This window comes from Rhizobium sp. 01T437 (assembly GCF_056398505.1).
Genome location: NZ_JBFTPM010000031.1, coordinates 1 through 44,781, shown reverse-complemented (window position 1 = coordinate 44,781; position 44,781 = coordinate 1). Strand labels below are relative to the sequence as shown.

Below are 44,781 nucleotides of genomic sequence, written 5' to 3'. Positions count from 1 at the left end.
GCTCAAAGCCGCGGTTCGGCAGATCCTGCGTCCATTCCGGCACGAAGCCGATGCCAAGACCGGCGGAGACGAGCGACACCAGCGAGAAGGTGTCGTCGCAGGTATAGGCGACATTGTCGGTCAGATCGTGCTCCTCGAATTTTTCCGCGAAATAGCGTTCGCTGTAAGAAAGGTTCTGGCGGGAGAAGGAGATGATCTTCTCACCGCGTAGATCCTCGATGTCGATCTCGCTCTTCAACGATAGAGGGCTCTCCTTGGCGACGGCCAGCAGGTAACGCTCATGGGCAATCGAGAAGAAGCGCAGCGAGCCGATATTCTCCACCGGCCTGATGAAGCCGAGATTGATGCGGCCTGCCTCGATATGGCGGATGACGTCATCGGTGGTGGTGCCGCATTCGACATGCATACGGATACCCGGAACTTTCGAATCCGGGCACCACTCGATCCGTGGGTTCAAGATGGCTGATTATCGCTGTCTTGGGGGTTAAGCGCTTTCCGGAGCAAGATGTGCTTTCAGCCAGGAGCTCACATCTTGAGTTTTTATTCCCCTCTTATGATTGTATGTTTGCGAGAAGTCCCACCACATACCATCGCCAAGCGCAAAGGCGGCACGATATCGAAGCATGACGTCTTCAGGTGATTGGGCGAGTTCTTTTTGAAGTTCGTTCAATGGCAATACGATGCGTTCGACCGGGTTTCCCGTTTCAGTTTCGACCACATCCGCAAGCTGACCATAGGAAATCGTGTCGCTGGCGACGAATACAACCTCATTGGCAATGCGTGGCTCCTCCAGAAGGATAGAGGTCGTAAGGCGGCCGATATCTTCAGGCGTGGTCACCGTGACGCGGGTGTCCCAGCTTCCCAAACCGCGAACAATGCCTTTGTCGAGGTTGACGACATCAAAGGCAGGCTCAAACAGGAAACTCGTGAACATTCCAGTGGAGACAATGACCCATTCGGTCGTTTGCTGTGCCCGTAGCAAGGTGCGCACCTCGTATTGCTCATCGAAAACGGGTTGGCCGCTCCCCTTTCCGACCACGTCGTAGTCGACGCCAAACTGCCATGGAAAATAGCGTGGCACCCGGGCGTTCAAAACAGCTCTGGTGATTTTGAGCTGCGTACCGGGGCCCGCGACGAAGCCCGTGCAGTTGACGATGGTCCGAAACCCCGAAAACAGGTTGGTCAGGCTGCCAATGTTGTTTGCGCCGAGATCAAAAGGAACGATTTCGACGCCGAGCGTGCGAAGTTCGGCAAGCACGCGTTCGTCATGCTGTGTCGGACGCTCGACCGAGCCGGGCGATATCAGGACCGTGACAGGCGTGCTTGACGTTGCGACGCGTGGTACCAGCTCACGGAGGACCGCAAGACCCAACTGGCCTGCGCCTAGCACAAGAATTTTCTCGACGTCTGTCTTCGTATCTTCAGGCATTGTATTTCCTTTATCCACTGTGCTGAGCAGCCCGGATCACATCCGAAAGCCTGGGCCGTAGATAGAAAGGACGGCGCCTATCAATAAGGCGCCTGCTCGTGTTCAAACAATTCGCAATTTTGGCACAATAAACGTGAAACGATGGCGGACTGTTCACGGCCCACCCCGCATTCTGTATCGCGTAATGGTTTGATTGTCTGTCGCTATCTGCCAAATTTGGGGTGAGAAGAGCTTGCTGCGCCAATGAAGCTGTTTCAATTTTGAGAACAATATCTTTCTCTGGCCACGACAGAACGATGTTGGTTTCGATGCCTGGATCGAGTTCGTCGACAACCGGTCGCGGCATTCTTTAACAGGCGCAGCGCTGGCGATGCCAATACAACCGGAGAGACGTGATGGACCGCCTTTACGCAATGCAGATATTCAAGCGCGTCGTCGACGCCCGGAGCTTTCGAAAAGCTGCTGAGAGCCTGTCGATGCCCAGATCAACGGTATCGCGGTCAATCAAGGAACTTGAGGCCTATCTCGGAGTAACTCTCCTTCAGCGCACGACGCGAAAATTCAGCCTCACTCCGGATGGCTCGATATATTACGGCCATTGCACGCGCCTTCTCGCCGATATCGACGCGGTAGAATCGGGTTTTCCAGGCATTGCGGGCACAGCTGGCGGTAGGTTGAGGGTCAGCATGCCGCTGTCTTTGGCGCGCCTTTACATTCTGCCAAATATAAGAACATTTCAGCGTCGATATCCCGAAGTCGAGCTCGTTCTGACGCTGAGCGACACAACGGTTGATCTCGTGGAGGACGGATTCGATTGCGTTATCAGGGCGGGATTCCTGGAAGACTCCACCAGCCTTGCCGCTCGTCGTATTGGTGAATTCGAGTGGATTGTCTGCGCAGCGCCGTCCTATTTGACGGAGTATGGGGAACCTAAGACGATCGATGATCTCCGTGACCACCATGCTGTGGGATACACACTCAGCCGAACAGGACGAACGATGAATTGGAACTTCTCGGTCGACGGACACCACCGCGCCGTTAAAATGAGACAGCCATTGGTCGTCAACGATACGGACGCTTACTTGGCTTGCGGCCTGGAAGGAATCGGACTGATACGTGCCGCGAGCTACGTGGTATCGCCCCATCTTTCGAGCGGAGCACTTGTCAGGCTTCTCGGTCAAGTGGACACACTGAAGATACCACTATGGGCGGTTTTTCCACAAACGAGCCACCTTTCCCCCACAGTAAGGGCATTCATCGAATGGACAGCACAGGTCGTCTCGCCTGTTAGCGAATGGGCTCAGGCCCTGCCTGACGCGACCGAATGAGCGGTCAAATCGCCGTCGAGTTTTTACGCATCGCGCGCACGATATCGTTTGGGATTCAGCAGTTATTAGGAGGACCATCCCATCGCCGCAATCTGGGATTCACACACATATTCCTTGAACGCGTCACTATTGACGTCGATGCGAGGTGTCGGCGTCCAGACCTGCTCGTAGCGAGAGGGCACACCGGTTTCCAGTCGCGGGAGGAATTTTTTCGYGGCGCAGGCCAGTCGCAAACACTTCGATGATAAGCCATTGTGTGGTTTCGGCGACACTAATATAGCCCGACGCTGTCACAAACCGTCACATTGTTGCGCGACAATTCAGCCCGTGTCATCCAACCTCCCTATCGCGAGGCCACGATTTCCCAAGGATCAGAGCCTCATCGAGAAAGGGATCACCATGACCATCAAGAGTCTTCTCCTTGGCTCTGCTGCCGCTCTGGCAGTCGTTTCCGGCGCCCAGGCTGCTGACGCAATCGTTGCTGCCGAACCGGAGCCCGTCGAATACGTTCGCGTCTGCGACGCTTACGGCACCGGCTATTTCTACATCCCGGGCACGGAAACCTGCCTGAAGATCAACGGCTACATCCGCTTGCAGGTTGACGTTGCTCCGAACGCAAGCTCGATCAGCGCCAGCGGCGGCGGTTCTGTTCCGAACGACTCGAGCTGGGATGCTCGTACGCGTGGTCAGGTTCAGTTCACGGCTAAGAGCGATACCGAATACGGCCCGCTCACCGGCGTGATCGTTCTCCAGACCAATGCCGACAACGCGACCAACCAGAAGGCCCAGCTCGATTCGGCTTACATCGACATCGCTGGCTTCCGCGCTGGTCTCTTCTACTCCTGGTGGGACGATGGTCTCTCCGGCGAAACGGACGATATTGGCTCTCCGGTCACGCTGCATAACTCCATCCGTTATCAGTATGAAACGAGCGATTTCTATGCCGGCATCAGCGTCGACGAGCTCGAAGACAGCCCGTTCTACAACGGCGAACAGCCTAACAACTTCGGAGTCGCAATCGGTCTTGCTGGTAGGGCTGGTGCCTTCACCTATCAGGTCACCGCCGGTTACGACACCGACAACGAAGGAGGTGCCGTCCGCGCCATGGGTACGGTGGGCATCGGTCCCGGCATTCTCAGCCTTGCCGCTATCTACTCGACCAACCCGAACGCCTACTACAACAAGGCCGAGTGGGTCGTGGCTGGAGAATACGCAGTCAAGGTGGCCGACAAGCTGAAGATCACCCCGGCCTTCCAGTATTACGGCCACTACGGCATCGTCGGCAGTGAATTCAACGACGATAGCGATGCCTGGAAGGCAGGCGTCACGATCGACTATCAGATCGTCGACAACTTCGCCGCCAAGGTTTCCGTTCAGTACCTGGATGCGGATGGTACTCCCGACGTGACGTCGGGCTTCTTGCGCCTTCAGCGGACGTTCTAACTCCGGCCTCTGCTCCCTCTAACATTGAGCGAGACTCGGGCACAGAGACAGTGAAGGCCTCATGCAGAATGAGGCCTTTATACGAGGTCCACGAGACTTCCCTGGCGCAGGAGCGCTTTCCAGTAAGTTCTGTCACTGCTGTATAAAGTCGACACCTGTGCGCGTGCCTCGGGGCACTACGCGCGTCGGCCGTCGCAGCCCGCCGGCGTCGGCAGTGGTCGCCTTGAAAAGAAGGCGAACTGACGACCCTTCAGTTGGGAAGGCTTTTTTCGTTTCTTTCCCGCCAACAGCGACGTCACAAGCAGACTGGTCCGCTCCATACGAATCCGACCTGAGGCCTCGAGGAAGTCGACCAAAAAGATGATCTCGGCGGTACCGCCATCGAACTCTCCGGAAGTGGTTGCGGTTTGACCGCTCTCCCGCAAAGGCAGCGCGTGGTCCGAGATCGTAACTTCGATGGAGGCGGCTGGAAACGGGCGGGCCGAGTTCAGCGTTCGATACGGCAATCCTACCCGAATGGATCTCGTGATTCCTCGGGTAAACGCGCAGCTCGTGTGCGATCGGAGCAGCCTCGACCTGATCGCCTAGCAGATGATGGCTAAAAAATGCATTCGCTGGTTATCGATCCTTGTATGGGCTCAGCAGCCTGATAACGGGCTCTCGGGCCGATTAGCCAACCGTCAACATTGCATGGAAGGCTTACTTCGCGATCGTGGTGGGACAGCGGCACTTGGCCGCCGACGTCATCATGGCGGACGTGCTACAGCAAAAATTAGCTGTCGGCATCCTTCACACGCCTGGCCTTCAAGAAGACCTATGTTGGTCAGATCGCTTTAAGCCGATGAACCGGAACGTCCCAAGCGGAAATGGCCATGATTAAAATTGTTAAGCATGTTCCGGTATTCTCAGATTCTAAATTAATGAGAGAGCCCTGCTCATGGCGTCGATCCAGCATAAGATCATCATTGCAAGCATCGCCGTTTTCGCATTGTCAGGCGGCGCCACGGGCGTCGGCATCTGGTCCGCGTCCATCCTGTCCGAAAATAATGCGGACGTCGCCCGGTCAGCGCAAATTCTGCGCAACCACATGCAGGCCGATATGATGCATGATGCGTTGCGCGCCGACGTGCTTGCATCCTTGCTGGCATCCAACCCGGCAGCAGGCATAAAAGCTGACGCGGTGAAGGCCGACCTGGCGGAGCACGAGGCGTCGTTCCGAGAGATGATCGACGCCAACAAGGCACTCGTCTCCGACGACAACACGAAAAAGGTCCTCGCCAGCGTCGAAGGCCCGCTTCTCTCCTATATTGATAGCGCCACCAAGATCGTTGACCTCGCAGACCAGGATCCGCCGGCGACGCTGAAGGCATTGCCGCAGTTCATGGAACAGTTCTCCGTTTTGGAAACCGCCATGGAACAGGCAGGGGATCAGATCACCGCCGTGTCGGAAGATATCTCCAAGGGGAGCCTGGAAACAAAAGCTCTTGTCGATAGCACTCTGAAAACGCTGCTGGCCTTAGCCGCGATCTTCGCCATCTGTCTTTATTTCCTCACACGCACGAGCGTCACCAAACCAATCCTGGCGCTTTCTAATGATATGCAAAGGTTGGCCGGTGGTGACACGACCATATCCTCGACTGCGATCGGCCGGGCAGACGAAATTGGAAGGATGGCATCGGCTGTTGAAGTCTTCCGCCAGGCTGCAATCGCCAACAAGCAGCTAGAGCAGGATGCAGAGGCAGCGCGTCTGCAGGCAGAAACCGAGCGCGTCACCGCTCGAAAGCAGGCCGACGAAGACGCTGCCGACCGGCTGCGGGCAGCGACATCCGGCCTCGCCGCAGGTCTGAAGAGGCTTGCATCGGGCGATCTTTCATTCCAGATCGAAGAGCCATTCGCTCCCGATTTCGAGGGACTTCGGCAAGATTTCAACATGTCGGTCCGGCAACTCCAGGAAACCCTTGGCGCCATTGTGACCGCCATTACCGCGATCGATGAAGGCACCGGGGAAATCGCATCCGGCGCCGGCGATCTGTCGAAACGCACCGAACAGCAAGCGGCCTCGCTCGAAGAAACTGCAGCAGCGCTCGATCAGATCACCGCCAACGTGTCCAACTCCAGCAAGCGGACCGATGAGGCTCGGACGGAAGCGACCGACGCCAATCGGAACGCCGCCAAGTCTGCGGAGGTTGTGTCGCATGCCGAAGAAGCCATGCGCCGCATCGAGAGTTCATCCCAGCAGATCTCCAGCATTATCGGCGTGATCGACGAGATCGCGTTCCAGACCAATCTGCTCGCCTTGAATGCCGGCGTCGAAGCCGCGCGCGCCGGGGAGGCCGGCAAGGGCTTCGCGGTGGTTGCCCAGGAAGTGCGCGAACTTGCCCAGCGTTCGGCGAAGGCTGCCAAGGAAATCAAAGGCCACATTCAGAAATCGTCGGAAGAAGTGGAACACGGAGTCAAGCTCGTTCTCGATACGAGCGAGGTCCTGAAAGCGATCAGCGAACAGATCGCCCGCATCAACCAGCATATGGATGCGATCGCTATCTCGGCACGGGAACAGTCGACCGGGCTTGCCGAGGTCAATTCGGCCGTCAACTCCATGGATCAGGTGACGCAGCAGAATGCGGCAATGGTGGAGCAGTCGACCGCAGCATCCGTCAATCTTGCCCAGGAAGCCGCGAAGCTCCGTGAACTCGTTAACCGGTTCAAGCTGCTCGATACGACAGCGACGACGCAAACTGTCGCGGGACGGCGGAGCGGGCAGCTGGCTGCCTGACGGCTATCTCTCGCCTTCCCATCGTTATGCCATGGTTTTTACGTGGTCGGTGTGAGGTCGATTTCTACATCCGGCCTCGCTGGCCTAGAGGGAAGGTCGATGAAGTCCCTGTCCAAGTTGGTGCTGTGTTCAAGCTGCATGAGAAAGCTGGCCGGCAGCAAGCGGCGTGTCCCTCAAGCCGGCGAGTTAAAGGAGCGGCAACGAAGCAGGTCCCTGCTCTTGAGAAGATTTGAACTGTCGGCCCTGTTATTGCCGAGGTGCATACAGCGCGTGCCCGATGCTTAAAGGATTTTACGTCAGTATTCCGTCTCGTACGCCCTGCACCTCCGCGCGGGCGATGTGGCAATCTTCTGTCTCAAATACTTCCCTGCAAAACCCTGCTATGCGCAGTCTCCGGTAAAAGTCGCGTCGCCTATAGTGGCGACCGGAGCGACAACTGCGAGGATGGTGTCGATGTTAAACGCGAGCCGCGCCTCGAGCGCCTTCTTGGCCATCAGCCGCTGCCCATAAACGATCGAACTCGTGGCTTGGTTCGTCAGATAGTAGTAGCACACCGACGTGATGGTCAGGCTGAGTTGCGTTGGGTCGACACCTACGCGAAATGTCCCGTCAGCCTCGCCTCGCCGCAGTATCTCCTCGACCAGCGGACGTGAATTTGCTGCGCCATCCCGCAACACCCGGGATTGACGAAAGAATCGCGCTTTCAGCTGGTTTTCTGTGTTCAGCAAGGTGATGAATTCAGGATGATCGAGATAGTAGGACCAGACGAATCTCACGAGTGCAATGAGTGCTTCGCGCGGCGCAAGCTGGTCTAGGCTGAGACCGGCCTCGGCTTCCCAGATATCGCAATAAACCTTCTCGAGCACAGCTTGATAAAGCGAATCCTTGTTACCGAAATACTGGTATAGCATCCGCTTGTTGATTTCAGCGCGCTCCGCAATCGCCTCTACGCGTGCGCCCGCAAAACCGTTCTCCGCAAATTCCAGAACTGCGGCATCGAGAATTCGATTTTGCGATAAGTCTGGTCGCCGTGGATGTTTCCGCCGCGGTGGGTTCAAGGCATCCGTGGCATCAGAATGTTTGTCTTCCAATTCACTATCTCTCACTTGCGTATCTCAGCAGAACTCTCGCAGAACTCTCATTGAGGCTGCCCCCCACCGCTTGCAAGTCTCCAAAATGTTCAACGCAAACAGCCGGATATGTCGTGGCTCATGTAACAGAATAAGATATCGCAAGCCATCATATAAGTAACCTTGGCGTTATTTATTCCTCTTATGCCAATGAAAAATATTGATAATTTATTATGATTTCCGGATGTCCTGTCATCTGCTTGTTAGAAACAAACCCTAGAGAGGCGCCATCGCTTTACCCGGTCGAAGTGCGGTTATGTCTTTTTGGCCGGCGAGCAAAAGCCTTGAACAGCAGGAGCGATGCCGCACATGGCCGGTCAGTCCATCAGGATTATAGATCTCGAGAAGCGGTTCGACCGTACGCAAGTGCTTCAACGCATCAATCTGAATATCCGCGAGGGCGAATTCCTGACCTTGCTTGGACCTTCTGGATGCGGGAAATCGACATTGCTGCGCCTGATTGCGGGTTTCGAGGCTGCCAGCGCCGGGCAAATCCTGATTGGCGATCGCGACATTGCGCCTCTGCCGCCCAAAGCGCGCGATATTGCGATGGTCTTTCAATCCTATGCGCTCTATCCGCACATGAGCGTCCGGTCCAATATCGGCGTGCCGTTGGAAATGGCGCGGCTTTCGTTCCTGCAGCGTCTGCCGGGTGCCCGCCTGCTGTCATCGGGCGTTCGAAATATCCGGGACGATATCGCCAAGGAAATTGACACCGTTGCAAGGCAACTGGATTTGGAGGCATTCCTCGATCGCAAGCCTTCCCAACTTTCCGGAGGGCAGCGACAGAGGGTGGCCGTTGGGCGGGCAATGGTCCGCCATCCCGCTGTTTTCCTGATGGACGAACCGCTGTCGAATCTTGACGCCAAGCTGCGGATTCAGCTGCGCGAGGAGATCGTGGATCTTCACCGTCGGACTGGCATCACCTTCATCTATGTGACTCACGATCAGACCGAAGCGATGGCGATGTCGGACCGGATCGCCGTCATGGAAGGTGGGGAAATCCGGCAATGTGGTACTCCCGACGAGATCTACAACCGCCCGGACTATCTCTCGGTCGCCCGTTTCGTCGGCATGGCCGCTATCAACGAAATCCCGGTACATATCCTCGGTGGGAATGTGCTGATCAATGATCAGCCATTGCGACTGAAGCTGCGCAATGTTGCAGACGGAGCCTATACGCTTTCCGTCAGGCCGGAAGCACTGGAGCCGGCATCGGAGGGCAGCGGTGATTTTTCCCTGCCTATCGTGCAGGTGGAATTTGCCGGCAACGAGGTGGGTATACGCTGCGATGGAAGCCGGATCGGTGCCGGCTGGATCCGTATGCAGTTGCGCCCCGAGACCTTCGCCCGCCTTGGACACGGAGCCAGTGTCGGAAAGCGGTTAGCACTGCGGATCGTGTCGGATGCCGCCCTGCTTTTCGACGCCGCAGGCCGAAGGGTAACGGACCTCGGCGTCAACGCCCAACAGCCTGAAGAGCCGCGTCATGAAGCTGTCCTCTGATACGCTGGATGGCATCCAGGCCGTCCGGCCCAAGGGTTTGAGCCACGCCTCGATCGCTCGCGCCTTCGCGGCGCCGGCCTTTCTGCTTTTGATTGCCACTGTAATCGCACCGATCTTCGTCGTATTCGTCGTCAGCCTCACCGATTATCGCCTAGGACGCGTAACACTCAACTTCATCGGCGCCGGCAATTATGTCCGGATGCTGGCGGATCCCTGGTTCTGGGGAGCGCTGCGCAACAGCGCAATCTACACCGCGATCGTCGTGCCCGTATCGGTCTTTGGCGCACTATTCCTTGCCATGCTGCTCGATGGTCGCGTGCGCTCACGCCGCCTCTACGAGATAATCTACTTCCTGCCGGTGACGTCGACGCTGACAGCGATGTCGATCGTCTGGAGCTATCTGCTCAATGGGCATATCGGACCATTGGCCGGGCTACTCAGCACCCTCGGACTGCCGCCACTCGACTTCTTCGCGTCAGGAACGCTCGCCTTGGTCGGGCTTGCGATCATCGGCATCTGGCATCTGCTCGGCTTCAACCTCATTCTGTTTCTTGCCGGTTTCACGCTGATTTCCAAGGATTTGCGCGAAGCAGCTACCCTGGATGGGATCGACGGGTTCCTGGACAGGTTGCGCTACATCATCTGGCCGCTGCTGGCGCCAACCACAATTGTCGTCGTTGTCCTGAGCTGCATCCAGTCTTTCCAGGTTTTCGACACTGTGGCCGTTCTCACTAACGGTGGTCCTTACGGCGCAACGGAAATGCTCCTGCACAAGATCAACATGGATACTTTCGTCGGGCTGAAAGCGGGATATGGCAGCGCGCTCACGGTGGTCTACCTCATCCTGATTGGTGCGTTTTCAATCCTCCAGGTCGTATTCACCAACAGGAAGGCGCACTTTTGATGTTCCGGCTTTTTCTCCGCCCGATCGGTGCACATACCGTTCTGATGGCTGGCGCCTTCCTGATGATCTATCCGTTCTATTGGATGTGGAGAGCCTCCACGCAGGCTCCGGGCGAAATCTTCGGTGCTATGCACGAGCAAACGCCGATCCTGACCTCCATCTCCGAAAATTACGGCCGAGCGCTGTTTGAATCGCCCCTGCCGCGCTTCATGCTGAACGGCGTCATCATGACCGGCGGCATCCTGCTGTTTCAGATCCTGACGACCGTGACGTGCGCCTACGCACTGGCAAAGTTCGAATTCCGCGGCAGGCGCATGATCTTCGCAATCGTGCTTCTGACACTCTCGGTGCCCGCGCAGGCGACCGCACTGCCGATCTTCATCGTCCTTGCCAAGCTTGGACTGACGGACACCTACCTGGGTGTCATCATTCCCTACCTGACCTCCGGCTTTGCAATCTTCCTCTTTCACCAGTTCTTCCGCTCATTCCCAGATGAAATCCTCATGGCCGCGCGGCTGGACGGCATGGGCGAAATGGACATCATGGTGCGCATCATCCTGCCCGCGATGACGCCCGCCATTGCCGCCTTTGCGATCTTCTCGATCACCTTCCACTGGAATGATCTCTATTGGCCGATGATCGTCATCAGATCCATCGATCTGTCTCCGCCTACCCTTGGCCTGCTGTTCTTCAGGAGCCAGGAAGGCGGCGACAGCTTCGGGCCTCTCATGGCCTGCGCTACCCTCGTTACTGCCCCGCTGATCCTGATGTTCCTCGTTGCGCAGCGCAGGTTCGTCCAAGGCGTGACAATGACGGGCGTAAAATGAAATGGGTCCGTCCGGCGGCAACCGGACGGACCCTCAAGTCAAGACAACCTCGCTCCAAAGGAACGACCATGAAAGTGACGAACCTCCTTACGGCTGCCGCCCTGACCATTGCCGGCACCGTATCGGCTCATGCCGCCGACCCAGTGACACTGAACTTTTATCATTCCCGTCTGGCATTTATGGAGCCCATTCTCAAGGGTTTCAAGGATGCTCATCCCGACATCGTGATCAACGAGCAAGCGCCTGCCGAAAACTATAGTGCCGGCGACCAGACCGTCATCCGCGGCATGATGACCAACTCCGCGCCGGACGTCTATCTTTCCTCTTATTCCTCGCTGCCGACGATCGTCGGTGTGATGCAGGATCGCGGCGAAGCAACCCCGCTCGATGCCATGTTCGCAAAGCAGGGCGCGGATTGGACAGCGGCTAACTATGCCCCGGCCATTCTCGATCTCGCAAAGGTCGACGGCAAGCAGTTTGCCGTACCCTTCACCGCCTCGCTGCCACTTTTCTACGTCAACAAGGAACTGGTGGAAAAGGCCGGCGGCAATGTCGACAACTTCCCTACCACCTGGGAGGGCGTGATCGAGCTTGCTGCCAAGATCAGCGCGCTCGGCAATGGTGTCTCCGGCATCGGCTTCTCCGTCGGCGGTCTTAGCGATGACTGGTACTGGCAGATGATGGTCATGGGTGCAGGTGACCAGATGCTGGACGGCAAGGCGACCGGCGTCGGCTACGACAACGAAGCCGGCATGAACGCTCTGCGTATCACCCAGGACATGGCGACGAAGACCGGCATGTCGGTCTACGCGGACCCGAAGCCTGCGCAGCAACAATTCTTTGCCGGCAAGATCGGCATGGTCGTGGAATCGCCTTCCGATCTTGTCGCCTACGAAACCGCCATCGGCGACCGCTTCACCATGCGCACCGTTCGATTTCCCCTGATCGACGCAAAAAAGGGCGGACTTCCTGCAGGCGGCAACGCGCTGATGATCCTCACCCATGACGAGGCCAAGCGTGCAGCCGCGTGGGAGTTCATCAAGTACATGACCAGCCCGCAGGTTCAGGCCGAGGTTTCCAAGGCCAGCGGTTATATGCCGACCAACAGGCAGACCGCCAAGGCGTTGGAATCCTTCTACGCCGCCCATCCGAACTTTCAGACGGTCTTCAAGTCAATGGATGCCGCAATGCCGTGGTTTGCATATCCCAATAACACCGCAACGGATATCTGGCAGGGCGTAGCCCCGATCCTCGACCAGCTGCAGCGCGGCAAGATCACGCCTGACGATGCGATGCCGAAGCTGCGCGATCACGTCGCCAGCGTCATGGCCGCAAAGTAACGAAAACTCGATACGGGCCGGGGAGCTCCAGCTCCCCGGCCTTTGATAATCTCCGTCATCACAGGTGGATTTTTGGCGCGTGGCGAGGACCCGCTTACGCAACGCGAAAGTCATCCTGAAACGTCATTAGTGCTGAAAGGCCGACAGACCTTGAAAATTGCCATTCTCTCCGACCCGCACGTCGGATCGACCAATCCTGTCTTCGTTCCAAACTGGGAAAAGGTCGTCGCTGACGTAAATGCGCGCGAAGATGTTGATCTTGTCGTGATCCTTGGCGACCTTACCCTGCTGGGCTCCGAGCAGGAAGAAGACCTGCATTTCGGGCTGAATGCGCTTGGGGTCTTGAGGAAGCCGTGGCTGGCTTTGCCTGGAAACCACGACGTCGGCGACATCTCGCGTGCAAGCCACCAGCCGGCAAATGCCGAACGCCTTTCCGATTGGCAAGCGCTTTACGGTCCTTGGCATTGGCAAAGCGACGTGTTTCCTGGTTGGCGCCTGATCGGCCTCAACAGCCAGATTATCGACACCGGCTTGCCGGAAGAGGCCGCGCAGTGGGAAGCGCTGGAGCAGGCTCTGGAAACTCGCGGAGCGCTCAAGCCTGTGCTGTTCACACATGTGCCGCTCTTTCTGAATGACTGGGAAGAGGTTGACCGGCCGGCCTGGGCTTTGATGCGAGAAGGTCGCACCCGGTTGCGCCGTCTGATCGAGGACCACAAAGTTCAGGCCGTCGTCACCGGGCACATGCACCGCGTCGTCCAGTTCGACCTGCCGGAAAGCCGGTTCATCTGGTGCGCGGCATCGAGCTTTCTCACCTATGACCATTCGATGCCCGCGCAGCCGGGCGCCGCTCTCTTGGGCCTGACGATCCTGACCCTGGACGACACAGACACTAGCGCCGAATTCATCGAGATAGACGGGCTGATGGTCAGCCGCATCGAAGATTACAACGGCACGATCTATCGTTCCCCCGCAAAAGACTCATAAAGCAATGGTCTGGTTCAGTTACCACGGCGGCCACAGCGGCGAATTCTGCGATCACGCGACCTCCACGCTGGAAGAGGTTGTGGATGCTGCAATCACACGCGGCTTCACACATTACGGCCTCAGTGAGCATTGCCCGCGCTACCGCGAAGCGGATCTTTATCCCGGAGAAGAAGCGTTGGGTGTCGCGGGGCTTGCTGCAGCTTTCGAGGACTACGTCAAGTGCGCACTCGGGCTGCGCGACGCGCGTGCCAGGCAGATAGAGTTGCTGATCGGCTTTGAAACGGAGACTTTGCCGCCAGAAGGCTGGCAGGAAGCGATGACCCGGCTGCGTGAAGCTTATGCCTTCGATTACATTGTCGGCAGCGTTCATGACATCTGTGGCAGATGGATCGACTACTCCGCAAGCGATACGGCGGCGTTGGCTGCCGATCTCGGTGGCATGGAGGAACTGCGCCTCGCCTATTTCGATCAGGTCACGGATATGGTGGATAACTTGAGGCCCGATATCGTCGCGCATATGGATCTCGTTCGAAAATACGACCCTCCCGGCTTTGCCTTTTCCGATCGGGTCGTCCGCTCCATTGACAGGACGCTCGACGCCATCAAGGCGAACGGATCCGTGCTCGACGTCAACTGCGCGGCCATTCGCAATGGCTATGGGCCTGTTTACCCGCTTCCACAAATTCTCGAACGCGCCCAGAGAATGGGAATTCCTGTCACCCTCGGTGACGACAGCCATGGCGTGCAGACCGTCGGAGTGGGCCTCGACCGGTCCCTCGCTGCGATCGCCGTTGCAGGATATCGCAGTGTTGCCTACCTGACCCGAGCCGAAGGTTGGCGTGAAGCGCCGCTCGAAACCGTCGGTCCGCGTGAGTGCTGAACGGAAGAAGTAACGATATGGATACTTCCCCTTCAGCGCAGTCTCTTTCAATCATCCCTGCCACCGAAGCCGACATTCCTTTCATCATGTCGGTAGAGCGCAGTCCTGGCTATGCCGCTTTGGTCGGCAGCTACGATGCGGACGAACATCGGCGACGGATCGAAACGAAGAACACCAACTATCTTCTATGCCATCTCGGAGCAGAACCCGTCGGCTTCGCCGTGGTTCGTCTGGACGATGACGGCATGAGGAACGCGCAGCTTCACCGCATCGCTATGGCGCAGACGGGCTTGGGCCACGGATCGGCATTCTTGCGTCAGATTTGCCGCCTGGTCTTTGCTCTCCACGATGTCGGACGGTTCTGGCTCGACCTGCTCCCCTCTAATGTGCATGCGAAAGATGTCTATAGAAGAATCGGCTTCATCCAGGAAGGCACTATGCGCCAAGCGCTTCGGCTCAAGGATGGAAGCCGTGAGGATTTGGTTCTGATGTCGCTGCTACGCGAAGAGTGGAGTGAGCTCGACGGTTGAGCACGGTGGTGCCTGGTACATCAGTGCCGTTGGTCTGGAGAGCGGTCGGCGTGCGGCAACCCAAGTAGCGCGGTCAACGGCAGCAGTCAGATGCATGCGGTGAAGATGGAAGAGGTTGGCGATCGGGCCGCGACTTGAAACGAAGCGCCGGCTGCTAACGATCGCCTCCTCGCCCGAACTTGAGAACGTTTCAGCGAGCACCGAGCATCGCTTCTCGACGCAGCAATGCCGAGCAGGTCTCGCGGCTCGTCTGGGTCGGCGAGGAGATCGAGCCTATCGATATCACTTACCATAGACACGACCGCGCACCGCCGGAAAGTCCTCGATTGCACCGTGTTGAGCGAAAGCCGTGCCTCAAACCTTTCTAAAAGCTTGCGACAGAGTCTGATCGGATGCCCCGCTCGCTTCTCCTGTCCTCTCGACCAACGAAATAGCGAAAATGAGGGAGTTCCAGAGCGATTATTTACTATTGTAAAAATGAAATTACATAAGACCCGGACCAGCCGATCTCAGATGCGGTTTCTACGGCCAGGGTCCGGGCGAAAAGCGTCGTGTTTCTCGAAGCGATCGCAACGCCAATACAGTCCTGGGCATCATCGGATGCGCGACCGCAAAACGCAGATTTGGGCAATCGGGCGTCCTGGTCGGTCGGGACCCTTGCCCGTCGTCACGGCTTTATTGGGCAGCCCTTTGCCAGGCGAGATATCTGGTCTCGCGCGCCCGTGAGTTCAAAGCCGGTGCTGTAATCTATCTCACCGGCCTTGATGGCGAACATAGTGGCGAAATCAGCGCCAGATGTGAGGGCGGCAAGCAGCTTCGGATGCTTTGAGAGAACAATCGTTCGCCGATCGGGACTGTTCCCGTCGAGGCGGATCGTCTCTCTGTACCTCCCAATCTCGAAGCGCGCCAATCGCAGGCCGTTCTCACCAACAGTGGCATCGCCTATCTCGAAGACGAGACCGTTCTTGGCGTCGCACCGGACCATGTAACAAGCCTCGATGTCGCTCGCATCAATCATTGAGCATGTTCCGACCGCTCCGGCATGCGAACCGGTAAGCTTGACCCATGGAGCGGGCGGCTCGACTTCCTGTGTGAGCGCAGGAGATGCCGCAAGGCACGCACCAAACACACACGCTGCCACGCCTGCGACTGCCGGTCTGCTGAACCTCATCCTATCCTCGTTTTTCTAAGACGTTGCGAGCCCAATAGCGCCTCGACGTGGACGCGCTTGTCAAGGTCGATTGACAGGAGACGCAGACCAGCAGGCGGATGGCGCTTGTGATCGCCTCACTTGCTCTGAAAAGCCGGTCGACCGATCGCGACAGGATCAACTGGTCATGGTTCTCCTCTGCCGAGGTGTTCATCTTTCTGGGATGGTTGCTGTCTAGCATGTTGGCTGCGACCAGGCTGTGCATGTCCATGATTGCCTCCCGGCTAAGGACTTCAGCTGGCTCATCCTTGCATGTCTTTAAGCGTCGCCTTGTCCTGCTGCAGGATGACAGAAGCAGGCCCTGATTTCTGGCAGAATGCGCCCTCGCCGCGATCATCCCATTGTGGATCGGCAGAGCGGCCGTCTGGCGCGATCGCGCTTCGGCACATCAACGATGTTGTGGTGAGCTATCTTGGGAGTGGGGAGATGGATCTCAGGGAGCCGGAATCGGTCGCATGCCAGCACCCGGGTCTTGTCGCTGCGGCCGGACGGTTGCAGGGAAGACGGTGCGCGCGATGGCGAAATGCGGGACGCGCTATGCCTGACCTGCAGCGAGCTTCAGAGCCAGCGCCCTCTAAACGTCGTACCGAAGCAGGCTTGGCCGGTGATCCTTGGCGAGGACGAAGTGGGAGCGCCGCTCTATTGCTGGGTGCTATTGGAAGACGGGAGGGTGCTGATCTCTTTCGATGATGTCGAAATGGTGGCGCGCCGGATCGAAAGCGCGCGCGGTTTATGGCCTGTCTCCTGCACAGACCCGGCTCGCACACCTGATCGTCGATGGCCAAAAACTTAATGAGGCTGCCGGTTGCTCCAGCGCTCGCTGCAGGAGAGGTTCTGACGTGAGAATGAGATGATCTTCTCACCGCGCAGATCCTCGATGTCGATCTCGCTCTTGACGCCTGCGCTCACGCGGGCCGTACGTTCCTCACCGGGCCGGTTGTCGGTGACACTGCCGTGAATGCCAAAAAAGGTAAAAACCGCTGATGGCATTGACAAACCTCTCTTGCGCGCAAATGTTTGAGCCTTAACGCGGTTAAGTTCAGCTAGCTTTTCCGAATTTTCATTGAATATCCAATCTCGATAAGGCTCCTGTCGTCGTTCAATACTGTATATCTCAGGGGGGTGGGATGTCGGTTCTTATACGTAGCAAGGCCATATACGTATTCACGGATGCGCGAATGCTTCCGGCAGCTTGCTGCGCGCTTCTGTCTGTCGCACGCAACAGTCAAAGGAACGATATCAAGCTGATCATCGTCGGCATCGATTTGCCTGAGGACCAGAAAGCTCGGGTTGCGACCTTCAACGCCGTCAACGGCATCGATATCGACGTCGTCGATTTCACCTTTCCCACAGATACGCCCGAGACGGCAGGCCGCTGGCACAAGTCGACGCTTGCGCGCCTCTATCTCGACAAGCTGATGGGCGAGGAGCTGGAGCGCGTTCTTTACCTTGATGCGGATATATTGGCAGTCGGCAATGTCGATCCACTCTTCGATGTCAATCTCAACGGCAAGGCGATCGGTGCGGTTGACGACTACCGCATTGCCTTCCCCGACAAGATCGGACAGCTGGAGCGGGAGCTCGGCCTCGACCCGGGGGCGGGATATTTCAATGCCGGGGTCTTTCTCATGGATTGCGCTGCCGTCCGGGCCGGTGGCTTTTTCGAGATCGCGCGCTCGCTGCTCAGATCAGGGCGATCCTTTGCCTCCAACGACCAGGATATTCTCAATATTGCCTTTCGCGGGACGTGGCAAAGGCTGGACAACCGCTGGAATGTCCAGACCGGTATCATGTCCTATATCCGCAATGCTGTGATCCTGCATTTCACCGGACGCCGCAAGCCGTGGCATTTATCAGTGCAGGCTGGGCAGTCAGCCTATGCCGAGATCTATTCGAGCATGCTTTCGGAAACGCCGTGGTCGGGATTTGTCAGCCAGCGCAGTGGCTTCCGAAAGGCGGCCGACCATCTCCTGGCGCTCGGCAAGCGCGCCGGCGCGATGAACCGCGCCCAACAACTGAAGGCACATTTTGGCGCGGGTGAGGTCCCAAGAGCTGAAACGAGCCCCGGATCCGAAAATTCCGGAAGCCCCGTCTTTCACACGCAGGGCGCCGATACGTGGCGCGCATTCTTCAATCGCTATTCGCACATCGTTCTGGTCGCCAATAGCGAGGCGCTCGATCCGCAGTCGATGCGGACGGAGTTTCCCGGGGATACGTTGTTCGTCTTCTTCAACAAGGTCTACAAGGTTCTCGACGACAGTTTTCCCGGGCATGCCGTTCTTGTGGCGCGCAGCGGCATGATGGGCGCCAATATCGTCCATCGGCGAGAGGTGGACGAGGTCCTAAAATTCTTCACTTCTGACAAGTTCCTCGGCGTTCTGAATGTCCGTACGGCACCGGAGGAGCGCTTCAGCCCCGTCGGCGCATTCAAGGGTGCGACAGTCATGTACAGCGATCTCGAGGTGCTGATGTCCGGGCACTATCCGCCGGACAAGATCCCGACGAGCGGCTTTGCGCTGGTTGTGTGGATGCGCGAGCTTGAGCTGACACCGAAGATCGTGCTCGCCGGATTTTCCGGGAAACGGAGTGCGCGCTGGAAGGTCTTCGACGTTCATGACTGGACATTCGAGCGGATCTATTTCGGGCTTCTAGCGCGAAGAGGTATCATCACCAGCGCCGAACATGCCGGGCCGTCACGCTTCGACCTTCTGACCCGGCATTTTCCGGATGCGGAAAGCGAGGAGATCCAGGCGGGGATCAACGACGCACTCTCCACGCGGCTCGATCATGCGCTGACCCTCATCGACAGCCTGATGTCACTAACCAAATGGCAGCGGGCGCTCGATCAGGCCTTCCGCAAGGCGCGGCCAAAGACCCGCAAGCAGCGCGCGCTCGACCGCCAAAAGAAGCAAGCTTCCTGAAAGCAACACATAATTCGTCCCGAGGAGAAATTGATATGACCGATATCGTCAACATCTATGTTGGTTTTGATTCAAAGGAAGTTGTCGCCCATCACGTGCTATCGCAAAGCATTCTGGAAAAATCGAGCGTGCCGGTGAGAATCACGCCGATCTACCTGCACAATATCGAAAGCACGTTTACGCGTGAACGCAACGCCCTTCAGTCGACCGAGTTCTCCTTCTCGCGCTTCCTGACGCCCTATCTCAGTCAGTATGAGGGATGGAGCCTGTTCATGGATTGCGACATGCTTGCGCGCACGGATATTGCCGAGCTCTGGGCGCTACGCGATGAGCGCTATTCCGTCATGTGCGTGAAGCACGATTACCAGCCCAAGGTCGAAACGAAGTTTCTCGGCCAGGTGCAGACGAAGTACGAAAAGAAGAATTGGTCGAGCCTGATCCTCTTCAATAACGCGAAATGCAGGGCGCTGACGCCTGATTACGTCAATACCGCAACCGGGCTGCAGTTGCACCAGTTCAAGTGGCTCGACGGCGACGATCTGATCGGCGAGCTACCCATCACCTGGAACTATCTCGTCAACGAATATGACAAGCGCGATGACGCCAAGATCGTGCATTTCACGGATGGCGGACCCTATTTCGACGAATACAGGAACGACGATTACGCCGAGGAATGGTTCGCGACACGCGAGCGCATGCTCTACGTCCAGCAGCGTGGCTGACCGGCATGCCGGGCGGATGGGACGCTTACCGAAGGCTCAGCCGCAAAAACGGAGTGACTTCGGGGTGAGCAGGCCTAGTGACCTTGCCCCCAGGTTTTATCCAATTTTTTGTTCTCTCCAGCGGCCTGCCTGACGGAATGTCCTCCGACTTTCGTCTGAAATACCCATGGCGTGAAACCTTGCCTGGAGAAGGCAAACAGGATTTCGCGGGCTAAGACGTCCGGGACATCGTCGCTCGATTCAGCTCGACACTACGACTAGCGGCAAAAGTAACTGGTGGCGCTGGAACGGCGGATTTGCGTTCTAGGTCCGGCACAGAGCCCTGCCGCAGCAAGGCTGGGCTGAGTCCGCCTGAGGCTTCCCGAGCGGCCGAGGATCATTATGACAAGCTGAAGGAACTTCACTGTCGATGACGGCCGTCGACGGCGATAGGAGGGCGCCCCATACTTCAGGTACCGAAGCCATTGCTGCGTTGCGCGAAATTTGGAGACGCGCCGAATCACCTTTGATGATGCATCGGCCGTACCACACCAGCCTGACGATGCAGGGTTGCAGCTTATAAACTTTTCGCGGAGGATGGGTGGCGACCTATAGCGCAGCGAGCGTGGAGGTTCAATCGTGAACGATGGAAACCCCTTTATTGAAGTTGTGCTGGATGGCTTGGTAGCCGTCGTTATCTTCCTTAGTGCGGCAACCGTAGTCGCGATGGCAGCAGCATTTGCCTCTCTCATCAGTCATGTTGCTGGAATTGTGGACGAGCCAGGCGCGACAGGCTCGCTGTTTGCAGCATCTGGCATTCTTTTACTGTCAACTATCTTGTCGGTTCTCGCCTCAATCGCCGCTCAACGTCTCAGCTTCGGCTGATGCCGGCTGAAAAGCCGCGAATGTTACTCAAGCCGAGTTGGGCCAGCGGATCGGTCAGCGCCAAACGTTCGTTTGATAATTTCAGCTGGGTAGAAGGCGCCTCGACGCGACAGAGTTCGAAAAGGTCATCAGAGCGATCGACGCCGATCCGTACTCGATAATGAAATCAGCTGAGTGGGAGCTCGGCTTCCGACCGGATGACGGCAAGTGTCGCCGGCGACTTGCCGGCCTCAGTCGCGCGATATGGACAGCCCGGCGAGAAGCGAGCCGTACGCGGCAAGCCTGCGGGATACGAACTCCGTAAAGAGCCGCACGCGCTTGGTCTTGCGTGTCTCCCCCTGTGTGAGAAGGAAGAGCGTTCCGTACATGTGCAGGTCAGTGCCTGGCACCCTCACCAGTAGCGGGTCGGCATCTCCGACGAAGCACGGCAGTGTCGTCATCCCGATCCCCTGCCGCACCGCGACGATCTGCGCCTCGGCATCTGTGACCCTGAACGGAACCTCGGCGGTGCGAACCTCACCTTCGTAGGCCCAGTCTGGGATTCCATGAATGCTTATGACGATCCAACGGATAGGATCCGGTACGCCCGCACGCCACGCAGCTAGTCGATCGCGGGATATGTAGACGCCTCCGAACAGCTCCGGTCCCTTCAGGCCGTGAAGATTGAGCGGCAGTGTTTTGCGGTCGTAGACGACGCGGATCGCCACGTCGGCCTCTCGGTTGGTCAGATTCGCCAGCTCGCCGGACGACAAGATGTCCATCTCGATGTCCGGATGCAGATGCGCGAAATCGGCGAAGTCCGGCATGAGCAGGTGTGTCGCGAGGGTCGGTGCCAACGTCACCCGCAGAAGCCCGCGTACGCTCTGGTCCCGCCCGAAGACACGCGTCTCCAACTGGTGCGACGACGCTTCCATCTGATTTGCGAGCTCGAGGACCTCCTCGCCTGCAGCCGTCAGGCGGTAGCCCGAAGGCAGCTTTTCGAACATCTGCGCCCCGAGCCGTTCCTCCAGTTGGGCAACGCGTCGCAGCACGGTCGAGTGGTTCACTCCGAGACGCTTAGCGGCAGCCCGCACCGAGCCTCCGCGCGCCACGGCAAGAAAGTAGCGAACGTCATCCCAGTCGATCATGGTGCAATCCAGCACCGCCGGGGTGCGCCTTCCAAAGCCGGTATCTAACGCATCGTACAGCAGTACCGGCGGTCATCATAGCCGATGTCGGCGAGCGTGGCCGGATTCCGAACGGCGGACACCGATCGTCGCAGCTGACGTCAGTCGCCCAACCGGATCAATTTTGCACCACCGATGTGCGCGCTTCTGCACTCAACCCATGACTCCGGCGGACCTATGTTGAGGTTCTCGGGGGCGTCTCCGAACGACCAAAGGCGGAGCTTGGAAGGACAAGTCATCGGAAAAAAGCTTGAGGGTAAGCATTTCTCCAGCTTCCGCACAATTCCAACGAAGGATGCATGACATGAACAGACTGAATGGAAAGACTGCGGTGATCACAGGTGGCGCTACCGGCATCGGCCGCGCAGCGGCAAAGCGCTTCATCGAAGAGGGCGCCTTCGTCTTCATTTTCGGCCGACGGCAGGAAGCGCTCGACGCAGCTCTGACCGACCTCGGGCCGAATGCTCGCGCGATGAAGGGCTCGGTCTCCAATCTGGCGGACCTCGACCGACTCTACGCAGCGGTGAAGGCCGAGCGCGGAATCCTCGATATCGTCTTCGCCAATGCCGGGGCGGGAAGCCCGCTTCCACTCGGCAAGATCACCGTTGAGCACATTGACGAAACCTTCGACACCAATGTGAAGGGTACGATCTTCACGGTCCAAAAGGCGCTGCCGTTGATGGGCCAGGGCGGTTCGATCATCCTGACCGGATCGAGCGCGGGCACCACTGGCGCCCCGGCATTCAGCGCATACAGCGCGAGCAAGGCGGCAGTGCGTAACCTCGCGCGGACCTGGGCGGAGGATCTGAAGGGAACCGGCATCCGGGTAAACGTGCTGTCGCCTGGAGCGACGGCGACCGAACTCGCGAAGGAAGCGCTAGGCGAGGAGGGCCAGAAGGCTTTCGCCTCGATGACTCCGCTCCAGCGCATGGCCGATCCGGCGGAGATCGGAGCGGTGGCCGCCTTTCTCGCGTCGCCGGACAGCAGTTTCATGACCGCCAGCGAGGTCGCCGTCGACGGCGGCCTGGCGCAACTCTGATACGCACGCCCAGCCGGTCTAACGGTCTACGCCCGGCCGGGCGCCAATTCGATTGCTCCACCGTCACTTAACAGGGAGCCTCGCGGGGGCTACGTTCAAGGAGAATCTTTGAGCTGCGCAATTATCGGCTTTGGCAATATCGGCCAGGCTCTGGCCAAGGCGTTTGCCCGTAACGGCGTCGAAGTATGCGTTGCAACAACGCGCGACCCCAAGAGCTTTGCATCTGACGCCGCCGCAATTTTTTGGCTGTCCGTTTCGAGTCGCACCCAGATATCGCGAATGCGCTTCCCACCTGGCAGGCCAAGACCATCGTCGATGTGACCAATGCCTGCGGCGGGTCCCCTGAGGAACTGGGGGGACATCCGAAACAATCTGTTCCACGGTTCAAAGGCTCGATCCAATTCACGGGACAAAGACCTCGTTGAAGCAGGTGTCGTGGTACTTCGCGATGTTCTGCGAGCCTCATCGATATCGATGGAAACGCGAAAAGTCTGTACGGCATGGGCATTCGCGCAGGCAGGGGATCAGTAGCGACCTGCCATCCTTAAAGTCGACCTGTCAGAAATCGTGTTTCGCCCGTTCCAAAGGGCCAGTCTTCGTCAGCGTTGCGCGAGAAGTCGCGGCCGCGTCCGCTGCGGGAGCATTCTCCGGCAAAGGCAATCACTGAAACCTCGCCAGAATGTGAACTATTAGTAACTTGAAATATAAAGGGCAAAACGCTTTATCCGAGCGATGAATCCGAAGCACTTCATCTCGGCAATGAGCATCGCGGCTTTGACGGCATGCTCACATATCGAGCCGCTTGAGACGCCCCTCGCCCGGTCAGCAATCCCGCACCAGGCGCCTTTGACCGATCAAGCGGTGATCGCAGATACAGTCGGTCGCAGTGCTGTCGGTGCAACCGCGCTCGCTTGGGCCAACCCATCGACAGGCAGCGCGGGCGTTATCGAAGAGATCGATGCCAGTAACGATGGACCGGACGGATGTCGCGGTTTTGTAACCAGTCGGCAATCGCTCGACGGCATGACGCGCTTCAACGGCGTAGCTTGCCCGTCTGGGGACAGTTGGAAACTGGGTGGGCAGTAGGGTATCCTACGCCTACCTTAGCTCCTTGAATTATATCCGCGAGAATCGCAGCGGTGGTATCCTCGCGAATTTGCGAGGTTACCTGGCTTGGTAATGGGGACTAAATGACTTCATCGCGCCCGACGTGAAAGGATCTCGTCATGCCGAATTCCAAAACATTGTTCGTGGCTTCGTCTCTGGCGTTGGCTATCGCAGCCTCCGCCTCGGCGCAAATGCCTCCGCAGCAGCCGGACTCAAAAGCCTTCAAGATTGGCTCCCTCGATCTGGTTTCATTGCACGACGCCCAGTTCGTATTGCCGAACGACGGCAAGATCTTCGGTGTCGGACACTCCCCAGAGGAAGTTGGTGAAGTACTAAAGGCAGCACGCGCGCCCACCGATGCCGTCACGCTGAGCGTAGACGCGTTGTTGGTCAAAGCGCCAAAGCGCGTGATTCTGATCGATACTGGGGTTGGCGGAGCTCTGCAGCAGTCCCTCGCTCAGTCAGGCACCAAGCCGGAAGAGGTTACCGACATTCTGATAACCCATTCGCATCCCGACCACATGGGCGGCCTCGTTAAGGACGGGAAGCTGGCCTTCCCCAAGGCAACGATCCGCATGTCCTCGGCGGAATGGGCATTCGCCAGGAAGAACGCCCAGCTTGCAAACATCGTCAAGGTGATCGACGGAAACGTGAAGACCTTCAAGCCGGGCGCGGAGGTCGTGCCACAAATAACTTCGGTCAGCTTAAAGGGCCACACACCAGGCCATGTCGGCTATGAAATCGTATCCGGCAAGGATAAGCTACTGGACATCGGAGACACGGTGCACAGCTCGATCATCTCGCTTGTAAAACCGGAATGGCTGATTGGGTTCGACAATGACGAAAAAGGCGGCGAGAAGAACCGCATCGACACCTTGAAGAAACTAGCGAAAGACAACGAACTCGTATTCACGCCGCACTTCCCCTTCCCAGGCGTGGGTCGCATCGCAGCCGACGGCGATCACTTCTCGTGGGAGCCGAGCGTCCCGGCAGCGAAGTAACTCGGAATTGCCGGGCTTGGAATTGGGGACGTAATTGCCGGCAACCAAAGCCTCATCCCGGAACGGGTCAAGTGACGAGCGTTGCGAAAGGGAACGATGTGACCGCGATTTCCGTGCCGTCCGTCTGTTTGCGTTCGGACTCAGGCAGCGTTGAGATCGGCGATCTCACCATGCTTCGCAAGCAGTCGGGGTGAGCTCATGTCACCGGTCTCTTCGTCGACCATTACTGCATATGCCGCAACGCCAACGAACCTATCCGACATAGACGCCGCGATTTTCTCCGCAGAGGTAGCATTCGAAGCTTGGCGCATCTCCCCCGGAACGAGATTTCCGCGGTTCTTCTTGTATGGCACGATAATGAATTTCTCAGCGCTCGACATCAGAAGGCCTCCTTGTTTGTTCACTCGTTGTTCCCTTCGTCGACCGGAGTCAACAACAATCGGTGATACATCATCATGAAGGCTTGAGACTGACTACTGTCCTGCTGTCGACGACAATCCACAGAGTTCGGACCATGTCAGCGGCTTCGAGAGGTGCGGCTGTGAGCTGATCGCAGACCCGCTCGGCCCGCCGTCGCCTTGCGGCCCACTCCCCGACAACACGAGAACAACCACGGAAGCCTTTGCATTTTAGCTGCAGCCAGAGTTCAGCGCCGTTGTGCTGCCCAGATCTCCAGAGTTAATCTAACAGCGGCAGATAGGCCTCAAGTGAACTTTGTCTGACACGGAACACATCGGTTCTGTGACAGCGGACGATCTGGCGCACTGTTCCGCGGCTATAGCCGGTTCGTCGCACGATTTCCTTTATTGGAACGCCATCGGAGCACAGCTTGCTGATCGTCGAATTCACATCCTCGCTCCTCAGATAGCTGTCATATTGCAGCCGTTCAGTGCAGGTGAGTAGGTTAGAATTGATTGTCGTAGCACCAATTGCGGCACGGATTGCTCGCATGGATTTACGCAGGACGTCGAGGAATGCCGCGCTGGCATTCCCCATCAAATGCCAACGATCTGCGACCTGAACGGCAGGTGGAAAAGCCTTTGCGGCAACTTCACGATAGCCGCCGCCTCGATCGCGGGAAATAATCGCTGTTTCGGGGTGCTCGCCACGTCACTTGAAAAATGCCTGACAAGCGCAACCAAACACACCTAAGTGTGATAGCCTGTATATTGCGCGAATGGTATGTTTTCGCAGATAAAATCGTCCAGCTTAATACCGAGTAAGATCATGACGCACGATCTGACCGATAGAGCCCTGGTTCACATTGTCGATGACGACGAATCTGTACGGTACACTCTTTGTCGACTTCTGCGATCAGTTGATTTGCACGCTCGCACCTACGGATCGGTCACTGAATTCACAAGTCAACCTCTGCCCAACACACCGGGTTGCCTCGTGTTGGACGTTCGCCTACCCGGAGTGAGTGGCTTAGAATTTCAGGGGCAACTCAATAGTCTTGGCATCTTCCTCCCTGTCATCTTCATGACTGGCCACGGCGATATTCCGATGTCGGTACGCGCCATGAAAGCGGGAGCCGTCGACTTCCTGCCGAAGCCTTTTCGAGATCAGGACATGCTGGACGCGATAACCTCAGCAATTGGTCGTGACCATGACCGACGCGTTAACAATGATCAGGCTGCGGATATCTATGATCGGTTCACGCGCCTTACCCCGCGCGAGCAGGAAGTGATGATGTTTGCAACCTCTGGAAAGATGAACAAGCAAACAGCTGGTTACTTGGGTATCAGCATAGTCACGGTCAAAATCCATCGCCGCGCCGCCATGACGAAGATGGAGGCTCGAACACTCCCGGATCTCGTGCGGATGGCCGACATGGTCAGGCCATTGCTCGGCGTAGGCCACAGGCAATAAGCCGGCGCAGGGCGAGCGCCCCTACGTCGGAACAGAAAAAAAGGATTTCAGGAGTGGTAGCGGTAACTTTGGTCGGAATTGTTGACGACGATCGATCACTGTGCTCGTCACTCGTCAGTCTCGTTCGGTCGATGGGATACGAGGCTCGTGGTTTCGAATCCGCCGAAGAGTTCATGAGATCCAGCACGCTCGAGGAGTGCTCCTGTCTGATCACAGATGTCCAGATGCCTGGGATCAGCGGCATCGAATTGACGAAATTCATGACTGTTCAACGGTCGACCGTCCCCGTCATCGTCGTTACTGCTCACGCGGAGCCCGGTCTGGAAGACAGCGCCCTTGCAAACGGGGCGACCTATTTCCTGATGAAGCCCATCGACAGCGACCTTTTGGCCGCCAACCTCTCTAAAGTGATTAACTCTTAGGCGGTCCGCGATTGATCAGACGCGAATGCTGCTCTCAAGCCGGTACGATGGGCAAGTTGACGGAGAAGCAGGCCCCACCGATACTGCTAACGGTATCTGCGGTTATTTCCCCTCCGTGGGCTTCCACGATGGACTTGCATATCCGTAGGCCCATTCCCATTCCGGTCTCTTTCGTGGTGAAAAAGCTTTCGAAAAGCCTGCTGACGTGACCGGGATTGATCCCTACTCCATTGTCCTCAACGGTGAACACCGCCCTGTTGCGAGCGGAGGTCCCGGACCGCACGACGATGTGTGGGTTGCTCCGTTGGGGACGTGGGGCTTGAAGCGCATTTATCGCCAGGTTCACTATAACCTGGTGCACCTGAGTGCGATCCCCAGCTACCACGAGCCGTTCGCGCGATTTCTCATGGGTCACTGTTGCGGAACGTGCCTGGATCTCGTGACGTAAGAATTGCAGCGCTTCCTCTATTACCTCGTCCAAGTCGAGTTGAGTCCGTTCGGGAGGCTTCCCGTTCGCCATTGCCCGAATTCGGCCGATGAGCTCGGCTGCCCGCTTGGCATCATGCAGCATCGAGGTCAGAGAATCTCGTACTTCGTCAAGGTCAGGCTTCGGACGGTTTATCCATCGCAATCCGGCTCCCCCCGCGTTTGCAATTGCGGCCAATGGCTGGTTGATTTCGTGAGCTATCGACGCCGTCAATTCGCCAAGGACTGACAAACGAGCGGCGTGCGCGAATTCCGCCTGAACCTGCTGTAGGCGACGTTCAGCTTCGACACGCGCGGAGATGTCAAGGACACCGACGATGCTGGTATCAGGGTCGTTAGAGAGACCAACGCGCGCTGTTGTTAACAGCACATCTACGATACGTCCGTCGAGCGTCACCATCTTGGTCTCTTCTTCAAAGCTAGTATTCCCTTGGTAACGAGACACCATTGCGCGTCGGAAGGTCCCTGAGCTCTCTTCAAAGGTGCTGACAACGGACTTGCCTTTGAACTGGTCCGCCTCACGGCCACCAAACATCTGGACCCCACGCTCATTTGCTTCTTCGAAAATCATGGCTTCCATGCATGTCCTCAGAAATGCGGGATTCTCATCGAAATAGGCGTCCAGATCCGTCACGCCCTCGGATCTTAGCTGCTTGAACTGTGTAACCAGATTACTGGCGTTAAGCTGCCATAGCGCGATGGGCATCCGGTCGAACAAATAGCGGTACCGCTGCTCGCTCTTTTCGAGCCTCACGTAGGCCTCCTTCTGAGCGGTTATATCCATTACCGCGCCGACGAATTGGGGACTGTTCTTGCTGCCGAAGTCACATCGGGCAACCACGCGAACATGTTTCACGTCCCCATTTGGCATCCGAAGACGATGCTCATGTCTGAAGTCGCGCCGATCGGCGTGGGCTTTAACAAGAAGATCTCGAACAACAGGCAGATCGTCCGGGTGCGTGCGCTCCAGCACAAGAGCCAATGATGGTGTAGCTCCTTCTTCCACGCCAAATATTCGAAAGGTCTCGCCCGACCAAAAAAGCTCATCAGTCGAGAGGTTCCACCCAAAGCTTCCTGTGTTGCTCAGCTTCTGCGCCTCCGCAAGATAGGCCGCCTGGCTCCTGTTCAGCTCATCTTGAGTGCGTCTGCGCTCGCTGATATCCGTATTGCATTCCAGCGTCCCGACGCTGGTCCCGCGATCTTTGAGCCGATGTGACCACCGACTGGAAACTGAAATCTGCTTGCCGGTTCGGGTCGTGTGGATCAACTCGCCTTCCCAACGCCCTGAGCGACGTAACGCATCGTTTATCTCGAGAAGCGATACCGGGAACCTGGTTTTCAGGAGTTCGTGAGCGACCTTTCCTATGGCCTCGTGACGGGACCATCCATAGAGTTCTACCGCGCCACGGTTCCAGTACGTGATAACGTCGTCGGCATCGCGGACAAACACGGCGTCGCTTGTCAGATCGAGTAAACTTGCCTGTTCGCGTTCGGAGACCCCCAAGCTGTGAACCAGTCTAATGAGGCATGCGACACAAAGCGACGAAAGGAGAAAAACAGTCAATGTCGCAAGATCATGCCTGCTGCCGACGACGAACGTGTACAGAGGGTCGACAAACCAAAAGTTCAAGCAGCCGACAGCAAGAACCGAAAAAAAGATCGATGAAATGCAGCTGTCGAACAGCGCAAGGAATACAACGACCAACAGGAGTACAAAAGCAGCAGACGTGAAGTTGAAGCCGAGAGCTGCACAAGCCACGGTGGACAGGCCTATAGCAGCACCTCCCAATAGCCAGAACGCAATAAGCCAGCGATGGCGCTCAATCGGTCCGGCGGCGAGCGGCAACACTGCGCGGCGTCGAAACAGTTCAAGAGTGCTCACGACACCACCATCGTTGGACACCAGCGTATTGCCGCCACTGCTACGAAAGCCAACCACCGCCCTGTGAACATGTCGCTCTCCTTCGATAAATTGTTCCCGTCGCATGACGGTATCGAACGAAGTCAATGACATCAGGGGACGCCGTATACGAGTTTAGTATTGTGAATCGTTGTGAACACGTTTGGCTGTGTTAAGATCCGGCTCGATTACTCGACAGGTGCAAGAGCTAGCTAAAGGTTCGTAAGGGTTGCTCCGTCAACGATCGCTCGCGCCTTTTCGTTGGTCGCACCGCACAAAAGGTAACCCCGATCAGATATCTTGAGTGCGGCGGCGGTGTGCTGTTCCACCATGAGCACGGCGACCCCCGATCGATTAATCGCCTGGATCTGATCAAGAATGCGCTCGACAAACCGAGGGGCCAGACCCGCCGTGGGTTCGTCCAGCAGCAAAATCTTAGGCTTTGGCATCAACGCCCGCGCCAGCGCGAGTATTTGACGTTCACCCCCTGAGAGACTTCCCGCCTTTTGGCGTCGACGTTCTGCGAGTGCGGGGAAACTAGAGTATAATTCTTCGCGTCGAGGACAAAGGGCTATATCGGATCGCGACCTGAGGCCGATCTCGAGGTTCTCGTCCACGGAAAGCGATTCAAACACATTGTCGCTCTGGGGGACATAACCCATCCCGTGCTTCACGAACTCGCTGGGCGGCATGCCTTCTACAAACGTCGAATCTAGCCTGATGGTACCGCTACGCAGCCGTACCAACCCTATCAAAGCCTTTAGAAGAGTTGATTTGCCGGCACCGTTGGATCCGACGACCGCCACGATCTCGTCACGGGAAACAGTCAGGCTGACATTATTCAAGATATTAGGTTCAGCCGGATAGCCGACCGCCAATTTCTCCGCGACGAGGAGCGCTGTCATCAAAGGGACCCGAATTGCAAGTCGCCCATGTAGGCGTCGATAACTCGTGGATCTGAGGTTACGGCTTCCGGGGTGCCCGAGGCGATCACACACGCTTCAACCATGACCAAGACATGATGAGCGTAGGTCATGACCGCCTCGAGATCATGCTCGATAAAGAAACACGTGGTCTTCGACCGGCCCTGTACCGCAATTATCGTTTCGAAAATCGTTGACCGTAAGCTTTCATTCATTCCACTCATTGGTTCATCGAGCAAAATCATAGAAGGCTCGGTCATCAACACCTGAGCCAGGTTGAGAAGCTTTTTCTGACCGCCCGACAACGTGCCCGCATAATGATCTGCCTTTTTTTCAAGTCTCAGTTTCTCCAGCATTTCTTCGGCGGCGGCGCGTCCGATCGCTTCCCGATCACGAACGGATCGCGGCGCGGCGAGCAGTGACGCCAAATGCTCTCCCGGTTGACCCGGACGTGCCACCATCAAGTTCTCCAACACGGTCATTCCGGAGAAAACTCTCGGAAATTGAAAAGACCTTACCAAGCCGAGGCGTGCAATACGATGGGGCGGCATGCCCACGATACTCTGCTGGTTGAAAAGGATTTCGCCCTCATCCGCCCGAATATGTCCGGTGATCAGATCGAACAGAGTGGTTTTTCCCGCGCCGTTCGGGCCAATGAGCGCTGTCACAGAACCGCGCTGAATGTCGAAGTTGACATTCGAGACGGCCCGCGATCCGCTGAAGGCTTTGGAGACACCTGCTACCCGCAGGATGGGCATATCAGTAATCATGGTCACGCGCTCGTTCCCTGCTGTTGCCCAAGAAACCATAGGGGTAAACGCGACTGAGGACGATCAGCAGGAATCCAACCACTATGAAGCGGAGAGATGCCTGCTGAGTCGCAGAGAGCGACATCTCGATGAGCCGTGAACCCTCCATCAGCGTCCAAAACACGACGCTTCCCAACACCACTCCCCAGTAGTTTCCAAGGCCGCCAATAAGCAGGATGACAAACCCGAAGAACGTATAGGTTGGATCGAAGATGCCTGGATATAAATATGTCACATCGAGAGCGATGAAAAATCCGGCTACCGCGGCTAGTGCTGCACCTATCGCCAGAGATTGCATCCTGAACCACAGCGTGTTTTTTCCCAACGCGGCGATCGCTCCCTCGTCATCGCGAATGCCGCGAAGCGCTCTGGACCAGGGTGTCCGCTCGAGCATCTTCATCAGTCCCGTAAGTACCGCCAACGTGATCCACACAAACAGGAAGAGAGGGATTTGCTTGTATTCTCCAAGACCAACCTCGGAAAGTAACAAAGCGATCCACTCGCTGGCCGACCGCCATTCCATATCGAAACCGATCAAGCCCTGGTTGCCGCCGCTGAATTCAGTGTTTTGCAGGATGTGCCGAATGATCTCAGCAAACGCGATCGTCACGATTGCGAACTGATCCGGCCCGAGCCTGCTCGTTGACCATCCAATTGCCATCGCAGCTGCAACAGACAAAACCAGAGAGGTCGAAAATGCCAACCACAAGGAAAACCCGGCTTCCGCCACCAGTATCCCTGCCCCGTAAGCACCGATTGCCATAAACCCTGCTTGGCCGAAATTCAGCAGACCCGTGATTCCGGTGTTAAGCTGGAGCCCAAGCGTGAGTATTCCGTAGATCCCCGCGATTACCCCGACATTGATCCAGAAATCCACGCTCATGGGCGGCGCTGCGCGCGAGCAAAGATGCCGCGAGGTACGGCAAGTAGCATGATAACGAGGAAGACCAGAGCCACGAGGGTTTTCCATTTTGCACCGAGCAGCAAAGTAGACCACTCCTGCGAGAGGCCAATCACCAAGCCCCCAAGCATTGCGCCGTAGATATTGCCAATTCCGCCAAGCGTGGTGGCGGCAAGCAAGCTGAGCAACAAGGTCACACCGAAGTTTGGATTGAAACTCCCGACAGCTGTCGCATAGACAATGCCGGCGACGCCAGCCAGCAGGCCCGACAAGAGTGATGTGACATCTATGGTGTGCTCGACACCGATGCCGCAAACTTCGGCAAGCAGACGATTGTCAGAAACCGCCCGCATCGTCTTCATCGCACCGCTGATCCGTAGTCCTATCGCAAGCATTGACAAAGCTGCCAGGGCCATGACGAAACCGAGAGCCTGTTGGGTCCCCACGCGAAAAGGGCCTAAAACCATCGTCGACAGGACGTCAATATCGAACGATCTTGACTCGCTGCCGCCAAAAAACTGAATCGTGAAGCGAATGAGAAAGCTTAACCCCATTGCGGACAAGAAGCATTGAAGAGTGCTTGCGCCAGCATTCCGGAGTGGGCGCCAGACGAGCTTTTCGGCCACAAGCGAGAGAAGCGCCGTCCCCAGGGTGGCCAGCAGCACCGACAGCGGCAACGGCGTACCCAGCGCGGTGAACATCAACGTGAGGTATGCCCCAGCCACGAGAAAATCACCATATGCGAAGTTCACGAGCTTCATTACGCCCATTATAAGCGTCAGCCCCATCGCACCGAGGCCTAGGTAGCTGCCCGTTATAAATCCGTTGATCGTCGCTTGCGAGACTTCCACGGTTCCAAAAAGGGCAATCAAGCAGAGGAAGATAATGAAGAGAGATACCAGCAGTTTCGCCGGTTTCGGCACTTTCGTAAAGTGAGCTAGCGTGGTCGCTGACACTCTCAAGCCTCGGCCACTCCTCCGGTTCGTCAAACCTTACCTCACTTCGATTTGCCTGACCGTCACCTGCTCGCCGTTCCGATACTGGAATATATCATAAAGACCGTTCGTGGGATCTCCGTTCGGCGCAAAGCGAAATGCTCCCGACACGCCGATGTAATCAATCGGCCTTCCCGCCGCGGCATCCTTCACGGCCTCCGTCAATGTCTCAAGGGTGAATTGCCTCGCCCCTTCCTTCGTGACCTCGCGGACCTTTCGGCGAACTAGCTCTGGGTCGGTTGCGCCAGCCTCAATCGCCGAAAGAACACAGAGAATGCCCGCATCGAACACGTTCGCCGAGTAGGAGCCGGCCTCCGCCCCCCCCGCCTGCCGCCAAAGTTCGTTGAACAATCGGTATGCTGGGGTCCCATGCGGCGATCCGCCGGCGACGCCGTAAGCCCCGTTGATGGCCCGCGCCGGAATGCTTTTGGGCACTCTCGCGAAAGACAACGCGTCCGCCACAAACAGTTTGTTTGGGTCGAACTTACCGCTGCGGACGAGCGCTGCCCCGAGCCTCGCGAAAGTTTCGGGATAATCGATGACAACATAGGCGTCGGGATTTTCGTCGAAAAGTTGAGCTGCCTCGGAATCGAAGGCTTGCTGCGTGGGGTCGAACGCGATGCTTGAGACAATCGTTCCACCCCTTGCCTCCCAATCCGACCTGAACGTGCGAGACAGCGCGTCGCCGTACGGCTCGTTTCGAAAGAGGATCGCAACCCTCTTGCCGCCACCGACATAGGTCTCGATTGCCCGGACCAACGCCTTCGATTGTAGATCGTCCGGGGCGAGTGTGCGGAAAATCGTACCGCTGTCTTCTACAGCACGTAGGCGCGTGCTGGTTGCCTGGGGCCACAAAGTAATCTTGCGCTGTAATGTCACGCCGTTGAGGACCGCGATCGACTCGGGCGTAGTTGCCGGTCCCAAAATGCACGAGACGTCTTTGTCCACAAGTGTGCGCGCAGCAGAGACGGCGGCCTGAGGGTTTCCCTGAGAATCAGCGGCGACCAAATGGACCGAAAGATCAAGTCCGGCCTCCTTCGCAGCGATGTCGCTGACCGACACCGCAAGCTTGGCCGCTTTTTCAACGGAGGGCCCCATTGCCGACATCGGCCCTGATGCTTCAATCAGTGCACCGATGAACATGTCTTTCGCATTGGCGATGCCCGCATCAAGGGACACGAGAGCGACGCTCACCAGACAGCCTACGAAAATCTCGGCTTTGGGAAACAAACTCATCGGGAGATCCCATTTTGTGTCCGAAACGCGATTAAAATCCAACGCTTTCAAAATATCAATGCACGTCAAGCCCTGCGGAGCTACCTGGCATGTCCCATAGACAAACGACGGCATTCGGTTTCTAATCGCTTGCAATCAAGTTCGTGACCCCACAGGCCCGATGATGACGAGCAACTGGGATAAGCGATCAGGAAAGAGCGATGTTTGCCGGCGCCTCCCAGGCGGGTCAGAGCAATACAGGCCTTTAAGCGGGTTTTGAGCGGAGACGCTCCTCTCATTCATTCACTATGACCACGTCGCAGCATCGAGATCTGACCTCAAAGAAAGGCCGCGGCAAGCTTTCTTTTACAGCTGTATTGGCGACCTCACCCGGACGGGATGATCGCCGGCAAATAGGGCTAACGAAATTGTAGCAGCTGCAAAACGAATTTTGTATTCTTCTAATCGGTTGCGCTATAGCGGACGGTGACTCCGACATGCTGGGTAGAGACCTCTAGGGTGGTTGCCATGTGGAATGAGAGCAATCCAGACACCAGCAAGAGTCTCTATTTCGGTCCGTTTCAATTAATCGCCTCCGAACGTTTGCTGGCTAAGAACGGCAAACAGGTTGCAATTGGCGGCCGTGCGCTTGATATCCTCATAGCTCTGACTCAGCGACCCGGCGAGATCCTGACAGGTGATGAGCTAACAAAGCTCGTCTGGAGGGGTCTCACGGTCGAAGACTCGAACCTCAGGGTTCACATAGCCTCACTGAGAAAGGCCTTGGCAGACGGTCAGGACGACACACGTTACATATTGAACGTCGCGGGGCGCGGGTATACCTTCGCAGCACCAATCCGTCGAGAGCTGGTCACGTCTGAGCGATCACCGACTGGTGAGACGAGCGCGCCACGTTCTCAGAGCCTTCCCCATGCATTGCCATCCCTTTTTGGTCGAACAGAGACCGTGAATGTCCTGTCGCTGCTGGTTTTGTCACGCCGCTTTGTCACCGTGGTAGGTCCAGGAGGCATCGGAAAAACCACCGTCGCTGTGGCGGTCGCTCATTCGCTTCGCCAGGAATTCGAAGAGAGCGCGATCTACTTCGTTGATCTCACTCTCATCCAGGATGCCCGGCAGGTTCCAAATGCAGTCGCCTCAGCTCTCGGCTGCTTTGTTCAAGGCCCCGAGGTAGAGCCGTTCATCCTGGCTTTTGTATCCGAGAAGAAGATCCTCGTTGTATTGGATAATTGTGAGCATGTCATTTCCGCCGCGGCAGCCCTTGCCGAACGTCTTTTCCATGCTGCGCCATCGCTCCATATATTGGCCACCAGTCGTGAGGCCTTGCGCGTAGATGGCGAGAACGTACACTTGCTTCTGCCTCTTGATACTCCGCGCGGCGAGGTGACAACTGCATCCCAAGCCCTTGGTTCTCCTGCTGTCAAACTTTTCATGGAGAAAGCTGCGTCTTCTGGCCATAGATTGAGCCTTACCGATGCGGAGGCACCGACGGTCGCGAATATCTGCCGCCGCCTCGACGGCATCGCTCTGGCGATCGAGCTTGTGGCAAGCCGCGTCGGTACTTTCGGCATCCAAGGTACATTCGATCTCATGGGGAACGACGCTGAACTCCAGCTCCAGGGGCGCCGCAATGCTATGCCTCGTCATCAAACCCTTCAGGGAATGCTCGACTGGAGCTTCAATCTCCTGTCCAACATTGAGCAAGAGGTGCTGAGCAGGCTTTCGATTTTTGTCGGACAATTTACCTTTGAGGCTGCTATCGAAGTCGCCGGGTCGTCGGAAGACATAACTCGGACGACCAATGCCATTGCAAGCTTGGTAGACAAGTCTCTTGTTTGGATATCGCCCGCTTACGGGATCGTCACGTATCGGCTTCTCGACACGACACGCGTTTATGCCGCCGCCAAACTTGCGGCCAGCGGCGAAACGGACGCGGTGGCGACGCGACACGCACAATATTTCGCCGACTTCTTGAAGATGCGTGAAACCGATGATCTCGTTTCACATGGACACAATGTCGAGGTCTACGCGCCGCATATCGGAAATATCCGCCAAGCGTTGGGCTGGTGTTTTTCCAGTTCTGGAAGTGTCCGTCTCGGCGTTGAGCTCACGTCTCATGCCGCTCCCCTGTTCCTTGCATCTTTCCCTCTGCTCGCCGAATGCAGTGACTGGTGCAGCAAAGCGATGGCGACACTTCCGCCGAGCGATCGGGGCCAAGGAAGAGAACTCTACCTGCAGAAAGCACTCGCGCTTTCATCGATGTACCTGTGGGATGACAGCGAAAAAGTCAAAGCAGCCCTCGAACGTGGTCTGGAGCTCTCTGAAAAACTTGGCGAGGATCGACTTCAGCATTACCTGCTTCTCGGCTTGAATGTTTTCTTTACCCGTCGTGGCGAATTTTCGAGTGCCCTAGGCGTTGCACAGCGTGCTGCAGCCCTGTCCGAAAAATTTGGGGGAGTGGCAGAAAAAGCAATGAGTGAATGGGGCCTGGCGGCGTCCTACCACGTTGCGGGAAATCAGTCCGCTTCTGTCATGCACAGTGAGCGAGGATTTAGACTTGCTGTCAATACCGCCCCGTCAGAGTTTGTATACTTTGGGTACGACTATCACGTTCGAGCGCTCGGCACACATGCTCGCTCGCTCTGGATCAGCGGCGCACAGACGAAGGGTATCGCAAAAGCACGTGAGGCGATCTCACGCGCCGTTGATTCAACGCATCCGGTTCTGTTTTGCGCGGTTCTCCTGGATTCCATTCCGGTTCTGCATTGGGGCGGCCAATCTGAAGAGGCGTTTTTGTTTTGCGAACAGGTTATTGCTCACGCCATCAGATACTCACTCCTTGCTCAAAACGCTGTCGGCCTTGCGCTGCGTGGTGAGCTCATGATCGCGCGCGGTGAGGTCGAACCGGGCGTCAAAATGCTACGCGACGCGCTGAAGACGATGGGCGATAACCGATATCACGTGCAAACACTGGCGACACGGCGCGCGCTCGCCGAGGGCCTCAGACAGTTAGGTGATTACGAGGAAGCGTTGTTCATGATCAACGACGCCCTAGACCAGGTCGAACAGGCAAGCGCGACACTTTGGCTGCCGTCCCTACTGCACGCAAAAGGCGAAGTGTTAATGTCAACTTCGACACATCCCGCTGAAGCAGAAGCTTGCCTAACCCGTTCCATCGAAATTGCTCGCCAGCAGAATGCTTTGAGCTGGGAGCTAGAAGCAGCGACCTCACTAGCTCGTATCTGGGCCCAAAAAGGAAAATCCGCGGAGGCAAGATCTCTTATTCAAGCTGTGCATTCTCGGTTCAACGGCGACATTGAGGCTTGGGAAGTCAGCTCGGCACGCCAACTGCTCGACGAACTCGGGTAGCGCGCGTGCGCTTCGATTTGGGATCGCTTCGCCGTGCCGCTTCGTACCTTCACAACGATTCACAAATCTAAACTCGTATCTCCCGGTATAGGTGTGTTCCATGCGAGAGAACGGGAGACCTCGGGCTTCCGAACTGGCTATTTGATGGAGACGCGACGAATGCTCTCGGGATATACGGTTCCGCTTACGCCGGAGGGTAAGTCCTCTCTAGCCCCGCCGCCACCCTGGCACTATTCTGGCGATTGCATCGCCGTTGAATACTGGGCGAATCCCGACGCAGTCGCGGCCTTGCTTCCTATGGGTCTAACGCCGGACGAACAATCTGAGGGTCGCACGTTCTTCTGGTTTGTCGACTGGCAGTTCACAGGTTCGAACGACGAGCACACGGACCCGGCCCGCTATCAGTACCGCGAGGCGCTCATTCTGGTGGAAGCACGTCTGGAAGGCCGTCCAGTCAATTTTTGCCCTTTCATTTTTGTTGATAACGACGCGGCGATCGCACGCGGCTGGATACAGGGTTACCCGAAGAAACTTGGCAGCATCTTTCAAACAAGGAGCTTTTCTGCGCCGGGCGCAGCCGCCTGCCCCCTTGAACCGGGAAGCCGCTTTGGCGCGAGTGTTTCATCTCATGGCGAGCGAATGGCAACAGCCCGCATCGAGCTTCGCGAAAAGGTGACGGATCCGGCAAAGGTGTTCAACCGCGCGACCACGATACGGAGATATTTCCCATCGCTGAGCGCCAGCCAACAGGACAAGCCCGCGGTCGATGAATTGACGCTGTCGCTGATGGACAATCTTACTTTTTCGGATTTCTGGACAGGCTCCGCAGAACTCTCGATACCCCATGTCCAGGGCGAGGAGATGGATGCCCTAGCACCGCGAGAGGTAGGGCGAGGATTTCGCTTCGGCATGTCGTACTCGGTCTCCGACCTTCCCATACTCAAGAACTATCTGGCCTAGAAGGCTCGCCTCACTTGCCCGTTGTGTCTGTGCGACTATGTCGTCGCACAACACTCGGCGAATTCCTGCACACAAGCGGAAAAACCGCGCCACGGCTTTCGTGTCGCGTTGCAACCGAAGTATTGTGTGGGGCGGCGGGCTTGATGTTCCACGGACGTCGCTTTGTTTTTTCACTGATAAGCTCTACCCATGGATGCCTAGTGCGAACGCCGGTTCCCAGGGCCACCAGAAGGCGATGTCCGACCCCTCTTGTCCTTCGCATGCATTGGTCGTGCCCGTCCTACACCTAGATGTGATTCTCGAAGGGGACCATCGAAGCTAGTTTTTATCCGCTCATTGTGGTTCTCGACGACACCAATCTGYTTCATCGGGGCAGCCCGGACGGCCTTCTGTACGCGAAACAGTTGGCGCAGGGCTTTGTGGACGACGGCGGGATCCGTGCTCCGCAGTGGAAACGTCGCGCCGCATTGATCCATCGACAGTTTCGCGATCGCTGGCTCAGCCCCGGCGGTTCGGCGGATCTCCTTGCAATGACGTTGTTTGTCGACATGCATGAAAGGCGGGAAATCTGATGGCACATACGATATTGCTCGCACTGCTTCCTATTTTCTTTGTCATGGTGCTTGGCTACGTTGCTGGGCACTTTAGTATCGTCGACAATCATCATGTTGAGGGGCTGAACGTCCTCGTCATGACCTTTGCCCTGCCCGCGTCGCTGTTTGCGGCGACAGCCTCCGCCCCTCGTACCGAAATGCTCGCGCAAGCCCCCCTCTTCCTCATCAGCAGCGGCGTCATGCTCGTCGTGTTTGTCGCCTGGTATCTACTTCAAGTACGCTACATGAAGGTCGGCAAAGCAGACGCCTCGCTGCAAGCACTCACGATCGCGTTTCCGAATCTGGCAGGTGTGGGCCTTCCTATTCTTGCTGACGTGCTTGGTCCCGGCGGGACGGTGCCGCTCGCGATCGTACTCGCAAGTGGCTCGATCATCATTAGCCCGCTGTCATTGCTTCTCGTCGAAATGCATGTCGACAAGCCCGGCGCGAATGACGGGCGGCGGCCCAAGATCTCGCACAGTCTGCGGCATGCTTTGACGAAGCCTGTCGTCGTCGCCCCTATGCTTGGAATACTGTTTTCACTCTGTGGGTTGAAAACGGGTGATGTCGTCGATGCCAGTCTGCTTCTAATTGGTCACACAGCCCCGGGCGTAGCGCTTTTCCTCACAGGTGTGGTCCTTTCTTCGCAGGCTTTCCAACTCGACAGAAAAGTCTTCAGCGCAACCATCATGTCGAACCTGGTGCGCCCCTTCCTAACGACTGGCGTGGTGCTGCTGTTGTCAATCCCGTGGGACGCAGCAAAGGTCGCGATCTTGCTGGCGGCTGTTCCTTCCGGGTTCTTCGGGATCCTGTTTGCTGTCAACTATCGCCTTGACTCGGGTGCGACGGGATCGATCGTGATCGCAAGTACGGTCTCGAGCATCGTCACATTGGCCATCGCTATGGCCATACTCTTTCCGGGGTGAAAGCCCGCCATGCCTGTCGCCATCCTGTGTTCCGGACAAGGACAGCACCCTACGATGTTTTCTCTCACGGAAAGTGCTCCAGAGGCAGATGAGCTGTTTGCGTATTGCGCGAATTTGTTTGGCGGCATGACCCTCGCGAACTCTTCAAGCGAGAATCGATTGAGACGCTTCCCGGCAATCGAACGGGCCAGATATTTTGCACGCTACCGAGCCGAAGTGCCGACGAATTCAGCTCCATTGCGGGCGTCGTAAATTGGATCGGCTCACATAGGTCGCCCTAACGCCATGCTCGCCACGAACAGATAATATGGCCCGGGCGAAACGAGACTGTAGATTCACATTCAGCAAGTTGTGATGTTTCCAAGGGCTAGCAACCACTCAAGCGGACATCCAAGACACCGGATTTTCGTAGGCCTCCGAGTTCGGACGATCTGCTGGGCGACTACCTGTGATATCGTGAAATCCTCGAATTCAATGTTCCCGAGATTCGAGACGGGTGCAGTTTACCTCCGCCGCAAGCCCGCTTGAAGCGTGACAATCCTTCAGGCTTTTCAGATCGGTCGCGGAATACGACCTGCAGAAGCGATACTCCCTTTCAACTCGAAGCGTGGGGATTCGATGAAACTTCTCGCCACGACGGCTGCTGCGGCCCCGACGTATCTAAACGGAAGGGCGGCAACAACAGTCACAATCGTGATCGGAGCATGCATGAATTCTTCCATTCACTTGCATATGTGTCCGCAAGCGAATGAAAGAGGCCTGGAATTGTGATGTTCCAGGCCTTGAGGGTTAGCGAACCCAGAATGTCATGCTGCCGTCGGCTGCCTGCTCGGCATTGACGACGTCGTCGATCTTGACGCCGCGCTCGCCGAGACGCTTGACCAGATCCTTGTTTTCTTTGATGGATGCCTGGATATGCTGAACGGCAGCGTCCGTGCGCGGTTGAGCGGCGTCAGAACCTTCCGGCTGATCCTTGTAGTTCGCGTAATCATTGATATCCCGGACGTCAAAGTTGCTGCTGAACGTCTGCAACGTTTTTTCAATTTTGGCGCCATCGTTCATATCCAGGCTGTCTGCGCGGCTCACGCCTGCGAAAGCAAGCGAAGAAACGACAGCAACCCCTGCAAATTGCCAAAAGCGGCTCATTGTATATCCTTCCGATGAGTGTCACGAGCCGCAACTTAGGCCTGCGGCCGATCTTGTTTCTCGTTCATCGCCGGACTTTCGGCGACCCGAGAAGCTTATTGGCGGGAGGGCTTGCGAGAAATCATACGCAGGTCCGTCGAAGATTAGACTTAGGGTTGACCCGAAGCTTTAGGCGCGAACGCAAGTTCAGTTGGCCCACACCTAAGTGTAGTTCCGACATCCGGTACAACGATCTAAATTGGCCTAGTCCCTCGGATCCTCCCAACGAGGAGACGCTGGATCCGATTTCGCTCTGGCAACTCGGCTGCCCCCGCCGAGACCGACGAAATCGGACCGTCGGCAGGTCGCCTGCCCAGCCGGCGACCTGCCCGTCGAGATGGCTATTCCAATCGAGGGGCCATCCTTTGGTTCCTTGCACCGCCAATCGGATTTGGCGTTGCGGGCAAAAAGCTCACGCTCACCCCGGAGGAAGCCACGTGATGCTTCTCCAAGAAGACCGATATTCGATGACCATTACGCCCAACACAGACAAACGTTTGATCAAAACGAGACCCCATTGGTTGGAGGCCGGCTTGGCTTGCTTTTTGGTAATTGCATGCGGCGCATTGGTGTGGGCTTCGTTATGGCTCGACGAGAAGACGGGTAATGCAGACGCTCAACCAACTATGGCCTTTTCTCCTTCGGTACAGATCGCAAAGCCTTTCGCAGACGACTCGACTTGCTTGAAAGGGTGCGCCCGTCGAGTTCCGTGACCTTTCGACCTCATCGAGCCAAACGGGCTGCCCAAAAACGAGTGTTCGCCGACCGTTGCGACAGGCGTAGGAAACCTTTGGAACCTGTCGTGGTCCGCGCGTTTGCCAAAGCTGCTGTAGTTCAAATGGCGCAACTATCGACCGAGGCGGTGGGATACCATGCCGCCTCGGTCAAAGCCGTCAGCGAAGGAAGTAGAGAGCCTGCTTCTCGAATACGGCGTGGTATTGGAAAACACCGCCGTGGCCGGCATCCGGGAAAATGCTGAGCTGCGCATTGGGGAGCCGGCGCGCCAGCTCGAACGAATTGATTGTCGGCGCCATCACGTCAGCATCGCCATTGGCAACGAGAACAGGGTGATGAATTTCACTCAGCTTGGACGGATCTCCTTGTCCCCAGGCATGAATGGCGGCCAGCTGTGCGCCGATGGTCGCATTGCTGACGGCAGCATCGCGATCGCCCTTTCGTTGGTTCAGCCGGCTCACGAGCGGGTCGTCTTCCTCCCAACCATAGATCTCCGGGCGAAGGTCGTTCAGCTCGTCCTTGAAGGTCGTCATCCTTGCTGCCAACGTTGGCATTGACCATCGTGTGGAGAGGCGAGACTGTCACATCACTAACTGGCCCAACTGTCGAATCACGAATAGCCCCGACATCGAAAAGTCGCATTAACCCAACGCCATGGAACCATCTTCATCATCTAAACCGCGCGGCGCACCTGATGTAGATTAGCGGTCTCAACGTGACGACTTGGGCAATCCAGGAAAATTCCGCTCGGCCGCTACAAAGTAAAATCGATTAGCAATAGCCGGAACGGTTGACCTCTGGAGGTCTGGCTGCTTTGGAAAGCTGCACTTCGAGAAAACAGAGAATTTCGTTGAGGCGTATTCTTAGCGGTTTCGGCCCCTTGCTACGGTGAGATTGTATGACGTCGGATTTCAACGCAGAACTCCATGCCCGGCCCTCCATCTACTTTACCGGCCCCGCCTTCGTTGAACACATCGCGCTTATGCCGTCCGCCCTCCCCGCCTTGCACGGCAGCCGCTATCTACCCGACGAAGACAACAATGACGATCCGCGAACACAGGTAGAGCACCACACCGAATTTGTGACCATCACGCGTGTCACCCAATTCAACACAGACGTTGACACTTGGCCGGCATCCAGCCTTTCAGTCGATGACATTGCCGCGCTGGTGGGGTTGGGTGCGCCGCGTCTCATATCCCGTGTCGGTATCCTGGTACTTGGCCCCACACCAGCGGAGCTCGGACCAACCCTTTCAAAGCTCGGATTTCGCGATACCGCTGCGTCGTCAATCGGCGGGGGAGCGGCGCAAGTCTGTTCGGATTTTCGTGTCCAGGACAACCAGACCAGTCGCATCCTTCTCTTCAACAAGGATCTGAATGCCTACCGCCTCGGCAGAATGGTTCGGCGGATCTATGAGATCGAAACCTATCGGTCCATGGCCCTGCTCGGTCTTCCCGAGGCCCGCCGCTTGGCGCCGCTGCTCGGAGATTACGATAAGAAGCTCGTTCAATTGACGAACCGAAACCAGACGACGCCGAGTACTGAGCACAAGAAACTGCTTGACGAAATCTCCGACCTGTCCGCCCGGATCATTTCAGCGGCTGCCGAAACACGCAATCGTTTCGGCGCAACGTCCGCCTACGCAAAAATCGTCGAGGAACGAATTGGTGAGCTACGCGAATCCCATGTTCCGGGCTTTCAGCGGTTCGGCGTTTTTGTCGCGCGGCGCTTCCGACCTGCTGTTCGAACCTGCGAAGCGACCGCGTTGCGCTTGGATCAGCTCTCCCACGCAACGATGCACCTGATCGACCTTCTGCAGACACGCATACAAGTCGAGATCGAATATCAGAATGCCATCCAGATCCAGGCGATGGCAGACCGGGCCGCCACACAGGTCAAGATCCAGAGAGCGGTGGAAGGATTTTCCATCATTGCCATCAGCTACTATCTTCTGAGCCTGCTCAAAGTCGCCTTCGAGACAGCCGATCACGCTGGCCTTCACATCAGCCCGTTGGCGATGCTTGTGTCGATCCCACTCGTTATCGCAGCCGTTGCAATCTCCATACTGCGCGTGAAACACGCGCTTTCAGCGCATGACTGAACACTCAATTCCACGCGAAATGCTTTCCAGAGCGATCACCAGGATAACGGAAAGCCTCTCAAGAAGCTCGAGCAAGGCAAAACAATCGTCGAGCGCCCTGTGCGCTTCGTGGAAATATCCGGACTGGCCTATCAGATAGCCGAGCTTGGTCCCTTCCATGCCACGCGCCGCCCAGTCGATCTCGGAGGCCGAACAGGCCCATGCCTGAGGCCGAACAGGCCCATGCCTTCCCCGAAAAAAGTGACGAGAACGCTTCGCAGAACGGACGAT

38 protein-coding genes and 5 pseudogenes are annotated in these 44,781 nt (G+C 57.0%); 25 read left to right on the top strand and 18 right to left on the bottom strand.

Annotation, left to right across the window (positions count from 1 at the left end):
- A pseudogene (locus AC1DM5_RS33560) lies at positions 1 to 424 on the bottom strand (LysR family substrate-binding domain-containing protein); the annotation flags it as partial.
- A gap of 60 nt (positions 425 to 484) precedes the next feature.
- Positions 485 to 1,429, bottom strand: coding sequence for an aromatic alcohol reductase (locus tag AC1DM5_RS33555; protein WP_477823394.1), 945 nt, complete (start codon positions 1,427 to 1,429; stop codon positions 485 to 487).
- Positions 1,430 to 1,824: 395 nt separating this feature from the next.
- Here AC1DM5_RS33555 and AC1DM5_RS33550 point away from each other — a divergent pair, with 395 nt between their 5' ends.
- The 3 genes from AC1DM5_RS33550 (at position 1,825) to AC1DM5_RS33540 (ending at position 6,973) form a co-directional block, all read left to right on the top strand.
- On the top strand, positions 1,825 to 2,757 hold the full coding sequence (locus AC1DM5_RS33550; RefSeq protein ID WP_477976713.1) for a LysR family transcriptional regulator: 933 nt from the start codon (positions 1,825 to 1,827) through the stop codon (positions 2,755 to 2,757).
- 399 nt (positions 2,758 to 3,156) lie between these two features.
- Positions 3,157 to 4,200 (top strand): porin, encoded by a 1,044-nt coding sequence (locus tag AC1DM5_RS33545; protein ID WP_477823392.1) that lies wholly within the window; start codon positions 3,157 to 3,159, stop codon positions 4,198 to 4,200.
- Positions 4,201 to 5,137: 937 nt separating this feature from the next.
- Entirely contained in the window at positions 5,138 to 6,973 is a 1,836-nt protein-coding gene (locus AC1DM5_RS33540) for a HAMP domain-containing methyl-accepting chemotaxis protein (RefSeq protein WP_477823391.1), read from the top strand.
- A 380-nt stretch (positions 6,974 to 7,353) separates the two neighbouring features.
- Here AC1DM5_RS33540 and AC1DM5_RS33535 read toward each other — a convergent pair whose 3' ends face one another.
- Entirely contained in the window at positions 7,354 to 8,064 is a 711-nt protein-coding gene (locus tag AC1DM5_RS33535) for a TetR/AcrR family transcriptional regulator (protein WP_477823390.1), read from the bottom strand.
- A gap of 348 nt (positions 8,065 to 8,412) precedes the next feature.
- Between AC1DM5_RS33535 and AC1DM5_RS33530 the strand changes: the two genes are divergently transcribed.
- The 7 genes from AC1DM5_RS33530 (at position 8,413) to AC1DM5_RS33500 (ending at position 15,071) form a co-directional block, all read left to right on the top strand.
- Positions 8,413 to 9,606 (top strand): ABC transporter ATP-binding protein, encoded by a 1,194-nt coding sequence (locus AC1DM5_RS33530; protein WP_477823389.1) that lies wholly within the window; start codon positions 8,413 to 8,415, stop codon positions 9,604 to 9,606.
- Positions 9,590 to 10,510 carry a carbohydrate ABC transporter permease gene (locus AC1DM5_RS33525; protein WP_477976711.1) on the top strand — a complete coding sequence of 307 codons (921 nt, stop codon included), beginning with the start codon at positions 9,590 to 9,592 and terminating at the stop codon, positions 10,508 to 10,510. The genes AC1DM5_RS33530 and AC1DM5_RS33525 overlap by 17 nt, the downstream gene beginning before the upstream one ends.
- Entirely contained in the window at positions 10,510 to 11,337 is an 828-nt protein-coding gene (locus AC1DM5_RS33520) for a carbohydrate ABC transporter permease (RefSeq protein ID WP_477823387.1), read from the top strand. Before AC1DM5_RS33525 ends, AC1DM5_RS33520 begins: the two co-directional genes overlap by 1 nt.
- 68 nt (positions 11,338 to 11,405) lie before the next feature.
- Positions 11,406 to 12,677, top strand: a complete 1,272-nt coding sequence (locus AC1DM5_RS33515) for an ABC transporter substrate-binding protein (RefSeq protein ID WP_477823386.1) — start codon at positions 11,406 to 11,408, stop codon at positions 12,675 to 12,677.
- Positions 12,678 to 12,749: 72 nt separating this feature from the next.
- Complete coding sequence (locus AC1DM5_RS33510) at positions 12,750 to 13,661, top strand: metallophosphoesterase family protein (RefSeq protein ID WP_477823385.1); 912 nt, start codon at positions 12,750 to 12,752, stop codon at positions 13,659 to 13,661.
- A 4-nt stretch (positions 13,662 to 13,665) separates the two neighbouring features.
- Positions 13,666 to 14,541 carry a histidinol-phosphatase gene (locus AC1DM5_RS33505; RefSeq protein ID WP_477823384.1) on the top strand — a complete coding sequence of 292 codons (876 nt, stop codon included), beginning with the start codon at positions 13,666 to 13,668 and terminating at the stop codon, positions 14,539 to 14,541.
- A 17-nt stretch (positions 14,542 to 14,558) separates the two neighbouring features.
- Complete coding sequence (locus AC1DM5_RS33500; protein ID WP_477823383.1) at positions 14,559 to 15,071, top strand: GNAT family N-acetyltransferase; 513 nt, start codon at positions 14,559 to 14,561, stop codon at positions 15,069 to 15,071.
- A 667-nt stretch (positions 15,072 to 15,738) separates the two neighbouring features.
- Here the strand turns inward: AC1DM5_RS33500 and AC1DM5_RS33495 are convergent.
- Both AC1DM5_RS33495 and AC1DM5_RS33490 read right to left on the bottom strand, forming a co-directional pair.
- Positions 15,739 to 16,089 carry a hypothetical protein gene (locus AC1DM5_RS33495; protein ID WP_477823382.1) on the bottom strand — a complete coding sequence of 117 codons (351 nt, stop codon included), beginning with the start codon at positions 16,087 to 16,089 and terminating at the stop codon, positions 15,739 to 15,741.
- Between the two features lie 154 nt (positions 16,090 to 16,243).
- Positions 16,244 to 16,492 carry a hypothetical protein gene (locus AC1DM5_RS33490; protein WP_477823381.1) on the bottom strand — a complete coding sequence of 83 codons (249 nt, stop codon included), beginning with the start codon at positions 16,490 to 16,492 and terminating at the stop codon, positions 16,244 to 16,246.
- Positions 16,493 to 16,743: 251 nt separating this feature from the next.
- Here AC1DM5_RS33490 and AC1DM5_RS33485 point away from each other — a divergent pair.
- Positions 16,744 to 17,084 (top strand): annotated as a pseudogene (locus tag AC1DM5_RS33485) (LuxR family transcriptional regulator); the annotation flags it as partial.
- On the opposite strand, the gene AC1DM5_RS33480 reads toward AC1DM5_RS33485, so the two are convergent.
- Positions 17,071 to 17,271, bottom strand: coding sequence for a hypothetical protein (locus AC1DM5_RS33480; protein WP_477823397.1), 201 nt, complete (start codon positions 17,269 to 17,271; stop codon positions 17,071 to 17,073). The pseudogene AC1DM5_RS33485 and the gene AC1DM5_RS33480 sit on opposite strands and share 14 nt — an antisense overlap.
- A 188-nt stretch (positions 17,272 to 17,459) precedes the next feature.
- Between AC1DM5_RS33480 and AC1DM5_RS33475 the strand changes: the two genes are divergently transcribed.
- From AC1DM5_RS33475 to AC1DM5_RS33465, 3 genes are all read left to right on the top strand, one after another.
- Positions 17,460 to 19,202 (top strand): glycosyltransferase family 8 protein, encoded by a 1,743-nt coding sequence (locus AC1DM5_RS33475; RefSeq protein ID WP_477976709.1) that lies wholly within the window; start codon positions 17,460 to 17,462, stop codon positions 19,200 to 19,202.
- Between the two features lie 35 nt (positions 19,203 to 19,237).
- Positions 19,238 to 19,924, top strand: coding sequence for a glycosyltransferase (locus AC1DM5_RS33470; RefSeq protein ID WP_477823379.1), 687 nt, complete (start codon positions 19,238 to 19,240; stop codon positions 19,922 to 19,924).
- Positions 19,925 to 20,542: 618 nt separating this feature from the next.
- Entirely contained in the window at positions 20,543 to 20,788 is a 246-nt protein-coding gene (locus AC1DM5_RS33465) for a hypothetical protein (protein ID WP_477823378.1), read from the top strand.
- Between the two features lie 230 nt (positions 20,789 to 21,018).
- On the opposite strand, the gene AC1DM5_RS33460 is transcribed toward AC1DM5_RS33465, so the two are convergent.
- Complete coding sequence (locus tag AC1DM5_RS33460; protein ID WP_477823377.1) at positions 21,019 to 21,915, bottom strand: LysR family transcriptional regulator; 897 nt, start codon at positions 21,913 to 21,915, stop codon at positions 21,019 to 21,021.
- A 343-nt stretch (positions 21,916 to 22,258) separates the two neighbouring features.
- On the opposite strand from AC1DM5_RS33460, the gene AC1DM5_RS33455 reads away from it, so the two are divergent.
- The 4 genes and pseudogenes from AC1DM5_RS33455 (at position 22,259) to AC1DM5_RS33440 (ending at position 25,101) form a co-directional block, all read left to right on the top strand.
- Complete coding sequence (locus tag AC1DM5_RS33455; RefSeq protein WP_477823376.1) at positions 22,259 to 22,993, top strand: SDR family NAD(P)-dependent oxidoreductase; 735 nt, start codon at positions 22,259 to 22,261, stop codon at positions 22,991 to 22,993.
- Between the two features lie 108 nt (positions 22,994 to 23,101).
- Positions 23,102 to 23,358 (top strand): annotated as a pseudogene (locus AC1DM5_RS33450) (NAD(P)-binding domain-containing protein); the annotation flags it as partial.
- A gap of 367 nt (positions 23,359 to 23,725) precedes the next feature.
- On the top strand, positions 23,726 to 24,079 hold the full coding sequence (locus AC1DM5_RS33445; RefSeq protein WP_477976707.1) for an RT0821/Lpp0805 family surface protein: 354 nt from the start codon (positions 23,726 to 23,728) through the stop codon (positions 24,077 to 24,079).
- A gap of 140 nt (positions 24,080 to 24,219) precedes the next feature.
- Complete coding sequence (locus AC1DM5_RS33440) at positions 24,220 to 25,101, top strand: MBL fold metallo-hydrolase (protein ID WP_477823374.1); 882 nt, start codon at positions 24,220 to 24,222, stop codon at positions 25,099 to 25,101.
- Positions 25,102 to 25,241: 140 nt separating this feature from the next.
- On the opposite strand, the gene AC1DM5_RS33435 is transcribed toward AC1DM5_RS33440, so the two are convergent.
- Together AC1DM5_RS33435 and AC1DM5_RS33430 are read right to left on the bottom strand one after the other, a co-directional pair.
- Positions 25,242 to 25,481 (bottom strand): hypothetical protein, encoded by a 240-nt coding sequence (locus AC1DM5_RS33435; RefSeq protein WP_113325434.1) that lies wholly within the window; start codon positions 25,479 to 25,481, stop codon positions 25,242 to 25,244.
- 166 nt (positions 25,482 to 25,647) lie between these two features.
- Positions 25,648 to 26,205 (bottom strand): annotated as a pseudogene (locus tag AC1DM5_RS33430) (ISL3 family transposase); the annotation flags it as partial.
- A 123-nt stretch (positions 26,206 to 26,328) separates the two neighbouring features.
- Here AC1DM5_RS33430 and AC1DM5_RS33425 point away from each other — a divergent pair.
- Together AC1DM5_RS33425 and AC1DM5_RS33420 are read left to right on the top strand one after the other, a co-directional pair.
- Positions 26,329 to 26,973, top strand: a complete 645-nt coding sequence (locus tag AC1DM5_RS33425; RefSeq protein WP_477823373.1) for a response regulator transcription factor — start codon at positions 26,329 to 26,331, stop codon at positions 26,971 to 26,973.
- Between the two features lie 53 nt (positions 26,974 to 27,026).
- Positions 27,027 to 27,395, top strand: a complete 369-nt coding sequence (locus AC1DM5_RS33420; protein ID WP_477976705.1) for a response regulator transcription factor — start codon at positions 27,027 to 27,029, stop codon at positions 27,393 to 27,395.
- Between the two features lie 34 nt (positions 27,396 to 27,429).
- On the opposite strand, the gene AC1DM5_RS33415 is transcribed toward AC1DM5_RS33420, so the two are convergent.
- The 6 genes from AC1DM5_RS33415 to AC1DM5_RS33390 all read right to left on the bottom strand — a co-directional run bounded on the left by AC1DM5_RS33415 (position 27,430) and on the right by AC1DM5_RS33390 (position 34,645).
- A complete protein-coding gene (locus tag AC1DM5_RS33415) occupies positions 27,430 to 29,895 on the bottom strand; it encodes a PAS domain S-box protein (protein ID WP_477976703.1) in 2,466 nt (821 codons plus the stop codon).
- Positions 29,896 to 29,993: 98 nt separating this feature from the next.
- Positions 29,994 to 30,686, bottom strand: coding sequence for an ABC transporter ATP-binding protein (locus tag AC1DM5_RS33410; protein ID WP_477976701.1), 693 nt, complete (start codon positions 30,684 to 30,686; stop codon positions 29,994 to 29,996).
- Positions 30,686 to 31,474 (bottom strand): ABC transporter ATP-binding protein, encoded by a 789-nt coding sequence (locus tag AC1DM5_RS33405; RefSeq protein ID WP_477976717.1) that lies wholly within the window; start codon positions 31,472 to 31,474, stop codon positions 30,686 to 30,688. The genes AC1DM5_RS33410 and AC1DM5_RS33405 overlap by 1 nt, the downstream gene beginning before the upstream one ends.
- Positions 31,464 to 32,396 (bottom strand): branched-chain amino acid ABC transporter permease, encoded by a 933-nt coding sequence (locus AC1DM5_RS33400; protein WP_477976699.1) that lies wholly within the window; start codon positions 32,394 to 32,396, stop codon positions 31,464 to 31,466. The genes AC1DM5_RS33405 and AC1DM5_RS33400 overlap by 11 nt, the downstream gene beginning before the upstream one ends.
- Positions 32,393 to 33,370, bottom strand: a complete 978-nt coding sequence (locus tag AC1DM5_RS33395; RefSeq protein WP_477976697.1) for a branched-chain amino acid ABC transporter permease — start codon at positions 33,368 to 33,370, stop codon at positions 32,393 to 32,395. Before AC1DM5_RS33395 ends, AC1DM5_RS33400 begins: the two co-directional genes overlap by 4 nt.
- Before the next feature lie 36 nt (positions 33,371 to 33,406).
- A complete protein-coding gene (locus AC1DM5_RS33390) occupies positions 33,407 to 34,645 on the bottom strand; it encodes an ABC transporter substrate-binding protein (RefSeq protein WP_477976695.1) in 1,239 nt (412 codons plus the stop codon).
- A gap of 507 nt (positions 34,646 to 35,152) precedes the next feature.
- On the opposite strand from AC1DM5_RS33390, the gene AC1DM5_RS33385 reads away from it, so the two are divergent.
- From AC1DM5_RS33385 to AC1DM5_RS33370, 4 genes are all read left to right on the top strand, one after another.
- Complete coding sequence (locus tag AC1DM5_RS33385) at positions 35,153 to 38,011, top strand: ATP-binding protein (RefSeq protein ID WP_477976693.1); 2,859 nt, start codon at positions 35,153 to 35,155, stop codon at positions 38,009 to 38,011.
- A 159-nt stretch (positions 38,012 to 38,170) separates the two neighbouring features.
- Positions 38,171 to 38,971 carry an acetoacetate decarboxylase family protein gene (locus AC1DM5_RS33380; protein ID WP_477976691.1) on the top strand — a complete coding sequence of 267 codons (801 nt, stop codon included), beginning with the start codon at positions 38,171 to 38,173 and terminating at the stop codon, positions 38,969 to 38,971.
- Between the two features lie 311 nt (positions 38,972 to 39,282).
- Positions 39,283 to 39,543 (top strand): triphosphoribosyl-dephospho-CoA synthase, encoded by a 261-nt coding sequence (locus tag AC1DM5_RS33375; RefSeq protein WP_477976715.1) that lies wholly within the window; start codon positions 39,283 to 39,285, stop codon positions 39,541 to 39,543.
- A complete protein-coding gene (locus AC1DM5_RS33370; protein ID WP_477976689.1) occupies positions 39,543 to 40,490 on the top strand; it encodes an AEC family transporter in 948 nt (315 codons plus the stop codon). The genes AC1DM5_RS33375 and AC1DM5_RS33370 overlap by 1 nt, the downstream gene beginning before the upstream one ends.
- A 789-nt stretch (positions 40,491 to 41,279) precedes the next feature.
- On the opposite strand, the gene AC1DM5_RS33365 is transcribed toward AC1DM5_RS33370, so the two are convergent.
- Together AC1DM5_RS33365 and AC1DM5_RS33360 are read right to left on the bottom strand one after the other, a co-directional pair.
- On the bottom strand, positions 41,280 to 41,636 hold the full coding sequence (locus AC1DM5_RS33365; protein WP_477823363.1) for a hypothetical protein: 357 nt from the start codon (positions 41,634 to 41,636) through the stop codon (positions 41,280 to 41,282).
- 932 nt (positions 41,637 to 42,568) lie between these two features.
- Entirely contained in the window at positions 42,569 to 42,943 is a 375-nt protein-coding gene (locus AC1DM5_RS33360) for an alpha/beta fold hydrolase (RefSeq protein ID WP_477976687.1), read from the bottom strand.
- Between the two features lie 365 nt (positions 42,944 to 43,308).
- On the opposite strand from AC1DM5_RS33360, the gene AC1DM5_RS33355 reads away from it, so the two are divergent.
- Positions 43,309 to 44,511 carry a DUF3422 domain-containing protein gene (locus AC1DM5_RS33355; protein WP_477823361.1) on the top strand — a complete coding sequence of 401 codons (1,203 nt, stop codon included), beginning with the start codon at positions 43,309 to 43,311 and terminating at the stop codon, positions 44,509 to 44,511.
- Between the two features lie 54 nt (positions 44,512 to 44,565).
- On the opposite strand, the pseudogene AC1DM5_RS33350 reads toward AC1DM5_RS33355, so the two are convergent.
- A pseudogene (locus AC1DM5_RS33350) lies at positions 44,566 to 44,781 on the bottom strand (3'-5' exonuclease); the annotation flags it as partial.

Coding starts and splice junctions, on each gene's coding strand:
- AC1DM5_RS33360 (WP_477976687.1), bottom strand. CDS start 42,943: ATGACGACCTTCAAGGACGAGCTGAACGACCTTCGCCCGGAGATCTAT.
- AC1DM5_RS33460 (WP_477823377.1), bottom strand. CDS start 21,915: ATGATCGACTGGGATGACGTTCGCTACTTTCTTGCCGTGGCGCGCGGA.
- AC1DM5_RS33490 (WP_477823381.1), bottom strand. CDS start 16,492: ATGGACATGCACAGCCTGGTCGCAGCCAACATGCTAGACAGCAACCAT.
- AC1DM5_RS33555 (WP_477823394.1), bottom strand. CDS start 1,429: ATGCCTGAAGATACGAAGACAGACGTCGAGAAAATTCTTGTGCTAGGC.
- AC1DM5_RS33455 (WP_477823376.1), top strand. CDS start 22,259: ATGAACAGACTGAATGGAAAGACTGCGGTGATCACAGGTGGCGCTACC.
- AC1DM5_RS33380 (WP_477976691.1), top strand. CDS start 38,171: ATGCTCTCGGGATATACGGTTCCGCTTACGCCGGAGGGTAAGTCCTCT.
- AC1DM5_RS33505 (WP_477823384.1), top strand. CDS start 13,666: ATGGTCTGGTTCAGTTACCACGGCGGCCACAGCGGCGAATTCTGCGAT.
- AC1DM5_RS33525 (WP_477976711.1), top strand. CDS start 9,590: ATGAAGCTGTCCTCTGATACGCTGGATGGCATCCAGGCCGTCCGGCCC.
- AC1DM5_RS33400 (WP_477976699.1), bottom strand. CDS start 32,396: ATGAGCGTGGATTTCTGGATCAATGTCGGGGTAATCGCGGGGATCTAC.
- AC1DM5_RS33470 (WP_477823379.1), top strand. CDS start 19,238: ATGACCGATATCGTCAACATCTATGTTGGTTTTGATTCAAAGGAAGTT.
- AC1DM5_RS33550 (WP_477976713.1), top strand. CDS start 1,825: ATGGACCGCCTTTACGCAATGCAGATATTCAAGCGCGTCGTCGACGCC.
- AC1DM5_RS33355 (WP_477823361.1), top strand. CDS start 43,309: ATGACGTCGGATTTCAACGCAGAACTCCATGCCCGGCCCTCCATCTAC.
- AC1DM5_RS33440 (WP_477823374.1), top strand. CDS start 24,220: ATGCCGAATTCCAAAACATTGTTCGTGGCTTCGTCTCTGGCGTTGGCT.
- AC1DM5_RS33405 (WP_477976717.1), bottom strand. CDS start 31,474: ATGATTACTGATATGCCCATCCTGCGGGTAGCAGGTGTCTCCAAAGCC.
- AC1DM5_RS33500 (WP_477823383.1), top strand. CDS start 14,559: ATGGATACTTCCCCTTCAGCGCAGTCTCTTTCAATCATCCCTGCCACC.
- AC1DM5_RS33530 (WP_477823389.1), top strand. CDS start 8,413: ATGGCCGGTCAGTCCATCAGGATTATAGATCTCGAGAAGCGGTTCGAC.
- AC1DM5_RS33410 (WP_477976701.1), bottom strand. CDS start 30,686: ATGACAGCGCTCCTCGTCGCGGAGAAATTGGCGGTCGGCTATCCGGCT.
- AC1DM5_RS33545 (WP_477823392.1), top strand. CDS start 3,157: ATGACCATCAAGAGTCTTCTCCTTGGCTCTGCTGCCGCTCTGGCAGTC.
- AC1DM5_RS33520 (WP_477823387.1), top strand. CDS start 10,510: ATGTTCCGGCTTTTTCTCCGCCCGATCGGTGCACATACCGTTCTGATG.
- AC1DM5_RS33390 (WP_477976695.1), bottom strand. CDS start 34,645: ATGAGTTTGTTTCCCAAAGCCGAGATTTTCGTAGGCTGTCTGGTGAGC.
- AC1DM5_RS33480 (WP_477823397.1), bottom strand. CDS start 17,271: ATGCCATCAGCGGTTTTTACCTTTTTTGGCATTCACGGCAGTGTCACC.
- AC1DM5_RS33475 (WP_477976709.1), top strand. CDS start 17,460: ATGCTTCCGGCAGCTTGCTGCGCGCTTCTGTCTGTCGCACGCAACAGT.
- AC1DM5_RS33425 (WP_477823373.1), top strand. CDS start 26,329: ATGACGCACGATCTGACCGATAGAGCCCTGGTTCACATTGTCGATGAC.
- AC1DM5_RS33445 (WP_477976707.1), top strand. CDS start 23,726: ATGAATCCGAAGCACTTCATCTCGGCAATGAGCATCGCGGCTTTGACG.
- AC1DM5_RS33370 (WP_477976689.1), top strand. CDS start 39,543: ATGGCACATACGATATTGCTCGCACTGCTTCCTATTTTCTTTGTCATG.
- AC1DM5_RS33435 (WP_113325434.1), bottom strand. CDS start 25,481: ATGTCGAGCGCTGAGAAATTCATTATCGTGCCATACAAGAAGAACCGC.
- AC1DM5_RS33495 (WP_477823382.1), bottom strand. CDS start 16,089: ATGATTGATGCGAGCGACATCGAGGCTTGTTACATGGTCCGGTGCGAC.
- AC1DM5_RS33385 (WP_477976693.1), top strand. CDS start 35,153: ATGTGGAATGAGAGCAATCCAGACACCAGCAAGAGTCTCTATTTCGGT.
- AC1DM5_RS33515 (WP_477823386.1), top strand. CDS start 11,406: ATGAAAGTGACGAACCTCCTTACGGCTGCCGCCCTGACCATTGCCGGC.
- AC1DM5_RS33365 (WP_477823363.1), bottom strand. CDS start 41,636: ATGAGCCGCTTTTGGCAATTTGCAGGGGTTGCTGTCGTTTCTTCGCTT.
- AC1DM5_RS33415 (WP_477976703.1), bottom strand. CDS start 29,895: ATGTCATTGACTTCGTTCGATACCGTCATGCGACGGGAACAATTTATC.
- AC1DM5_RS33540 (WP_477823391.1), top strand. CDS start 5,138: ATGGCGTCGATCCAGCATAAGATCATCATTGCAAGCATCGCCGTTTTC.